The sequence below is a fragment of the Mucilaginibacter terrigena genome, assembly GCF_004168255.1.
In the GTDB taxonomy this organism is placed as follows: Bacteria; Bacteroidota; Bacteroidia; order Sphingobacteriales; family Sphingobacteriaceae; genus Mucilaginibacter; species Mucilaginibacter terrigena.
Map to the genome: position 1 here is coordinate 115,343 of NZ_SEWG01000006.1, position 57,671 is coordinate 173,013.

The 57,671-nt window shown below is 45.6% G+C and carries 56 protein-coding genes and 1 pseudogene (2 of these 57 running past the window's edge); 33 read left to right on the plus strand and 24 right to left on the minus strand.

What is annotated here, in order from left to right:
* On the plus strand, window positions 1-259 hold the final stretch of the coding sequence (locus EWM62_RS15585; protein ID WP_129877606.1) for an ammonium transporter. The gene continues 1,040 nt to the left of window position 1, outside the view; only the last 259 of its 1,299 coding nucleotides appear in the window; its start codon lies beyond the left edge, outside the window; it ends in the stop codon at window positions 257-259.
* Window positions 260-493: 234 nt separating this feature from the next.
* Here EWM62_RS15585 and infB read toward each other — a convergent pair whose 3' ends face one another.
* The 5 genes from infB to EWM62_RS15610 all read right to left on the minus strand — a co-directional run bounded on the left by infB (window position 494) and on the right by EWM62_RS15610 (window position 8,255).
* Window positions 494-3,487, minus strand: a complete 2,994-nt coding sequence (infB, locus tag EWM62_RS15590; protein WP_129877607.1) for a translation initiation factor IF-2 — start codon at window positions 3,485-3,487, stop codon at window positions 494-496.
* A gap of 59 nt (window positions 3,488-3,546) precedes the next feature.
* A complete protein-coding gene (gene nusA, locus EWM62_RS15595) occupies window positions 3,547-4,782 on the minus strand; it encodes a transcription termination factor NusA (protein WP_129877608.1) in 1,236 nt (411 codons plus the stop codon).
* A 3-nt stretch (window positions 4,783-4,785) separates the two neighbouring features.
* On the minus strand, window positions 4,786-5,250 hold the full coding sequence (gene rimP, locus EWM62_RS15600) for a ribosome assembly cofactor RimP (RefSeq protein ID WP_129877609.1): 465 nt from the start codon (window positions 5,248-5,250) through the stop codon (window positions 4,786-4,788).
* A 138-nt stretch (window positions 5,251-5,388) separates the two neighbouring features.
* Entirely contained in the window at window positions 5,389-5,808 is a 420-nt protein-coding gene (locus EWM62_RS15605; protein WP_129877610.1) for a hypothetical protein, read from the minus strand.
* Between the two features lie 77 nt (window positions 5,809-5,885).
* Window positions 5,886-8,255: a prolyl oligopeptidase family serine peptidase gene (locus EWM62_RS15610; protein WP_129877611.1), complete on the minus strand. Its 2,370-nt coding sequence runs from the start codon at window positions 8,253-8,255 to the stop codon at window positions 5,886-5,888.
* A gap of 76 nt (window positions 8,256-8,331) precedes the next feature.
* On the opposite strand from EWM62_RS15610, the gene EWM62_RS15615 reads away from it, so the two are divergent.
* Window positions 8,332-8,847 carry a GNAT family N-acetyltransferase gene (locus EWM62_RS15615; RefSeq protein WP_129877612.1) on the plus strand — a complete coding sequence of 172 codons (516 nt, stop codon included), beginning with the start codon at window positions 8,332-8,334 and terminating at the stop codon, window positions 8,845-8,847.
* Between the two features lie 35 nt (window positions 8,848-8,882).
* On the opposite strand, the gene EWM62_RS15620 is transcribed toward EWM62_RS15615, so the two are convergent.
* The 5 genes from EWM62_RS15620 to EWM62_RS15640 all read right to left on the minus strand — a co-directional run bounded on the left by EWM62_RS15620 (window position 8,883) and on the right by EWM62_RS15640 (window position 15,772).
* On the minus strand, window positions 8,883-9,506 hold the full coding sequence (locus tag EWM62_RS15620) for a thiamine phosphate synthase (protein ID WP_129877613.1): 624 nt from the start codon (window positions 9,504-9,506) through the stop codon (window positions 8,883-8,885).
* Between the two features lie 287 nt (window positions 9,507-9,793).
* A complete protein-coding gene (pafA, locus tag EWM62_RS15625) occupies window positions 9,794-11,449 on the minus strand; it encodes an alkaline phosphatase PafA (protein ID WP_129877614.1) in 1,656 nt (551 codons plus the stop codon).
* A gap of 87 nt (window positions 11,450-11,536) precedes the next feature.
* On the minus strand, window positions 11,537-12,631 hold the full coding sequence (locus EWM62_RS15630; RefSeq protein WP_129877615.1) for an acyl-CoA dehydrogenase family protein: 1,095 nt from the start codon (window positions 12,629-12,631) through the stop codon (window positions 11,537-11,539).
* 66 nt (window positions 12,632-12,697) lie between these two features.
* Window positions 12,698-13,303: a nicotinamide riboside transporter PnuC gene (gene pnuC / locus EWM62_RS15635; RefSeq protein WP_129877616.1), complete on the minus strand. Its 606-nt coding sequence runs from the start codon at window positions 13,301-13,303 to the stop codon at window positions 12,698-12,700.
* A gap of 3 nt (window positions 13,304-13,306) precedes the next feature.
* Window positions 13,307-15,772, minus strand: a complete 2,466-nt coding sequence (locus tag EWM62_RS15640) for a TonB-dependent receptor (RefSeq protein ID WP_129877617.1) — start codon at window positions 15,770-15,772, stop codon at window positions 13,307-13,309.
* A 344-nt stretch (window positions 15,773-16,116) separates the two neighbouring features.
* On the opposite strand from EWM62_RS15640, the gene EWM62_RS15645 reads away from it, so the two are divergent.
* The 9 genes from EWM62_RS15645 (at window position 16,117) to EWM62_RS15685 (ending at window position 22,649) form a co-directional block, all read left to right on the plus strand.
* Window positions 16,117-16,353, plus strand: coding sequence for a hypothetical protein (locus EWM62_RS15645; protein WP_129877618.1), 237 nt, complete (start codon window positions 16,117-16,119; stop codon window positions 16,351-16,353).
* A 46-nt stretch (window positions 16,354-16,399) separates the two neighbouring features.
* The gene (locus EWM62_RS19810; RefSeq protein ID WP_162499856.1) at window positions 16,400-16,630 is read left to right on the plus strand and encodes a type II toxin-antitoxin system RelE/ParE family toxin; all 231 of its coding nucleotides are present in this window, start codon (window positions 16,400-16,402) and stop codon (window positions 16,628-16,630) included.
* A gap of 150 nt (window positions 16,631-16,780) precedes the next feature.
* A complete protein-coding gene (gene aspS, locus EWM62_RS15655) occupies window positions 16,781-18,535 on the plus strand; it encodes an aspartate--tRNA ligase (RefSeq protein ID WP_129877619.1) in 1,755 nt (584 codons plus the stop codon).
* Between the two features lie 23 nt (window positions 18,536-18,558).
* On the plus strand, window positions 18,559-19,029 hold the full coding sequence (locus EWM62_RS15660; protein ID WP_129877620.1) for an FKBP-type peptidyl-prolyl cis-trans isomerase: 471 nt from the start codon (window positions 18,559-18,561) through the stop codon (window positions 19,027-19,029).
* 34 nt (window positions 19,030-19,063) lie between these two features.
* Complete coding sequence (locus tag EWM62_RS15665; RefSeq protein WP_129877621.1) at window positions 19,064-19,561, plus strand: FKBP-type peptidyl-prolyl cis-trans isomerase; 498 nt, start codon at window positions 19,064-19,066, stop codon at window positions 19,559-19,561.
* A 168-nt stretch (window positions 19,562-19,729) separates the two neighbouring features.
* The gene (locus EWM62_RS15670) at window positions 19,730-21,037 is read left to right on the plus strand and encodes an amidohydrolase (protein WP_129877622.1); all 1,308 of its coding nucleotides are present in this window, start codon (window positions 19,730-19,732) and stop codon (window positions 21,035-21,037) included.
* A 1-nt stretch (window position 21,038) separates the two neighbouring features.
* Window positions 21,039-21,695, plus strand: a complete 657-nt coding sequence (locus EWM62_RS15675; protein WP_129877623.1) for a hypothetical protein — start codon at window positions 21,039-21,041, stop codon at window positions 21,693-21,695.
* A gap of 8 nt (window positions 21,696-21,703) precedes the next feature.
* Entirely contained in the window at window positions 21,704-22,018 is a 315-nt protein-coding gene (locus EWM62_RS15680; protein ID WP_129877624.1) for a low molecular weight protein tyrosine phosphatase family protein, read from the plus strand.
* Window positions 22,019-22,142: 124 nt separating this feature from the next.
* Window positions 22,143-22,649: a hypothetical protein gene (locus EWM62_RS15685; RefSeq protein ID WP_129877625.1), complete on the plus strand. Its 507-nt coding sequence runs from the start codon at window positions 22,143-22,145 to the stop codon at window positions 22,647-22,649.
* Between the two features lie 124 nt (window positions 22,650-22,773).
* On the opposite strand, the gene EWM62_RS15690 is transcribed toward EWM62_RS15685, so the two are convergent.
* The gene (locus EWM62_RS15690) at window positions 22,774-24,309 is read right to left on the minus strand and encodes a serine hydrolase (protein ID WP_129877626.1); all 1,536 of its coding nucleotides are present in this window, start codon (window positions 24,307-24,309) and stop codon (window positions 22,774-22,776) included.
* A 102-nt stretch (window positions 24,310-24,411) separates the two neighbouring features.
* On the opposite strand from EWM62_RS15690, the gene EWM62_RS15695 reads away from it, so the two are divergent.
* On the plus strand, window positions 24,412-26,637 hold the full coding sequence (locus EWM62_RS15695) for a S9 family peptidase (RefSeq protein ID WP_129877627.1): 2,226 nt from the start codon (window positions 24,412-24,414) through the stop codon (window positions 26,635-26,637).
* A gap of 143 nt (window positions 26,638-26,780) precedes the next feature.
* Here EWM62_RS15695 and EWM62_RS15700 read toward each other — a convergent pair whose 3' ends face one another.
* Window positions 26,781-27,203, minus strand: a complete 423-nt coding sequence (locus EWM62_RS15700; RefSeq protein ID WP_129877628.1) for a single-stranded DNA-binding protein — start codon at window positions 27,201-27,203, stop codon at window positions 26,781-26,783.
* A gap of 23 nt (window positions 27,204-27,226) precedes the next feature.
* Complete coding sequence (gene mutY, locus EWM62_RS15705) at window positions 27,227-28,270, minus strand: A/G-specific adenine glycosylase (RefSeq protein WP_129877629.1); 1,044 nt, start codon at window positions 28,268-28,270, stop codon at window positions 27,227-27,229.
* Between the two features lie 174 nt (window positions 28,271-28,444).
* On the opposite strand from mutY, the gene EWM62_RS15710 reads away from it, so the two are divergent.
* The 5 genes from EWM62_RS15710 to radA all read left to right on the plus strand — a co-directional run bounded on the left by EWM62_RS15710 (window position 28,445) and on the right by radA (window position 33,268).
* Window positions 28,445-28,747, plus strand: a complete 303-nt coding sequence (locus EWM62_RS15710; RefSeq protein ID WP_129877630.1) for an HU family DNA-binding protein — start codon at window positions 28,445-28,447, stop codon at window positions 28,745-28,747.
* A gap of 6 nt (window positions 28,748-28,753) precedes the next feature.
* Window positions 28,754-29,605, plus strand: a complete 852-nt coding sequence (locus tag EWM62_RS15715; RefSeq protein WP_129877631.1) for a tetratricopeptide repeat protein — start codon at window positions 28,754-28,756, stop codon at window positions 29,603-29,605.
* 226 nt (window positions 29,606-29,831) lie between these two features.
* Window positions 29,832-31,382 carry an Rne/Rng family ribonuclease gene (locus tag EWM62_RS15720; protein WP_129877632.1) on the plus strand — a complete coding sequence of 517 codons (1,551 nt, stop codon included), beginning with the start codon at window positions 29,832-29,834 and terminating at the stop codon, window positions 31,380-31,382.
* A gap of 90 nt (window positions 31,383-31,472) precedes the next feature.
* A complete protein-coding gene (locus EWM62_RS15725) occupies window positions 31,473-31,745 on the plus strand; it encodes a MafI family immunity protein (RefSeq protein WP_129877633.1) in 273 nt (90 codons plus the stop codon).
* A gap of 68 nt (window positions 31,746-31,813) precedes the next feature.
* On the plus strand, window positions 31,814-33,268 hold the full coding sequence (gene radA, locus EWM62_RS15730) for a DNA repair protein RadA (RefSeq protein ID WP_129877634.1): 1,455 nt from the start codon (window positions 31,814-31,816) through the stop codon (window positions 33,266-33,268).
* 9 nt (window positions 33,269-33,277) lie between these two features.
* Here radA and EWM62_RS15735 read toward each other — a convergent pair whose 3' ends face one another.
* The 4 genes from EWM62_RS15735 to EWM62_RS15750 all read right to left on the minus strand — a co-directional run bounded on the left by EWM62_RS15735 (window position 33,278) and on the right by EWM62_RS15750 (window position 36,471).
* A complete protein-coding gene (locus tag EWM62_RS15735; protein ID WP_129877635.1) occupies window positions 33,278-33,622 on the minus strand; it encodes a DHCW motif cupin fold protein in 345 nt (114 codons plus the stop codon).
* A 37-nt stretch (window positions 33,623-33,659) separates the two neighbouring features.
* Window positions 33,660-34,574 carry an alpha/beta hydrolase gene (locus tag EWM62_RS15740; protein WP_129877636.1) on the minus strand — a complete coding sequence of 305 codons (915 nt, stop codon included), beginning with the start codon at window positions 34,572-34,574 and terminating at the stop codon, window positions 33,660-33,662.
* A gap of 222 nt (window positions 34,575-34,796) precedes the next feature.
* A protein-coding gene (prfB, locus tag EWM62_RS15745; protein ID WP_203235062.1) for a peptide chain release factor 2 occupies window positions 34,797-35,889 on the minus strand; the annotation gives its coding sequence in 2 pieces (ribosomal slippage) (window positions 34,797-35,828 and window positions 35,830-35,889; 1,092 coding nt in all).
* 144 nt (window positions 35,890-36,033) lie between these two features.
* Window positions 36,034-36,471, minus strand: coding sequence for a hypothetical protein (locus EWM62_RS15750; RefSeq protein ID WP_129877638.1), 438 nt, complete (start codon window positions 36,469-36,471; stop codon window positions 36,034-36,036).
* 252 nt (window positions 36,472-36,723) lie between these two features.
* Between EWM62_RS15750 and pgi the strand changes: the two genes are divergently transcribed.
* Entirely contained in the window at window positions 36,724-38,370 is a 1,647-nt protein-coding gene (gene pgi, locus EWM62_RS15755) for a glucose-6-phosphate isomerase (protein WP_129877639.1), read from the plus strand.
* A 148-nt stretch (window positions 38,371-38,518) separates the two neighbouring features.
* On the opposite strand, the gene efp is transcribed toward pgi, so the two are convergent.
* The 4 genes from efp to EWM62_RS15775 all read right to left on the minus strand — a co-directional run bounded on the left by efp (window position 38,519) and on the right by EWM62_RS15775 (window position 41,335).
* Entirely contained in the window at window positions 38,519-39,082 is a 564-nt protein-coding gene (efp, locus tag EWM62_RS15760; RefSeq protein ID WP_129877640.1) for an elongation factor P, read from the minus strand.
* A gap of 112 nt (window positions 39,083-39,194) precedes the next feature.
* Window positions 39,195-39,599 (minus strand): HIT family protein, encoded by a 405-nt coding sequence (locus EWM62_RS15765; protein WP_129877641.1) that lies wholly within the window; start codon window positions 39,597-39,599, stop codon window positions 39,195-39,197.
* Between the two features lie 97 nt (window positions 39,600-39,696).
* On the minus strand, window positions 39,697-40,170 hold the full coding sequence (gene greA, locus EWM62_RS15770) for a transcription elongation factor GreA (protein ID WP_129877642.1): 474 nt from the start codon (window positions 40,168-40,170) through the stop codon (window positions 39,697-39,699).
* Between the two features lie 226 nt (window positions 40,171-40,396).
* Window positions 40,397-41,335, minus strand: a complete 939-nt coding sequence (locus tag EWM62_RS15775) for a 2-hydroxyacid dehydrogenase (RefSeq protein WP_129877643.1) — start codon at window positions 41,333-41,335, stop codon at window positions 40,397-40,399.
* A gap of 254 nt (window positions 41,336-41,589) precedes the next feature.
* On the opposite strand from EWM62_RS15775, the gene EWM62_RS15780 reads away from it, so the two are divergent.
* Window positions 41,590-42,153, plus strand: a complete 564-nt coding sequence (locus EWM62_RS15780) for a hypothetical protein (RefSeq protein WP_129877644.1) — start codon at window positions 41,590-41,592, stop codon at window positions 42,151-42,153.
* On the opposite strand, the gene rsmA is transcribed toward EWM62_RS15780, so the two are convergent.
* A complete protein-coding gene (rsmA, locus tag EWM62_RS15785; protein WP_129877645.1) occupies window positions 42,154-42,933 on the minus strand; it encodes a 16S rRNA (adenine(1518)-N(6)/adenine(1519)-N(6))-dimethyltransferase RsmA in 780 nt (259 codons plus the stop codon).
* Between the two features lie 204 nt (window positions 42,934-43,137).
* Here rsmA and pdxA point away from each other — a divergent pair, with 204 nt between their 5' ends.
* From pdxA to EWM62_RS15805, 4 genes are all read left to right on the plus strand, one after another.
* Window positions 43,138-44,193, plus strand: a complete 1,056-nt coding sequence (gene pdxA / locus EWM62_RS15790) for a 4-hydroxythreonine-4-phosphate dehydrogenase PdxA (RefSeq protein WP_129877646.1) — start codon at window positions 43,138-43,140, stop codon at window positions 44,191-44,193.
* Window positions 44,194-44,272: 79 nt separating this feature from the next.
* Window positions 44,273-45,457, plus strand: a complete 1,185-nt coding sequence (locus EWM62_RS15795; protein ID WP_129877647.1) for a DUF5009 domain-containing protein — start codon at window positions 44,273-44,275, stop codon at window positions 45,455-45,457.
* Between the two features lie 403 nt (window positions 45,458-45,860).
* Window positions 45,861-46,349 (plus strand): cupin domain-containing protein, encoded by a 489-nt coding sequence (locus EWM62_RS15800; RefSeq protein ID WP_129877648.1) that lies wholly within the window; start codon window positions 45,861-45,863, stop codon window positions 46,347-46,349.
* Between the two features lie 54 nt (window positions 46,350-46,403).
* Entirely contained in the window at window positions 46,404-46,796 is a 393-nt protein-coding gene (locus EWM62_RS15805) for a VOC family protein (RefSeq protein WP_129877649.1), read from the plus strand.
* A gap of 96 nt (window positions 46,797-46,892) precedes the next feature.
* Here EWM62_RS15805 and EWM62_RS15810 read toward each other — a convergent pair whose 3' ends face one another.
* Window positions 46,893-47,411 (minus strand): hypothetical protein, encoded by a 519-nt coding sequence (locus EWM62_RS15810; protein ID WP_129877650.1) that lies wholly within the window; start codon window positions 47,409-47,411, stop codon window positions 46,893-46,895.
* A gap of 148 nt (window positions 47,412-47,559) precedes the next feature.
* Window positions 47,560-48,597: a DUF2971 domain-containing protein gene (locus EWM62_RS15815; protein WP_129877651.1), complete on the minus strand. Its 1,038-nt coding sequence runs from the start codon at window positions 48,595-48,597 to the stop codon at window positions 47,560-47,562.
* A 439-nt stretch (window positions 48,598-49,036) separates the two neighbouring features.
* On the opposite strand from EWM62_RS15815, the gene EWM62_RS15820 reads away from it, so the two are divergent.
* The 10 genes and pseudogenes from EWM62_RS15820 to EWM62_RS15865 form a co-directional block, all read left to right on the plus strand.
* Window positions 49,037-49,558, plus strand: a complete 522-nt coding sequence (locus EWM62_RS15820) for a YceD family protein (RefSeq protein WP_129877652.1) — start codon at window positions 49,037-49,039, stop codon at window positions 49,556-49,558.
* A gap of 17 nt (window positions 49,559-49,575) precedes the next feature.
* A complete protein-coding gene (gene rpmF / locus EWM62_RS15825) occupies window positions 49,576-49,767 on the plus strand; it encodes a 50S ribosomal protein L32 (RefSeq protein WP_082855913.1) in 192 nt (63 codons plus the stop codon).
* 14 nt (window positions 49,768-49,781) lie between these two features.
* Window positions 49,782-50,720, plus strand: a complete 939-nt coding sequence (plsX, locus tag EWM62_RS15830) for a phosphate acyltransferase PlsX (protein ID WP_129877653.1) — start codon at window positions 49,782-49,784, stop codon at window positions 50,718-50,720.
* An 11-nt stretch (window positions 50,721-50,731) separates the two neighbouring features.
* Window positions 50,732-51,721, plus strand: coding sequence for a beta-ketoacyl-ACP synthase III (locus EWM62_RS15835; protein WP_129877654.1), 990 nt, complete (start codon window positions 50,732-50,734; stop codon window positions 51,719-51,721).
* Between the two features lie 165 nt (window positions 51,722-51,886).
* Window positions 51,887-52,363 carry an acetyl-CoA carboxylase biotin carboxyl carrier protein gene (gene accB, locus EWM62_RS15840; RefSeq protein ID WP_129877655.1) on the plus strand — a complete coding sequence of 159 codons (477 nt, stop codon included), beginning with the start codon at window positions 51,887-51,889 and terminating at the stop codon, window positions 52,361-52,363.
* 86 nt (window positions 52,364-52,449) lie between these two features.
* Window positions 52,450-53,784 carry an acetyl-CoA carboxylase biotin carboxylase subunit gene (gene accC, locus EWM62_RS15845; RefSeq protein WP_129877656.1) on the plus strand — a complete coding sequence of 445 codons (1,335 nt, stop codon included), beginning with the start codon at window positions 52,450-52,452 and terminating at the stop codon, window positions 53,782-53,784.
* A 71-nt stretch (window positions 53,785-53,855) separates the two neighbouring features.
* On the plus strand, window positions 53,856-54,713 hold the full coding sequence (tatC, locus tag EWM62_RS15850) for a twin-arginine translocase subunit TatC (RefSeq protein ID WP_129877657.1): 858 nt from the start codon (window positions 53,856-53,858) through the stop codon (window positions 54,711-54,713).
* A 189-nt stretch (window positions 54,714-54,902) separates the two neighbouring features.
* Window positions 54,903-55,340 (plus strand): ribose 5-phosphate isomerase B, encoded by a 438-nt coding sequence (gene rpiB / locus EWM62_RS15855; RefSeq protein ID WP_129877658.1) that lies wholly within the window; start codon window positions 54,903-54,905, stop codon window positions 55,338-55,340.
* 29 nt (window positions 55,341-55,369) lie between these two features.
* Window positions 55,370-56,947 carry a M28 family peptidase gene (locus EWM62_RS15860; RefSeq protein WP_129877659.1) on the plus strand — a complete coding sequence of 526 codons (1,578 nt, stop codon included), beginning with the start codon at window positions 55,370-55,372 and terminating at the stop codon, window positions 56,945-56,947.
* 144 nt (window positions 56,948-57,091) lie between these two features.
* Window positions 57,092-57,671 (plus strand): annotated as a pseudogene (locus EWM62_RS15865) (LutB/LldF family L-lactate oxidation iron-sulfur protein) (it continues 802 nt past the right edge of the window).

Below are 57,671 nucleotides of genomic sequence, written 5' to 3' on the forward strand. Positions count from 1 at the left end.
CGTAGGTGGTATGGTGGGTATGTTAATGACCGGTATCTTTGCAACCAAAGCTGTAAACAGCGCCGGTGCAGATGGTTTAGCTTATGGCGAAACCGCTTTATTTGTAAAGCATATTATCGCGTTGGTAGCGGTATCTGCGTTTGCATTCCTGGGTTCGTTTTTACTGCTAAAAGTTACAGATCTTATCAGCCCGTTACGTGTATCTGCTGAAGAAGAAGCTGCCGGTTTAGATGTAACCCAACACGACGAAGAACTATAATAACGAACTATAACTGACTGACTAATTAACGAAGAAAAGGGGGTGCGAAAGCATCCCTTTTTTGATTTAACGCCAACGCATGTGTCTCTTTTCAATAGCGTGCCAAATACAGTATGTATACTTCTTTCCCCGGCAGCAGCTTGTGGGGTAAGTTATGCGGTAAATAAAAAAGGACAGCTTATAGCCGTCCTTTCAAATATTTAGTAGATACGCGACACTTCGCGTCTTTAGCACTTAGGTTAATTTACGTTTTACTTCTACGTTTTCGTATGCTTCTACGATATCACCAACTTCGATATTGTTGTAGTTGGCGATGTTCAAACCACATTCGTAGTTTGTACCAACTTCTTTCACATCGTCTTTGAAACGTTTTAGTGAAGCAAGCTCGCCTGTATGAATTACCACACCATCACGAACTATACGGATCTTACTGTTACGGGTAATCTTACCGTCTAATACCATACAACCTGCAATGGTACCCACCTTACTGATCTTGAAGGTTTCGCGGATCTCTACGTTAGCCACTATCTTCTCTTCAAACGTTGGTGCAAGCATGCCTTCCATCGCCAATTTAATCTCGTTGATAGCATCGTAGATGATCGAGTAAAGCCTGATATCTATCTGCTCGGCCTCAGCCAGTTTACGCGCACTTCCCGAAGGACGTACCTGGAAACCGATGATGATGGCATCTGATGCAGAAGCCAGCAATACGTCGGATTCGGAGATCTGACCAACTGCTTTTGATATGATGTTCACCTGGATCTGCTCGGTAGATAGTTTCAGTAACGAATCTGATAACGCTTCGATAGAACCATCCACGTCACCCTTAACAATAATGTTAAGTTCCTTAAAGTTACCAACTGCCAAACGGCGGCCAATTTCGTCAAGTGTAATGTGTTTCTGCGTACGTAAACCTTGTTCGCGTTGTAACTGTAAACGTTTGTTTGCAATTTCGCGTGCTTCGGTCTCGCTATCTAATACGTTAAACTTATCGCCCGCCGTAGGTGCGCCCTGCATACCCAACACCTGTACAGGTGTTGATGGCCCTGCAGATTCAACCCTTTGGCCGCGTTCGTTTGTTAACGCTTTAACACGCCCGCTGTAGCAACCGGCTAATATCGGGTCGCCCACTTTAAGTCGGCCCGATTGTACCAGTATGGTAGTAACTATACCACGGCCTTTATCTAAGGCTGCTTCTATTACTGTACCTACGGCACGTTTGTTAGGGTTAGCTTTCAGTTCAAGCAATTCTGCTTCAAGCAATACCTTCTCTAATAATAGTTCGATATTTAAACCGGTTTTAGCCGAGATCTCTTGTGTTTGGTATTTACCGCCCCACTCTTCAACCAAAATATTCATGGCTGATAGCTGCTCACGTACCTTATCGGCGTTAGCACCCGGCCTGTCAATTTTGTTGAAAGCGAAGATGATAGGCGCACCTGCAGCCTGCGCGTGGTTTATGGCCTCGCGGGTTTGTGGCATCACGCTGTCATCGGCAGCAATTACAATGATAACAATATCTGTAACCTGTGCACCCCTGGCACGCATGGCGGTAAACGCCTCGTGGCCCGGTGTATCCAGGAAGGTAATTTTTCCTTTATCGCCCGGCAAAGTAACTTCGTAAGCACCAATGTGCTGCGTTATACCCCCGGCCTCGCCGCCTATTACGTTTGTTTTGCGGATAAAATCCAGTAATGATGTTTTACCATGATCTACGTGGCCCATGATGGTCACGATAGGTGCACGTGGAATAAGATCTTCCGGATCATCCGGCTGGTCAAGGATAAACTCCTCGTCCTGTGGTTTTACAAACTCAACCTGGTAGCCAAACTCATCAGCCACAATGCTAAGGGTTTCGGCATCCAAACGCTGGTTAATAGACACAAACATACCCAAACTCATACAAGTTGAGATAATTTGTGTTACCGATACGTCCATCATCAAGGCTAATTCGTTTGCCGTAACAAACTCTGTAACCTTAATTACTTTCGACATCGCGTCCTGCTCCATTGCCAGTTCATCGGCATTCGCGGCAACATCATCACGCTTTTGACGGCGGAATTTGGCACGCTGTGCAAACTTACCCGACTTACCCGCACCGCTTAAGCGTGCAAGTGTAGCCTTGATCTGGTCTTGTATATCCTTTTCTGTAGGTTCTTCTTTGGGGCCTCCGCCAGGGGCAGGCCTTCCTCCTCTAAAATCGGGACGGTTACCACCGCCACCAGGTGCGCCCGGCGGACGGTTCCTGAAATCGGGACGGTTTGGATTGATAGTGCCGCTTGGCGGCGCCTGCTGGCCGGTGTTGCCACCCTGCCCGCCACCACCTTGCTGGTCTTTACGTTTGCGCTTGCGCTTTTGATCGGCAGCGTTACCCGCGGCATTTGATGATGACGCTACCGGGCCGCCACGTTTAGGCTGGTTAACCGGTAAAGTTATTTTGCCAATAATTTTTGGCCCGCTTAAACGCTCGGCGCTTGCACGTATAACCTCGTCGTCGCCATCTGCCGTAACATCGGCATCAGCTGCCGGGGCTGCTTCTGCCGGGGCTGCTTTTTCAGCAACAGGCTCGGCGGTTTTTGGCTCTTCGGCAACAGGTGCAGCTTTTTCTGCAACGGGTTCGGCGGCTTTTGGCGCTTCAACTACAGGCGTTGGTGCAGGTTTCTCTGCAACAGGCTCTGCTGCTTTTGGTGCTTCGGCAACTGGCGCAAGTTTTTCTGCAGCAGTTTCAGGCGCTTTCGGAGTTTCTGCAACAGGTGCAGCTTTCTCTTCAACCGGTGGTTTTGCACTAAGGTTATTAAGGTCTATTTTACCAATTACCTTTACACCCGGTAATGCTTCGTTGCTGCGCTCGTCGGCTTTTGCCTCTGCAGGCTCGGCCGGTTTTGGCTTTTCAGCCTGCGCCGAAGTAAAATGGCCGGTGTTTTTGATCAGTATCTCTTCGTTCTCGAAATCGCGTGAACGGCGCGGCTGCTCGGCAGGGCGTTCGGGTGTTTGCACACCTTCCTCCTTGCGGATATTGCCGATCTTGATCTGCTTGGCCTCCTCCTTAATAATTTTATCAACAGCAAACTCCTTTAACAATGTGGTGTACATATCGTTATCCAGCTTAGCCATGGGTTGCTTTTCAACCTTGTAGCCTTTGGAAGCTAAGAAATCGACAATGGTACCCATACCAATGTTCAGTTCTTTTACTGCTTTTATTAATTTTATGGATTTGTCTTCTGACATTTATTAAATTTTCTCTGCTAATTATCGCAAAAATACGATTTTAATTTTTGTTATTCTGTTTATTCAAATTCTGCCTGCAGAATTGATAACACATCTTTTATTGTTTCCTCTTCCAGATCGGTACGTTTTACCAACTCGCCAACAGATAATGCCAGTACCGATTTAGCGGTATCAAGGCCTATACGTTTAAACTCGTCAAGTATCCAGCTATCAATCTCATCCGAGAATTCTTCGATATCCACATCCTCGTCATGCTCATCAGCCTCGCGGTAAACATCAATTTCGTAACCGGTTAACTTGCCGGCCAGTTTAATGTTATGGCCGCCACGGCCTATCGCTAACGATACCTGGTCGGGCTTTAAGTAAACTGCCGCAGTTTTTTTCTCATCGTCTAACTTAATAGAGGTGATCTTGGCGGGCGATAAGGCGCGCTGTATGTATAACTGAATATTGTTTGTAAAGTTTATTACGTCGATATTTTCGTTTTTCAACTCGCGAACGATACCGTGGATACGAGACCCTTTCATACCTACGCAGGCACCAACCGGATCGATACGGTCATCGTACGATTCTACCGCAACTTTAGCCCTTTCGCCAGGTTCGCGTACAATTTTCTTGATGGTGATCAATCCGTCGAAAATTTCGGGAACTTCCATTTCGAACAAACGCTGTAAAAACTCGGGCGCTGTACGTGATATAATGATCTTAGGGTTGCTATTCAGCATATCAACCTTGCTGATTATCGCCCTAACGCTATCGCCTTTTTTAAAGTAATCGGCAGGGATCTGCTCGGTTTTTGGCAATAAAAGTTCGTTACCTTCATCATCAAGCACCAAAGTTTCTTTTTTCCAAACCTGGTAAACCTCGCCGGTAACAATTTCACCAACGCGGTCTTTATATTTTTTGAAGATCTCGTCTTTTTCAAGCTCAAGAATTTTTGATACCAGTGTTTGGCGTGCAGCAAGTATCGCGCGGCGGCCAAAGCTCTCTAACGTGATTTGTTCAATTTGCTCGTCGCCAATTTCAAGGTCAGCGTCAATTGTTTTGGCCTCGGCCAGTTCAACCTCCAGGTCATCATCCTCACTAAAGCCATCCTCAACAACCACACGTGTGCGCCAAATTTCTAAGTCACCATTGTCTGTGTTAACAATTACGTCACAATTCTCGTCAGTGCCGTATTTTTTCCTGATCATGCTTCTGAAAACGTCTTCCAGAACGCTCATCATGGTTGGGCGGTCAATGTTCTTGAAATCTTTAAATTCCTGAAAAGAATCAATTAAATTAATATTGCTCATCTTCTACTTGAATGATATTAAAACTTTTGTTTCTGTTATTTTATCTGTCGGGATGGTGCTTTCAACAGTTACAGCCTTTTTCCCTTTTTCTTTTATTGTTTCTTCTATTACGATCTGGTCGTCGCCGGCTTCTTTTAAAACGCCTTCGCGCTTAGCGCCATCGTCCATCTTTATTGCTAACGTGCGGCCGATGTTTTTAGCATATTGCCTTTTTAATGTTAGCGGGGTATCAATGCCGGGCGATGAAACCTCCAGGTTGTACGGGGTATCAATAACATTCTCTTCTTCCAGGTGAAAGCCCACATGCCTGCTTATGGCAACACAATCAGCTATCCCTATCCCGTTATCCCCGTCAACCAGCACTATCAGTTTACCGTTCGGATGCATTTTAACATCCACCAAAAACAAGTTTGGCATATCGGCAATTTTCTCCTCTACCAGTTCAGTCGTTCTTTTTTCAATATTCATTATCGTATGTTTTTCCCGGTATCCCGACAGGTGGCCGGGGCGGATGATAATTTGATTGATAAAATAAAAGAGGGGACAAACGCCCCCTCTTTTTTAATTCAGATGCAAATATAGCATGTTTTTTTGATTTTTACAAGCTTATTGCTTAAAAATCAAATCAATAAAATGCGTTTTGCCGGGTTGGGAGCGGCCTTTTATATAATCTATCAGCTTTGCGCCCTCGCCAAGCCGGTAATTTCGTATAAAGTAAGTTTGGCCTTTTACAAATGGGGTGTCGGGCGTAAAAACTACAACACTGTCTTTTAACAGGTACCGGCCCGGCTGTACCGGCTGGTAATTCTTCAGGTCAGTATCGGCAGGCATGCGATAAACCGCCACCAGGCTTTGCCAAACATCGTTTAAAGTATCGCGTGCGATATCCTGCATTACGGCATAATCAAGCCCCTTTAGCTGGATGGATTGCTTATTATTTATTAGCGAGATCTGCACCGCGGCCGGGTGCTTTGCGGGGGTGCAGGCAAGGGCAAGGAGGACTAACAGATAGGATAGCTTTTTCATTTTTTTTATTTATTAGTTTACTCAACCCGGTCCTGATACGCCATCGCCCGGCTCCAGCCGGGTGACTGCAAAATCCTTTATTTCTTCAACGTTTCCTCAAATAGTTTATAGATGCGTTTATACTCATCCGTCCAGCTGCTGGGTTGTACAAAGCCGTGGTCTTCTACCGGGTACGATGCCAGCTCCCAGTTTTCTTTATGCAGTTCTATCAGCTTTTGTGTAAGCCGGATAATATCCTGGTAATTCACGTTTTGGTCAACCATGCCATGAAGCATCAGTAAATGGCCTTTTAAACCATCGGCAAAGTAAATGGGCGAGCTTTGGCGGTAGGCTATCTCATCCGTAAAAGGTTCGTTCAGGATGTTGGATGTGTACCCGTGGTTATAATGCGCCCAGTCCGTAACCGAGCGGATGGCGCCGCCCGCGGCAAATACATCGGGCTGGGTAAACAGGGCCATTAAAGTTATAAAACCGCCGTACGAGCCGCCGTACAGGCCCACATGTTTAGGGTTAACCCCATATTTTTCTACCAATAATTTTACGCCATCTACCTGGTCGGTAAGGTCGGCGCCGCCCATGTGGCGGTATATGCCGGTACGGATATCACGGCCATAGCCCGAGCTGGCGGTATAGTCGATATCCAGAACCGTGTAGCCGTTATCGGCCAGCATATTGTTGAACATGTATTCGCGGAAATAGGTGCTCCACCAGTAATGCACGTTTTGCAGGTAGCCCGCGCCGTGTACAAATACCACGGCCGGTTTGGCCGGGTCGGGGTTTTTGGGCTGGTACAGCCGCGCGTAAATATCCTTGCCGTTACGGTTTTTGAAGCTGATCACCTCCGGTTCGCGCCATGGGTACGATTTAAACTCTTCGGTTACCGAATTGGTTATCTGTACCGCTTTAGCCCCCGGTTTATTAGGTTGTAGATAAAGTTCCCAGGGCTTGTTGGAGTACGAGTAACGGATGGCCAGCCATTTTTCATCCGGAGAAAGTTCTACTTCGTTACCGCCTTTCATCCCTGTTATTTTAACCGGCTGGCCGCCCGTTACCGGGATGCGGTAAAAATGCGTTATGCCCGGGTGCTCGATATTGGCCGTGAAATAAAATGTTTTTTTATCGTTTGACAGGTGCAGTGTTTGCACCTCCCATTTGCCCGAGGTAAGTTGCTTTTTTTCGCCGCTCACTACATCGGCCAGGTAAAGATGCGAGTAGCCGCTGGCCTCGCTCTGGAAAAAGAAATGCGTGTTATCCGTCCACCCCAAACTGCCGTTGGCGAAGAAACCGCCTGTGCCCGGGCCGCCTATCCAGGCATCGTCGTGCTGGCGATCAAGCAGGGTGAGCTTACCTGTGGCGGCGTCCAACTTCATCAGCCAGCGGTCCTTGTTATCCTGGGCATCTACGTTTACAATAGCGTAGCTACCATCGGGGCTCCAATAAGGGCCACTGATGTCTACTTTCCGGTCGGCATTTAGTTTTTTGCGGGCCTCCAGCTCTTTGGGGTAGTCTTTAAAGTACTCTGGTATATCTTTTATCCCCGGCAGGTCTTTGGTGATGATGCTGTAAACACTATCGCGCTGCCTGTCGAAAATAAAACTCTCGGAAGTTGACTGCGGGCCGCCCACCTTGGTACGGTTGGGGATATCTTCGGTATATCCAGATGAGGTTACATAATCGGGCACTATGGTATTTTTAGCGCCCTCGGCAAGCTGGGTAAGGCGGTAAGTAACGTACCTGCCATCGGGGCTTAGCTGTACACCGCTTAAACGCTTATCGCCAAATGCTATCTCTTTTAATTTGGCCACCTTAAACTGGCTGTGCTCTATAGAATCCAGTTTGCGGTCTTTCTCGTTCACTTTAATAATATCAAACAACTCCAGCTGCTGTTTTTTTAGCCATCGGGATTGCTCGTTATCCTTTGCCGGTTTCTTTTCGCTGTTTGCTGTTTTAACAAAGTTGGTCAACTGGGTTAGTTCGCCTTTATTAAGTTTTAGCGCGTACAGGTTATTTTCGCTGGTGAAAACAATGCTTGTTTCATCGCCGCTAAAGGTTGGGTTATTTTCGTACCCGGTGGTGTTGGTCAGCTGGATGCTTTTGCCCGACGCCACATCAAGCAGGTAAATATCACCGTTCTTCTCATAAGTTTTGAGCGTACGCTTTTTGTTCCATTTACCGTTATCGGGTAATATGTCACGACGCTCGGCCAGGGTTGCCTTTTGGGGTTTAATATTGTTTGGGCTGATATAGAACCGTTCATCGCGCTCGGCTTTGTCGGGGTTCCAGGTAAAATAGATCTTTTTGCTGTCGTCGCTCCAGCGGATGTTATCCGGCGATGTGCCGATCCATTTAGGATCGCGCATTATTTTTTCAATGGTGAGCACTTCGAGTTTTTGTGCCGATGCGGCAAAACCGATGCAAAGGAATAATAAGGTAAGGTTTTTTTTCATAACAAATTTGCTGTTAGACGATGCAAGTTAACAGTTTAGGTAATATTACTATTTTTAACGTTTTAATTGTTACAAAATGGAAATAAAGGGGAGCCAATTTACACTGCGCTACTGGCAGGCTACAGATGCAATATCCCTGCAAAAACACGCCAACAACCCAAAGGTGCCAGCCTACCTGCTCGACAGGTTCCCATCGCCGTATACATTGGCCGATGCGGAGGAATTTATAGGCCTGATGCTAAAACAGGAACCCAAAACCAATTTCGTTATAGAAATTAACGGGGAAGCTGCCGGCGGCATCGGACTGGAATTTAGGACAGATGTTTACCGCAAATCGCCGCTGATAGGTTACTGGCTTGCCGAGCAATATTGGGGCAACGGCATTATTACCGAAGCGGTTAAACTGGTGACCGATTATGCCTTCAACAACTTTGATATCATTTGCATTATGGCTTTCATCTTCAGCAATAACACGGCATCAATGCGGGTGCTGGAGAAAGCGGGGTACATAAAACAAGCGGAACTTAAACAAACAGTAATTAAAAACGGGGAGATTATGGGCGAGGATGTTTATGTAGCGTACAGGCAGTAACCCTTGTCATACTGAACGTAGTGAAGTATCTCTAATTAATAGATCTTCCTGTAAATTTCCTTCACCATCCCGCCCGGGTCAAGTGATAAATTAACTGCCGACGATACCGCGATGCCATATACGCTTGTTTGCAGCAACGGCTCAATATCTTTCAACTGCACTCCTCCTACTGCAATTACGGGTAAATCTATGGGTTGGCGTTCCAATAGGCGGTAACCATCATAACCCAATAAAGGCTTATCGTTTGGTTTGGTATCGGTATGGGCAAATGGGCCGTATCCGCAATAATCAACAACGCCGCTGTTTTGTACGCGCAGCAATGCTTGGATGTTTGTGGCTGATGCACCTAAGGTTTTTTCGTCGGTTATCGCTTCGCGTATGGCGGCGAGATCGGCATCAAAATCTTCGATGTGTACGCCCTGGGCGTCTACTTTATCTAAAAGATGGTAGTGGTTGGCGAGGATGAGCGTAGCGCCCCAGTCATCACAGATGGATGCGATCTGGTGCAGTTCTGTAACCATTTCCTCATCGCTCTTGCTCATACAGCGGTACTGGATCCAGTTAGCCCCGGCTTCGCAGGCTATTTGTACCTGCTCTGCGTGGCTGCGGTTGGGCAGGTCCTGCGTAAGGTAGTGGAATTTGGATATGTATTTTTTCATTTATTTAGTATGACAAAGGGCTTATAGTTAAAGGGCTTATAGTAAAAAAAAGGCGACAAATGTTCACGTTCACGTTTGCACAAATGCAGCATATTTTGCAAGATGCTAATAATCAGTTTTTTGGGAGCTTACATACTGACAATATAGCGCCACCAACATGCATGGAAATTTTTATACAACCCACAATGACCGATTGAGCATGCTGAACTGTTAGCACATTGGCTAAGCCTTCGACAAGCTCAGGTTGACAGGCTTACCTAATCTCTAACCTCAAATCACTAATCTCTCTATTTCAACACCTCGCCAATGGCGGTACCAATATTACCATCGGGCGCCTGGATATGTAAAAGCTGGGATATTGTAGGTGCAATGTCGGTCATCCGGGTTTCGCGGCTTATACTGCCATGTTTTATCCCCCATCCCATAAACAACAGCGGGATGTGCGTATCATACGGGCTCCAGGTACCATGGCCGGCGCCTGTTTGGCCCACGCCGTACCATCCCGGTTTTAATATGATCTGGATAGTGCCGCTGCGGTCGGGGTTGTATCCATTCTGGATCCGGGACCTTAGCCCGTCGGGCAGGCTGGCCGCCTGTACATTTTGCATATCTACAGCAAATGCAACTTCGGGTTCCTGCTGCAAAAGCTGTATACAATCAACTTTAATAGCATCACCGCTTATGCCGGCTTTTTTAATGGCGGGGTTATTAAAACTTACCTGGTAATTATTAAGGCTTAGCACCAAATTGGCTGCCTTATATTTTTCCTCGAGCATTTTATTTAACCGGGTGCGTAAGCTGCCGCTGTTCCAGGCACCTGCCGGGATCTTATGGTCGGTTAAAAAATTGGGGTTTGGCGTGCCGCCATGGTCTGCCGTAAGAAAAACGCTGTAATTGCCTTTGCCGATCTTAGCATCAAGATAGGTGAAAAAGGCGGCCAGGTCTTTATCTAAACGCAGGTAGGTATCTTCCACCTCAACCGAATTTGGACCAAACCGGTGCCCAACATAATCTGTTGATGACAGGCTCACAGCCAGGAAATCGGTAACTGTATTTGCCCCCATCTTCTCGTTATCGACAATAGCTTTGGCCAGTTCCAGCGTCATGGTGTTACCGTATGGGGTAGATCGGATGATGCCCGCGTTATCTTTATACAGCGCTGATGTTTTTACAGGAAGTGTTGGCGCATCAGTGCCGTTAAATTTCCCCTCGTAGCGGGGGCTGTTATCCGGCGCGCTTTGCACGTAAGTGTTTATTGGGTAAAGGGTGTTCCAATCCTGCTTCAGGTATTTTTCGGCAGGCTTGCCGGCATTAAGTGTTTTAAGCCAGGCGGGGAGTTCCGTCATATAATAAGTGCTGCTGATCCAGGCATCGTTGGCGTCGTCAAACCAGTAAGCCGCGTTGGCCGAGTGGCCTGCGGGCAAAATACCACCACGGTCTTTTAGCGCTATGCCGATTACTTTTGAGCGGAAGTTGGTAGCCAGCTTCAACTCGTCGGTTACGGTAGTAACCAGCAAATTGCGCGGCGACATTTGCCCCGCCTTTGAATCGCTTCCTACAGATCTAACCGTACTATCGCCTGCACAATACATCGGTTTGCCCGTTTTCATATCAAAAAAATCGTTCCCGGCTATACCATGTATGGCAGGTACCGAACCGGTATATACAGAAGAATGGCCTATGGCGGTAACTGTAGGGATATATGGGATAAGTGTGTTTTCGCAGGTAAACCCTTCATTAAGCATCCTTTTAAAACCACCGCTTTGGTAGCGGTCGTAATACCGGTACAGGTAGTCCCAGCGCATCTGGTCGACTACAAAACCTATTACCAGTTTGGGGCGGGGAAGCGTAGTACCAGTTGCAGTTAAAGTTTTTTTATTTTGTGCCGATAAGCTAAATACAGCGGTAGCAAAGGTTAGCGTAAGCAGTGTTTTTATTTTCATAGCGTAGGTATCAAAAAGCAAATATCATTATTGCAATGTATAAACTATGTGATATTTGTGTTACTTTATTTAAACAACCCGGCGAAACTAATCTAAAAAAGTAAGCAGACTGTGCTGGCTGGCGGTGTGCAGGTCGCGCCAAACCCGGTTAATTTCGGTATCGGGCGATGCCGCTAAAAGGCCGCAATAAGGGTACAATTCATCTACGCTTTCGCGCGATATTTTTGCCAAAACGCGGCTGGTATGGCTTACCGCTTTTAATAACGCTGCATCCCGGGGGTTATTCCACGAAGCTTCTACAGCCTCGAAAAAACTTGCCCTTGCCTGGTTGAGCAGGGCAGTTGCCGATTGCAGGGCTTCATCCATTACCGCGACATTTGCCCGGTTTACCCGGCGGATATTTGTTGCCTTGTTTTCAAACGCAGGCCCGCAAAGATCGATAAAATGCACCGCCATACCCGATAGGTTTGCCGCCAGCGTAGCCTCGGCCAGTTGCAGGAAGGGGTAGGTGTATAAGGTTGAACCTATCACCGCCGAAGCCGTATCAATTTTAAAGCAGCGGTTTTTATCTACATACAAATCAGTAACCGAATAGGCATCGCTGCCCGTGGCTACCATCCCCATATATTTCCAGCCGGATAGTAGCTGCACATCTTTCCTGTTTAATACAAAAGGTAATATCAACTGGTTGCCGTCTACATCTAAAACCGGCATATCGCCATACATTATATTGCAATTAACTGTTATATAAGTAGCATGATGCACACCGCTGGCATATTTCCAGTTCCCATTGATGATGTAACCGTCGCCGGATTGGGTTGCCCTACCTGTAGCCGCGCCGCTGCCTGCCACGCAGGCTTGTTTATCGCTATAGATCTGCTGCGCGATATCCGGATCGATAAAACCACCGAACCAGCCCGCACCACAGCATAGTGTTACTACCCAACCCAGGCTGCCATCGGCCCAGCTTAGGGCCTCTTCTGTTTTTATCAGGTCGGGAAGTGGCGTTTGTAACCCGCCGTAAACGGCAGGCGCCAATAAATTAAACCATTGCTGCTCATAAACCAACTGCAATTGGGCGGGATGTAGTTTGCCCAGCCCTTCTGCCTCGGCGGCATTATCCCTGATGAGATCTACCCACCCGGGTTTTAGCAGGGCCGACGGATGTTTAATGTTTTCCATATTATGCCTCCCGACCTCCGCCAGCCGGCAAAGAAGTTTTTAAACCATTAAAATCCTGTTCCCCCTTCAGGGGGTTAGGGGCTCCGCTATCTTCCGCCACTCAAAATACCCAAACACAGCTACTATAAATAAGATAACGGTAAGCACGGCAAACATCGCCAGGTTTTTATGATAAAACAGGGGAATGGCAAACAGGTTGCTTACGTTAAGCAATACCCAGTTCTCTATTTTGCGCCTGGCTAAAAGCCACATCCCTGCCCACGCTGTCGACGATACCCAGGCATCCCAAACCGGCACGGTTGAGGGAGTGAAGCTGACAAGCACCAGGTACAAAACGCCCCATCCCCCAAAAACAATAAGCAGGGTAATTATCCATTCCTGCCGGTTGGCATAGCTTACTTTTACGGCGGGCTGGTCGCGCTTTTTTATCCAGTAGTACCAGCCGTAAAAACTCATTACTATGTAATAGCCGTTAAGCAGGCATTCGGCATACAGCCCGATATTGAGCAGCAGATAAATAGAAATTAAAGTAGCGACTATACCCGTTGGGTATAGCCACACTTTATTTGCTTTTGCCAGTATTACTTCGGCCACGCCAAATATAACGGCCAGCCATTCCAGCAAGGTGGTTGCTTTTACCTGATCTATAAATAAGGCTATCCAGCTTTGCATAACTTAAAAGCTTAAGCTAACAGATGCCAAAAAGTTGCGCGTTGCCTGCGGGAAATAGTAGTTATAGTTAACCAGCGTGCCGCTATCCACCTCGGGGTAGGTGGCACCGTTTGCTTCGTATTTTTTACTAAAAACGTTGCTCACCAACAACCCTAAACCAATGTTTTTGATGGCCTTGGTGCTGAAACTATAACTCAGCCTTACATCGTTTACAAAATACGATCTCAGCAGGCGGTTAACCGCGTATGGGTTATCGGCCACATCAGGCGAAGTTGAGATACCCGCAGGGTTAACATTTGCTGTATTATCCAAATATTGCCTGCCCACATATTTACTTACAAAGGCAATGCTGCCATTTTTTACGGGCGAATAAACGATCTCGCTCCCAACGATCAGCGAGGGCGAATAAGCAATATCTGTTTTTTTGAACGATTGTGTTACCGGGGTTAGCGGATTGTAATCATCATCGTAGCTGGCTAATGAAAGTGTCAGGTCTTTGATCTTGTTGGTGCTGATGGTGGCATTGGCAGCCCAGCTAAGCTGTTTAGTTATTTTAACATTGCCGTCAACTTCAATACCGGCCCGATAACTATTGTCAACATTAATGCGTGTTGCCGAGCCTACATCATTTAAGGCGCCTGTTAATATCAGCTGGTTTTTGTAAAGCATGTAAAAGGCATTAATGCCCCCCTTAAATACATCGCCGCTGGTACGGTAACCTACCTCAAAATCTTTAAGGTTTTCGGGCTTGGGCCTGCTGGCCGGGGTAGAGTTGGTGTAATCATCGCGGTTGGGCTCGTGGTTGCCTACCGCGAAGGATGCGTAGATATTATTATGCTCATCAAACTCGTAAGTTATGCCCGCTTTAGGGTTAAAGAAGTTAAGCTTGGCATCCTGCTGTACGTTGTTCAAGTTCCTGTCGAACCCCAAGAACGAGTAGTCTATCCGGCGGTACTGCAGATCGGCAAAAAGGGTTACATCGCCTACTTTGTATTCGCCGCGGCCAAAAATGTTAAAATCGTTCTTTTTGGCATCATCGCGGTAGTTCTCGTAATTTGGCGGTATGCCCGCACTTTCCCTTGTATAAATAATATTGCCAAAATGCGCGCCGGTGTAACGGTTATAAGCGCCGCCCAAAGTAAAGTTAAGGTTGCTTTGCGGCAGGTATTTTAAGGCGTAAGTAATGCCGTAAAAGTCGTTATCAAGCCAGCGGCGGCGGGCAATGTCGGTATTGCTGATGGTGGTGCCGCCAATAACTACCGGGGTAAGGCCGTAATCTTCTACTGCTTCGTCGTCCTTAAATTCCTCGTAATATCCTTTGCCTTTGGTATAATGCAGGGCCCCGCTAAAGGAGAGTTTATCCGATAGTTTTTGATCGTACAGCAACTGGTAGTGGTTCTGCTGGTAATTATCTACCTGGTCCTTATAATAACTGCCATCGGGCATCAGGCCAAGTTCGTTATACGTGCGGTTATTGGGGAGGGTGTTATCGCCGATAATATAATCGGGGATGCCGTTCCAGGCCTGGTAGGTACGTTCTTTACCCGCAAATACATTGGCCCTAAGCGTGCTGTTTTTACCGTAATAAGCCGCGCTCACAAAAAACGATTGCAGGTTTGACGATGCCCTGTCGATGTACCCGTCTGACCGGATCCTCGATAGCCTGCCATCCACACTAAAATGCCCGCCTAATAAACCCGAGCCCACGCTTACCGTATTCTTTACGGTACCATACGATCCTGCACTGGTGTTGATTTCGGCGTAGCCGGTATCGCGGCGGGTGGCGGTCTGGATGTTGATGCTACCGCCAAATGCCCCGGCCCCATTGGTTGATGTACCCACGCCGCGCTGTACCTGGATATTGTTAACCGATGAGGTAAGATCGGGCAGGTTCACAAAGAACGAGCCCTGGCTTTCGGCATCATTCAGCGGGATGCCGTTAACTGTAACGTTGATCCGCGTACCATCGCTGCCACGGATGCGGATGCCGGTATAGCCAATGCCGGTACCGCCGTCAGAACTTACCACCACCGATGGTGTTTGGGCCAGCATGTACGGCAGGTCCTGCCCGTAGTTGTTTTTTTGCAGGTCTTTCTTACTCAGGTTGGTAAACGCCGTTGGCGAGTTTTTGCCCGCGCGGGTGGCCGTAACGGTAACTTCTTCGGCGCTGAACGTGGCGTTTGTAAGCGAGAAGTTAATTACCCGGTTGCCGTTTAAAGCAATGGTTTGGGTAGTGGTTTGGTAGCCAATATAGCTGGCTTTAATGGTGTAGCTGCCATTTGGCAGGCTTGTAATTTGGTAATTGCCTTTTACATCGGCCTGGGTGTTAACCGCAGGGTTTGTAATGGTTACAGTTGCGCCGGGCAGTGCCTCGCCGGCTTGATTGGTGATCTTTCCGCTGATGGAAAACTGGGCCGATGCCAGGACAGGCAGCAGCAGGGCGATAAGCGCCGTAAGTAAATTTTTCAAATTTGTTAAACAATAAATTAGTTAAACCATCTGCTCACCAGGGTATAATGGCAGTACACTTAACTTGTTACCTCTCCCTACGCCGGCATTACCCGGATCAGGTGCATATTTAAGTCTGTAGTCGTAAGTTTTTAGTCCAAAGTCGCATTTGACTTAAGACCAAGAGCTTTATACTCCGGACTTAAATAATGGGTTTGATCTCAGCCTGTCTTTCAGTTTGATTGCTCAAAGCAAGGCACCCCTTGAGAATTATAGGGCAAAGATATACGTTATTTCGGATTTTAGACGCCTTATATCGATTTTACTAAATAGGATATGTAAATTTGTTAAAAGCAATTATCGAAATGACCAGAGTTGAATTGAAGGAAAAGCTAATAGCTAAAATAGGCACAACTAACGACGAGGAATTGTTAAACCAAATCTCGCGGTTAGTAAATTTAGAATTATTTGCAGATGAGATTTATAAACTAAATCCTGAAGAGTTTGAAGCGGTGAAAGAAGGCATTGCACAAATTGAAAGTGGATTGTTTGTATCAGAAGCAGAGGCAAATAGAACTATTGATAAATGCTTAGGAAGATAAAGTGGTCTACCATAGCTTTACAACAGTGGGTTGAAGTTTTAGAATATTGGAAGGCAAGAAACAAGTCGACGCCTATAGCATAAAGCTCGATAAATTATTTAAAGAAAGCTTTGACATTATAGCCATCTCCCCTGAAATAGGTAAGCCAACCGACTTCCCGTTAGTGAGAATCAAAATCATTCGCGATTATCTTATCTATTACCGCACAATGGATGACGCAATAGAAATTTTAACTGTTTTGGATAGCAGAAGGGCGCCAAAAAAGTTAGACCTATAACCGTTGATCGCTATCTCCCTTTGTTAAGTAAATTTGTAAACCTACCGGTTGATTTAGAGCAAATTTCTAATTTCTTCCATCTCAATACTCAAATCTCCTATCTCATATCTCAAAAAACAGTACTTTTGCAAACTTTTAACAAAAGGAATTATGCTTAGAACACACACCTGCGGGCAATTAAATATCAGCAATTTAGGTGAAACGGTAACCCTTTGCGGATGGGTGCAAAAATCGCGCGACCTGGGGGGAACCACATTTATTGATGTGCGCGACCGTTATGGTTTAACCCAACTGGTTTTAAATACCGATACTGATGCCAGCCTGCGCGAAGCCGGTAAGCAGCTGGGCCGCGAGTTTGTTATTAAGGTAACAGGCACCGTGGTTGAGCGTTCTAATAAAAACACAAAAATATCGACCGGTGAAATAGAAATTACCATAACCGAACTTGAAATATTGAATGCTGCCAAGATCCCTCCGTTCTTAATAGAAGATGAGACCGACGGTGGCGAGGAACTGCGTGCCAAATACCGCTATCTGGACTTGCGCCGTAACCCTATCCGCAACAATCTTGTTTTGCGTCACAAAATGGCTCAAGAGATCCGTAAGTATTTGGATGGATTAGATTTTATAGAGGTGGAAACCCCTGTATTGATCAAATCGACACCTGAGGGTGCGCGCGATTTTGTGGTCCCAAGCCGCATGAACCCGGGCGAGTTTTACGCCCTGCCGCAATCGCCGCAAACATTCAAGCAACTGCTGATGGTAAGCGGGTTCGACCGTTATTTTCAGATCGTAAAATGTTTTAGGGACGAGGACCTGCGCGCCGACAGGCAGCCGGAGTTTACGCAGATAGACTGCGAAATGTCGTTCATCACCCAGGAGGATATCCTGAATATTTTTGAGGGATTGACCCGCCATTTGTTCAGCACTGTTAAAGGACTTGAGCTTGGCGATTTCCCGCGCATGCAGTACGCCGATGCCATGCGTTTATATGGTTCTGACAAGCCCGACACCCGCTTTGGGATGCAGTTTGTGGAACTGAACGATGTGGTTAAAGGTAAAGGTTTCAGCATTTTTGATAATGCCGAGCTTGTTGTTGGTATCAATGCAAAAGGTTGCGCAGGTTACACCCGCAAGCAAATTGACGAACTTACCGAGTGGATGAAACGCCCGCAAATTGGCGCTACCGGCCTAATTTATGCCCGCCATAACGAAGATGGTACCCTTAAATCATCGGTAGATAAATTTTACAACGAAGAAGAACTGGCTAAATGGAGTGCCGCTTTTGAAACAGAAAAAGGTGACCTAATTTTAATATTAGCCGGCGAAACCGATAAGGTACGCAAGCAACTAAATGAGCTGCGCTTAGAAATTGGCGGCCGCTTGGGCCTGCGCGATAAAAATAAATTCGCGCCGCTTTGGGTGCTGGATTTTCCGTTATTGGAATGGGACGAGGAAACTTCCCGTTTCCACGCCATGCACCACCCGTTCACTTCGCCAAAGCCCGAGGATATCGCCCTGCTGGACACCGACCCTAAGAACGTACGCGCCAATGCGTATGATCTGGTTATCAACGGTACCGAAATTGGTGGTGGTTCTATCCGGATCCACGACCGTGAGTTGCAGGCACTAATGTTTAAGCACCTGGGCTTTTCGCCCGAAGAAGCGCAAAAACAATTTGGCTTTTTAATGGATGCCTTTGAATACGGCGCGCCTCCGCATGGCGGTATCGCGTTCGGGTTCGACAGGTTAACGTCTATCTTCGCCGGGTTAGATTCTATCCGCGATGTGATCGCGTTCCCTAAGAATAATTCGGGCCGCGATGTGATGATCGATTCGCCATCAACCATAGCCGATGCGCAATTAAATGAACTAAAAATCAAAACAACTGTATCACCCGCGTAACTTTCTGCGTATCTATATAAATTATGAAAAAACATTTCCTGATACTAAGCTTATTCCTGTTTGCTTTCGCCTCGTGCAAAAAAGATGAAGCGCCGTTTGATGCCGCCGCACAGGCCGCAAAAGACGAAACAGCGATACAAGCTTTTTTAACGGCAAACCCCGGCATTGATGCTACCAAAGATGCCAGTGGAGTTTACTACCAGGTAATTACAGAAGGCACAGGTTCGTATCCAACAGCAAGCCAAACGGTTACCGTAAACTATGTTGGCAAATTACTTAACGGAGCACAGTTTGACGCCGGAACAGGGCTTACGGTAAATTTAAGCGGCAGCATTATTAAAGGATGGAAAACCGGGTTGTTACATGGTAAGGTTGGGGGGCGTATGCTTCTTATTGTACCATCGGCATTGGCCTATGGCAACAGTTCGCCGGGCGAAAAAGTTCCGGCAAATTCGGTATTGGTATTTACCATTGATATTTTGGGAATCAACTAAGCAATATAATTTATAATTAAACTTTTTTATATCTATGAAAAAATATTTCTTTATACTAAGCATGCTGGCCGTAGGCCTCGCGTCATGTTCAAAAAGCGATCCCGGACCGGTATATGATCCGGTAGCGCAGGCAAAAGCTGACGATGGTGTAATAAAGGCTTATTTAGCTTCGCACACCGATATCACTGCAACCAAAGATACATCCGGTTTATATTACCAGATAATTACTGAAGGTACGGGCCCGGTTATAACCAACGACTCGAAAGTAAAGGTGAGTTATGTAGGTACCGATATAAACGGGGTTAAGTTTGATCAAAGGGAAGACTATACAACTACTTTATCAGCTTCTACCAACATCATAGCCGGCTGGAAAATTGGCGTGCCAAAAGTTAAGGTAGGCGGTAAAATATTACTGATAATCCCGTCAACGCTGGCATACGGGCCTTATTCAAACGGGCCTATCCCTCCAAATTCGGTAATTATATTTGTTATTACAGTTAAGGAACTGGTTACAGGTACCACTCCTATATAATTTCTTTTTCAAAAATTTGTTAAAAGCGCCTTAATTTAAGGCGCTTTTTTGCTTTCGCGCCATCTGATAGCCAGGTTTTGCCAATGCATTATGCCTAAAGCCGTTAAAATGTGATGGGGACGGTTTTTAATATAAATCGCTATATTTAGCCTCACCAACCCCTTCATCATGAAAAAATTATTCGTCCCGCTATTTTTGTTTGTCTCGTTATCGGCATCGGCCCAAAACAACGCTGCAAAAAAAATAGTAAGCGATAAAGCGGATGCGCTTGAAAGCAAAATTATAGCCTGGCGGCGCGATTTTCATGAACATCCCGAACTGGGCAACCGCGAGGTGCGCACATCTGCCATCATAGCCAAACACCTGCAGGCATTAGGTATTACTGTGCAAACCGGTATTGCTACCACAGGTGTGGTGGGCATATTAAAAGGGGGCTTGCCCGGCCCGGTAGTTGCCCTGCGTGCCGATATGGATGCGCTACCCGTTATCGAGCGTGTGAACCTGCCTTTCGCATCGAAAGTTAAAACACAATATAACGGTAACGAAGTAGGCGTGATGCATTCCTGCGGGCACGATTCGCACATGGCTATTTTAATGGGGGTGGCCGAGGTGCTGTCGTCCATGAAAAAGGACCTGCGCGGTACCGTAAAATTCATATTTCAACCAGCCGAAGAGGGTGCGCCTACAGGAGAAAAAGGCGGCGCCGAAGAAATGGTGAAGCAAGGGGTAATGGAAAACCCAAAGGTTGACGTGATATTTGGCCTGCACATCAATTCGCAAACCGAGGTGGGCAAAATAGTTTACCGCCCCGGCGGTACCATGGCAGGCGTAAAAGATCTGCAGATAACCGTAAAAGGCCGATCGGCACATGGCGCTTACCCCTGGAGCAGTGTTGACCCAATTGTGGTATCGGCACAAATTATCACCAGTCTGCAAAGTATTGTAAGCCGCAATATAAACGTAACCGAAAACCCCGCGGTGGTTACTATCGGTGTAATTAACGGCGGTTCGCGCTTTAACATCATACCCGAGAGTGTAAAGATGCAGGGCACCGTTAGATATTTTACCGACGGCGACGAAAAACTGATAACCGAAAATGTAAAGCGTATTGCCACCAAAACTGCCGAAGCATACGGCGCTACTGCCGAGGTAATGATACCCTTTAGCAATAAATATCCCGTTACCTTTAATGATATTGCACTTACCGCCAAAATGCTGCCCACGCTGGAAGCTACCGCGGGTAAAGAGAACGTGTTATTGCGCCCGCCTGTTACCGGCGCCGAAGATTTTAGCTTTTACCAGCAAAAAGTGCCGGGCATATTCTTCTTTTTAGGAGGGATGCCAAAAGGCGGTAATAGCATAACGGCCCCATCGCACCATACGCCCGATTTTTATTTAGACGAAAGCGGCTTTACCCTTGGTGTAAAGGCCTTGTGTAATTTAACGCTGGATTATATGGCAGGGAAGGGAAAGTAACATGAGCACAGAACTGATCACCTATAAAAAGTTTAACGATGCGGCCCTGGCAAATGAACTTGCCGAAACTTTGGGCCGGTATAATATCCCTTATACGGTAGAGGAAGAATCTACCTTGTTTAACCCAACATTTTATGCTGATGAAACCGCTAACGATTACGCGGTGAAAATTAGCGCCGACGATTTTTTAAAAGTAAACGATATCCTGAAAGCGGAAGAAATGCAAAGTGTTGCCGCTGTTGGCCCCGATCATTACCTTTACGATTTTACCAACCAGGAACTTACCGACCTGGTATCGAAACCCGACGAGTGGAGCCAGTTTGATAATTTGCTGGCTGTTAAGATACTTAACGAGCGCGGCGTAAAGATCACCGAGCAAAACATCATTCAGCTACATTCGAAACGGTTGGAAGAACTTAAAGCGCCCGAAAAGCCGCAGCTAACCTGGATCATCTTCGGTTACTTTTTTGCGATATTTGGGGGCTTGCTGGGCGCATTTGTTGGCTGGCACTTATCAACGCATAAAAAAATATTGCCCAATGGCGAGCAGGTATTTAGCTACACCGAAACCGACAGGGCGCACGGCACCAGGATCTTTTATCTTTCTATTTTGGTGTTGATTATTGCCATTGTTTTAAGGTTTACCCAAAGTAATTAAGCGTAGCTTTGCCCAATCTCCTCTTCATTTGCAGTAAAAACCAGTGGCGCAGCCCTACAGCCGAAGTATTATTTAAAGGCCACAGCTTTCACTATGCCCGCAGTGCAGGCACCGGCGATAAAGCGCGCATTAAGCTCAACCAAAAATTAATTGACTGGGCCGATGTGGTGTTTGTGATGGAATACAAACACCGCGATATTATTAAACAAAAATTTGATGCCCGCCATAAACAGCTTGTAGTTTTAAATATCCCCGATGACTACCGGTTTAACGACCCGGAACTGGTAGAGATATTGAAATCGGCATTGGCAGAGTGGCTGTGAATAAAATTTGACAGTTTAACAGGTATCAATCCGTTAGCGATCTTAACTATATTAAATTATTACGCCCATTTTATAATATGTAATTAGTTTATATATTTGATTATCAATCATTAAACCTAAACTTATGACAGTAATCGATGTAATTACCTGGACCTGTGCTGCGGTGTTTATTTTGACGGCGGCTATCACATTATTATCAGTTCTCAACTTAATAAAGATCGAACCCCAATTCAGGGAAAAGCTTTTTTATGCTCTTTTAATTGAAATTGTTGTTGGTAGCGTAGCTGTTTTTAATACTAACGTTTCAAATAGCCACCTGAACATCATAAGGGTATCCAATCCTAAAGATGGCACTACCACAAGAGTAAAACCTGGCGATAATTTCTTCATTAACGGTGTTTGTGCAAGGGAGCCCGGGGCTTCTTTTGAGGGCGAAATAAAAATAAAAAACAAGGAGTATAAGCTTGTTGATTTCAATATCAACAATCGGGACATTTTTACGGCATCTGCAGTATTAGATAGCGATACTCTTCAACAAACACCTATGAAAATAAGTGTCAGGCTAATTTCAAAAGGAAAAATAATTTATGCTGATACATCCACTACAAATATCATAATCTCAAGGCAATGAGTGTAAACTTTTGCCCTTGTAACCCTGAGGCGTTGGATGACAAAACAATTTGCTCAAACTTGCGCTCGTTGCAGACGAGCGCAAGGATAATCTATGAAACCCGCCTTCGCTCGTAAAGCGGTTATTACTTTTCCACTTTCCTGAAATCGTAAGGGCTGTACTCCACAAAATCGGCTACTTTAACGCGTATGCCCGTCACTTTACCATCTTTAACAAAAAACGGGAATATGGCCTTACCAAACACCGGGTCAGAAAAGGTAACATAGAACCGGTTGCCGCCCAGTGGCTGTAGCTTGGCATACATTTTTGGGTGGTGCTCAAAACGGATCTCCAGGTCGTTACCATTTTCGCCCCGGGTAATTTCCAGGCTGCCATAAAAATCGTTTACGTATTTGCCGGTGTATTTATTGGCAGATAGCGCGGGTTTAATATTCAGCAGGGTGCTGTCGCGCAGCTTTTTATCGGCTGCCAGTTCTGCAGTAGTGTTGGTTTTATTATTGGCCAGGTAAGTATCGTTATAATGGTAGTTCTTGTTTTTAAAGAACGCGTCGATGATATCCCATCGCAGTGCTTCGTAAAGCGCGTTTTGGTCGGTATTGGTCAGGATTATAATGCCCAGGTGCTCTTTAGGCACCAGCGTTACCGATGATACATAACCGCTTACCCCGCCGTCGTGCATAACCAGGCGCCGGCCGTCGTAATCCTGTATAAACCAGCCCAGCCCATAAAGCTGAAAGCCGCTATCGCCGTTTAAATGGTTAACGTTGCCCACCACATCCTGCGCCTGGCGGGTAGCTGCAATAGCCGATGCCGGTATTACCTGCTTATTGCCAACTTTACCATTATCCAGTAAAGCCATTACCCACTTACTCATGTCATTTACCGACGAGCAGATACTGGCGGCAGGCGCCAGCCCATCGGTATTACAATAAGGTATGGCGGTGAGGCGACCGTCGACCAGTGTGTGCGCCACGGTGCGGTTAAGCGCTTTTGGCATTTCGGCGGTTAGGGCCAGTGTGCTGTTCATCCCCAGCGGGGCAAAAATCTCGTCCTTTAAATAGGTTTCCCATTGCTTGCCGGTAACCCTGGGGATAATTTCGCCCGCCGTTAAAAATGCCGAATTGGTATACCCCCATGTAGTACGGAACGGATAGGTGGCTTTCATTTTACCAAGCTTATCTATTACCTCGTGGCGGCTTAAGTTGGTATTATAAAAAGTAAAATCGCCCTGAAATGTGCGAAACCCGAGGCGGTGGCACAGCAGATCTTTAACAATGGCCATATCGCCGGCCGCTTTGTTTTCCAGCTTAAACTCGGGGATGTATTTGGTTACCCTTTCATCAAGCGATAACTTTTTTTCGGACTGCAGCATGGCTAAGGCCGTTGCGGTAAAAGCTTTGGTATTGCTGCCTATCATAAACAAGGTGTTTGCATCTACCTTATTGGGCAGGCCAAGCTCTTTTATACCGTATCCCTTCATCAATACTATCTTGCCATCCTTTACAATACAAACAGCCGCGCCGGGGATGCGCCAGTCGGTTAGGGCCTTATTTATATAGGTGTCCAGGCTATCCTTAATAAATTTACTCCTGTCAACATCCTGCGCGTTAACAGTAACAAAGGCAATAAGGCATAAAAGCAGTAAGTGTAATTTTTTCATGGTATAATATATCACGGGCTTTAAAATGCTAATTTAACGCAAAATTTACAGCAGCATTATTTATTTAATAAATTAAGGGACAATTATTAAAATCAAATTTTCATGAACACTAAATGTTACCGCACCGGGCTGTTTGCCCTTGCGATTTTGCTATTAACGCTTGCACAAAACAGCGTTATGGCCCAAATACCATCAACCCATTGGGCAAAAGATGGTTACCAGTATTATAAAGTACAAAGCGGCGAAATTGTGGTGCTTGATGCCCGCGATGCCAACAAAAAAACCGTATTGGTAAACAAGGAAATGCTTACCCCGCAGGGGCAAAAGCCTATAGGCGTACGTAGCTTTTACCTGTCGGCCGACGGGCAGAAGGTACTGCTGTACACCAACGCCAAAAAGGTATGGCGCTACGCTACCCGCGGCGATTATTGGGTGTATGATTTTGCAGCAAAAAAATTAACCAAACTGGGCACCAACCTGCCGGCATCATCTATGATGTTTGCCAAGTTCTCGCCCGATGCCAGCAAGGTTGGGTACGTAAGCGGGCATAACATTTATGTAGAAACCCTGGCCGACGGCAGTGTTAAGCAATTAACTACCAACGGTACGGATAAACTGATAAACGGCACGTTCGACTGGGTGTACGAAGAAGAGTTTTTCTGTCGCGATGGATTCCGCTGGAGCCCGGATGGTAACCAGGTAGCTTACTGGCAAATAGATGCCAGCAAAACCAGGAATTACCTGATGCTGAATACAACCGACTCTATTTACCCTTACGTAAAACCTGTTGAATACCCGGTAGCGGGCGAAGCGCCCTCACCATTTAAAATTGGTGTGGTAAGCGCGACAGGGGGCGCTACCAAATGGATGGATATCCCGACAGACCCGGTTCTGCAATCGTATGTACCAAGGATGGAGTGGGCGGCCAATAATACCGAACTGGTCATTCAGCACCTTAACCGGGCTCAAAACCAAACCGAGGTAATGCTTTGTAATGTTGCCACCGGCGCATCAAAAACCATTTACCAGGAAAAAGATGCCGCTTGGGTAGATATTTTGCCAGAGTGGGAAGAGACCTACTATTATGGCGGCTGGGACTGGTTTAAAAACGGTGCAGACTTTTTATGGGCCAGCGAAAAGGACGGCTGGCGGCATTTATACCGCATAAGCCACGATGGTAAAAAGGAAAAGCTTATAACCAAAGGCAATTACGATGTGATGCAGATAAACGCTATCGACGAAAAATCGGGTTATGTTTATTTCTCGGCTTCGCCGGATAATGCTACGCAAAAATACCTTTACCGCACAAAACTGGATGGCAGCGGTAAAGCCGAACGCCTTACCCCTATGAACGAGCCAGGCACCCATAATTATGATGTATCGCCAAATGGCAAGGCGGCTACGCATAGCTTCTCAAACTACTACACCGAGGCCGTTAACGAAGTTGTTTCCCTGCCCGATCATAAAACCTTTAGCGGCGATGAAAAAGTGGCCAAAGCGGTCACCGCATCTGCAGGACTGAAAGCAAAATCGAACGTTGAGTTTTTTAAAGTAAAAACTGAAGACGGCGTGGAAATGGACGGATGGATGGTAAAACCTAACGATTTTGATCCCGCCAAAAAATACCCGGTAGTGCTATTTGTTTACGGCGAACCATGGGGCCAGAATGTGAAAGACGAGAACGGATCGAGCTATAACTTTATGTACAACGGCGATATGGCAAAGGATGGCTACATCTACATGTCGATTGATAACCGTGGTACACCTGTGCCCAAGGGGCGCGAGTGGCGCAAATCTATCTACAAAGGCATTGGTACGGTAAACATCCGCGACCTGGCCATGGGCACCAAACAATTGCTTAAAGACCGCTCGTACCTGGACACCTCGCGCGTGGCTGTATGGGGCTGGAGCGGCGGCGGTTCATCAACCCTAAACCTGATGTTCCAATACCCCGAGATCTTTAAAACCGGGATAGCCATTGCTGCAGTAGGCAACCAGTTAACCTACGATAATATTTACCAGGAGCGCTACACCGGCGTGCCGGTTGATGCAGAAGGCAGGGCCGCGTACACCAAAGGGTCGCCTATTACTTATGCTAAAAACCTTAAAGGCAATTTACTGTACATACATGGTACCGGCGATGATAACGTGCATTATCAAAATGCCGAACTGCTGATAAACGAACTGGTTAAATACAATAAACAATTCCAGTTGATGCTATATCCAAACCGTACCCACAGCATATCTGAAGGTGCGGGCACAGGTATGCATTTACGCACCCTGTACACCAACTATTTAAGGGAGCATTGTGCGCCGGGCGCGAGGTAAGCCTTACGCCGGCCCCCTCCAAAGCAGAGGGAGATAAAATTCACCTTCTTAACCCTCTCCTTTGGAGAGGGTTGGGTGAGGCCAAAGCAAAAGCCCCGCCGGCATAACCGCGGGGCTTTTTATATAATATGTTTGTAATTGGGCTAAAAGGGAAGGTCGTCCGCATCGTTGTTGCGGTACCCGTCGGTGTCTGATGTTTTTAAAACCTGGCGCGGGGCACTGTCATTCTCAAAATCGGTTTTGCGGCCCAGCATGGTAAAGTTTTCGGCAACCACTTCTGTGGTGTATTTTTTAACGCCTTCTTTATCCTCAAAAGATCGCGTGCGCAGTTTGCCTTCTATATAAACCAGCTTGCCATTTTGTAAAAATTTAGCAGCTACATCGGCAAGGCCGCGCCACATCACTATATTATGCCATTCGGTTTGCTCTACCTTGCGGCCATCTTTATTAAATGTTTCAGATGTTGCTAATGGGAAACTTGCTACGGCAACCCCTCCTTCTAAATGCCGTACTTCGGGGTCTTTTCCTAAATGCCCAACCAGTATTACTTTGTTAATTCCAGACATGCCATAAATTAACGGAGAATTATTTAGAAATTAAAAAAATATTTTATAAATATAAAAATGGCTTTGGGAAGCGCTAAGTTTTCAAGGTTATTTACATCGGTATAAAACCAGCCGCTCTGTAATTTATCCGGGAATTTATCTAAAACATGAAACCTGATAAATAATTGCTGATGCGTAAGCACGTGCTTAATTATAGCCGGGTTATTCTTAAACGCAATGTTTTCACCAAAAACTTTCATCTGCGGAAGCTTTAGTAACTCGTTCTGCTCAATTAATTCTGTGGTTTCGATAAGCGGCAGGTCGTACATATTAGCCCAGATATCGCCTTCGCCGCGTTTATTCATTAACACCTCTTTACCATCAGATATTAACATATAGTTAAAATACCTTTTACGTACCTTAACAGTTTTAATTTTTACAGGCAAATACGTTGTTGCATTTGTTTTAAAAGCAACACAGCCCAGCCTTACCGGGCAAATGCCGCAAGCCGGTTTTTTAGGTTTGCAAAGCATGGCCCCAAACTCCATTATGGCCTGGTTATGCAATGCCGGGCGGGCCTTATCAAGCACATCGTTGGCTATTTGCTGGAACATCTTTTTTCCCTTCGGCGAATTTATGGGTTCATCCACTCCAAAATATCGCGCCAGCACACGGTAAACATTACCATCAACTACAGCCTTCGCTTCGTTTGATGAGAAGGAGGATATGGCGGCGGCGGTATATTCACCTATACCCTTAAGCTTTATCAGTTCGTTATATTTAACCGGGAACACGCCGCTATATTGCTGCTGCACCAGCTGCGCGGTTTTTAACATATTGCGGCCCCTGGAATAATAACCTAGGCCCTGCCATAAGCGTAGTACCTCGTCTTCATGTGCTGCTGCAAAGTCAGTTACGGTTGGGTATTTTTCTGCAAAGCGATAAAAATAGGGCGTGCCCTGCTCAACACGCGTTTGCTGTAATATAATTTCAGACAGCCATATGATGTAAGCATCGGTTGTTTTGCGCCAGGGCAGGTCGCGCTTATTATCGTTGTACCAGGCTATCAGTTCGGCAGAAAGATCCATCGCCTGCAAATTAACATCATATCATCTCTGTATCATAATTTACAGCAAAAAATGCCGATTTAAGGCTGCCCGAAAAAAAATCTGCTATTTATTTTATTCTTTATAAATAAAGCGATACTTTTGCAACCCCAAAACAGTTAAGTATTTATACATTTAAATAAAAGAAAACAGGATATGACCAAGGCAGAAATTATAGCTGAAATCTCATCTAAAACAGGAATAGAAAAAGTGGACGTGCAGGAAACTGTTGAGGCGTTTTTTAAGGTAGTTAAAACCTCGATGGTTGGCGGCGAAAACGTATACGTTAGAGGTTTCGGTAGCTTTGTTGTAAAAAAGAGAGCTAAAAAAACAGCCCGTAACATCTCAAAAAACACTGCCATCATTATCCCTGAGCATTTTGTGCCAAGCTTTAAACCGGCTAAAACTTTTGTTGAAAAAGTAAGAAGCGGTAACAAAACGGCTAAAGCAAGCAAGTAATCTGGTATGAGAGTTAAACAAATAGTTGTAGGCGTAGCAGTAGTTGCTATTATGGGCTATTTGTATTCGTTACCGGTTAAGGGTTTGGTTAAACCAAAAGAGGCAACCCGTGGCAATGCTGCGGCGGGTACTGCGCCAAAAGCAACAGCAAACGCTAATATAAATACAGCTTCGGTATCGGCATTGGCTAAACCTAATATTGATGCTACTATAGCGCAAGAGATAAGCGCGCTTGAAAACAAGCTTAAAACCGCCGGCGAGGCAGACAAAGTAACCCTGCAAAGGCAATTAGCCAAAGCATGGGACAGCGTTACCCAACCGGCCCCTGCAGCTTTTTACTACGCGGATATTGCACATAGCAGTAACCAGATGGAAGATTGGTTAAATGCAGGTAACCGTTTTAACGCGGCGTATAAATTATCAACCGATACAGCGGCACAAGGTACATATGTTGCAAATGCTGTTGAAGCATTTGACCATGCCACCAAACTGCAGCCGGCCAGCCTTGAGGCTAAGACCGGGCTGGGTGTTGCTTATGTAAACGGTGGCGCTATGCCAATGCAGGGTATCGCGCTTTTGCTTGATGTAGTAAAAAAGGACCCTAAAAACCACGACGCGGTGCTAAACTTAGGCATGTTTGCCATGAAGAGCGGCCAGTACGAAAAAGCGGTTGACAGGTTTAAAACCCTTATTGCACAAAAGGAAGAAGTAGAGCCTTATTTTTATTTAGCCGAAAGCTATAAACAGCTGGGTAAAAAACAGGAAGCGATTGCAGCTTATGAAAAATGCAAACAATTAATGGGCGACCCGGTTGCGGGACAGCGCATAGATGAGTATATAAAGGAATTAAAGAAATAAATTAATCACATTTAAAAATTATTACTATGCCAAGCGGTAAAAAACGTAAAAGACATAAAATGGCTACCCACAAACGCAAAAAGCGTTTAAGAAAAAACAGACATAAGAAAAAATAAGCTACTGTAAAGTAGCTTATACCTCGCTTTGCGGGGTTTTTATGTGTGTATTTTACCCACTTATTAACTTGCGGCGCAATAGTGCGCCGTTTTAAGAAATGGAGTAGCAGTTGATAAAAGAATTAATTATCGATTCATCCCCCAACGGGGCTACCATTGCATTATTACAGGACAGACAACTTGTAGAACTCCACAAAGAGCAGATCACTAACAATTATACTGTTGGCGATATTTATTTAGGCCGCATAAAAAAAATTATGCCCAGCCTTAATGCGGCCTTTGTGGATGTTGGTTACGAGAAGGATGCCTTTTTGCATTATCTTGATTTGGGGCCGCAGGTACAAAGCCTGCTTAAGCTTACTAAACAAGTGCGTAGCGGTGGGTACCAATCGAAGCTTTTAGATAATTTTAAGCCGGAAGCTGATATTAACAAAGGGGGCAAGATCTCTGATGTATTATCAAAAAGCCTGCTTGTACCCGTACAAATAGCCAAGGAGCCAATTTCTACAAAAGGCCCCCGCTTAAGTTCCGATCTGTCAATAGCAGGCCGGTATGTTGTGCTGGTGCCTTTTTCTGAGGTGATATCCATCTCAAAAAAGATAAAAAGCAATACGGAACGCAACCGCCTGCGTAAGGTGGTTGAAAGCATTAAACCAAAGCATTTCGGCGTTATTATACGTACCGTATCTGAGGGTAAAGGTGTGCAGGAATTGCAGAAGGACCTGCTTGACCTGATATCTAAATGGGAAACATTTGTTACCAAGCTGCACGGAACCGAACCCTCTAAAAAGGTTTTAGGCGAAATTGGCCGTACATCTACCATCCTGAGGGATATCCTTAACCCCGACTTTCAGCATATTTATGTGAACGAGCAGAGTATGTATGAAGAGGTGAGGTCGTACATACACGAGATCTCTCCCGATCTGGAAGGCATTGTCCGTTTACACAAACACAAGGAGCCCATTTTTGAGCACCACGGTGTTGATAAGCAGATCAAATCAACCTTTGGCAAAACGGTAAACCTTGCCGGTGGCGCCTACCTGGTTATTGAGCATACCGAAGCCCTGCACGTTATTGACGTAAACAGCGGTAACCGTACAGCCAACAAAGAAAACCAGGAAGAGAACGCCTACCAGGTAAATAAAGAAGCCGCCAAAGAAATTGCCCGCCAGCTGCGCCTGCGCGATATGGGAGGCATAGTGGTTGTCGATTTTATTGACATGCACAAGCCAACCAACCGTAAAGAGCTTTTTGATTACCTGAAAGCCCAAATGGCGGACGACCGTGCCAAGCACACCATTTTGCCGCCAAGCAAATTTGGATTGATCCAGATCACCCGCCAGAGGGTAAGGCCCGAAATGAACATTGTTACCAGCGAGGTTTGCCCTGCTTGTGGCGGTACCGGCACTATCAGGCCAACCGTTTTATTGATAGATGATATTGAAACAAATTTCAACTATATCCTTACCGAGCAAAACGAGAAAAATATTACGCTTTGTGTACACCCGTACATTGAGGCATACATTAAAAAAGGCGTATTTAACCGCCAGATGAAATGGTATTTTAAATATGGCCAGTGGATAAAGGTTAAAAGTAACCCGGCCTACCAGATCACCGAGTTTAAGTTCTTCTCAGCGAAGGATGAAGAGATAAAATTGTAAATGTGCGGATTTGCAGATGTGCAAATATGCAAATGAATATAAAGAGCAGATGTTTTAAATAGCATCTGCTCTTTTTGGTTATCTTTAAATATGTGGGGAAGAAAAAGCTTATCATCGTTGTTAAAAGAAATAATTATCCAAGCTGAACAGGTTGGTTTGCCTCAAAAAGATTTACAAATAGCAACAGAGTATATAGAGTACAACGAGTTTGGTGTTGCCCTTGAACATGTGATAGACCAGTTATTTGAATTTGACATTAAAATAAACCAAGTGATGTACGATTCAATAGCATTGTCTGCACAAGCCATGAAAATGGATGAAAATACATATAGTTTCCTTAAAAGCTTAATTGGCTCGGATTAATTTTAAAATAATTGCTAATTTTATTGGCAAAACAATCGTAAATCGTACTTCTAAAATCTAAGATCAAATTGGCTAAATCTAAAATCGCTTATTTCTGTCAAAGTTGCGGCTACGAGTCGGCTAAGTGGCTGGGCAAATGCCCAAGCTGCCAACAGTGGAATACTTTTGTTGAAGAAATTTTAGAGAAGTCCAACGCTTCCGTACCAAACTGGAAGGCCAGTCCTGCATCATCACAACGCGCCAATAAACCTGTGGAAGTAGCTGATATCACTTTTAAGGAAGAACATAGGTTATTAACGCCCGATAAAGAATTTAACCGTGTTTTGGGCGGTGGTATTGTTGCCGGCTCATTGGTATTGATAGGCGGCGAACCTGGTATAGGTAAATCAACCCTGATGCTGCAGCTGGCGCTGAATATGCCCAATGTTAAGGTATTGTATGTATCGGGCGAGGAAAGCGACCACCAGATAAAAATGCGGGCGGAACGCCTTGCGGCAGTTGGCAGTGAGCAGTTGGCAGTGAGCAGTCGAAAATCCGAAAATCCGAAATCCGAAATTAACAAAGGTTGCTACATCCTTACCGAAACATCAACCCAAAACATATTTAAGCAGATTGAAGAGTTACAGCCGGATATCCTGGTGATTGATTCCATTCAAACGCTGCATTCCTCGCACGTGGAATCTACTCCCGGCAGCGTATCGCAGGTACGGGAATGTACCGCCGAACTTTTACGTTTTGCCAAGGAAACATCAACACCGGTGTTTTTGATAGGCCACATTACTAAAGATGGGATGATAGCCGGGCCAAAAATACTGGAGCATATGGTAGATACCGTATTGCAGTTTGAAGGCGACAGGCACCATGTTTACCGCATATTGCGCACCATTAAAAACCGTTTTGGCTCATCATCAGAACTGGGCATTTACGAGATGCTGGGCGAGGGCCTGCGCGAGGTATCAAACCCATCAGAGATCCTATTATCCCAACGCGACGAACCATTAAGCGGCATCACTATATCTGCCACCTTAGAGGGCATGAGGCCGATGCTGATAGAAACCCAGGCATTGGTAAGCACATCGGCATATGGCACGCCACAGCGCACCGCAACCGGCTTTGATACTAAACGTATGAGCATGCTGCTGGCCGTGTTGGAAAAACGCTGCGGATTTAGGCTGGGCGCTAAGGATGTGTTCCTGAATATTACCGGCGGCATCCGCGTGGAAGACCCGGCTATTGACTTAGGCTTAGCCGCGGCCATTATTTCATCGCACGAGGATATCCCCATTCCTGCAAAAACCTGTTTCGCGGGCGAGATTGGCTTATCGGGCGAGATCCGAGCGGTTAACCGGGTAGAGCAGCGCATAGCCGAAGCACAAAAACTTGGCTTCGAACAGATCTTTATCTCTAAGTACAATATGCCAACCGCAGCTAAAGACAAGAAGCGGCTCGACCTGTCGCGCTACACCATTGATGTGAAAGTTGTAGGCAGGATAGAGGAGGTATTTGGGCTGTTATTTGGATAATGCAGGCGATTATGGTCTCAAAAAATCCCCGTCTACAATTAAAAGCTTTACGCCTTCGGCAGATACGGAGCGGTGCGAGCTGGCATCGTCAGATACTACATAACTTTGCCCTTTGCTTAGCGTAAATATTTCGCCTGTGGCAAGCTCGCTGTTAAAACTACCTTCCAGGCAATGCACGATGTGGCCTTTCTGGCACCAGTGGTCGGCAAGGTAACCGGGCGAATATTCTACCAGGCGTATACGGAAACCGGGCAACTGCAGCGTTTGCCACCAGGATGTTCCCTGTTCGCCCGGATGTTCTTCTTTGGAGATTTTATCCCAATTTATGGTTTGGAAGGGGATAGTCGTATTCATTAAAACTTTTGTTTATTATCAGGCTAATTATAGCCTCCTATTTACTTAACCACCCGTTATCGCCCATCCAGGTTTTTAGCCACTCAAACCAAAGGCCTTTACTTTTTGGGTTAAACATCCCAAATCCATGCCCGCCCTCGGGGAAGATGTGCATTTCGGCTTTTACCTTGTTTTTTACCAGCGCATCGTACATGATCAAAGCATTCTCTATAGGTACCGTGTCATCATCTTCGGCGTGTAGTATAAACGTTGGGGGTGTGTTGGCGGTTACCTGTTTTTCGTTCGAGTACAGGTCCAGCTGTTCAGGCGTCGGGGTTTTGCCAAGCAGGTTTTCGCGAGTGCCGGCATGGCCCTTTTCGCCAAAGGTTATTACCGGGTATATCAGCATCATAAAATCGGGCCTAACGCTGGTGTTGTCTTTATTTTCAATTACCACCTTATCAAAGTGGGTGCCCGTGGTAGAAGCCAGATGCCCCCCTGCCGAAAAGCCCATAATACCAACGCGGTTGGGGTTGATGCCCCATTTGGCGGCACCCTGCCTTACCATTTGTATGGCACGCTGTGCATCCTGCAGCGGGCCGATGGTTTTATCAACCATGATTAGGTCGGTAGGCAGGCGATATTTTAGTACAAAGGCTGCTACGCCTATCTTATTAAACGCTTTAGCTACGGTAAACCCCTCATGCTCGGATGCCAGCCCGGCATAAGAGCCACCCGGACAAATTACCACGGCGGTACCGTTGGCCGTGCCTTTTTCCGGCAGGTAGGCGGTAAGAGTAGGTATGCTAACGTTGGTTATCCAAAAGGTATCGGTAATAGTCTCCGCATAAGTGGCCGGGGTAGGTTTTGAATTGGGCACGACCTTGGGGTAAAGCGGCATAGGCTTTTCCTGGCCAAAGGCGGCAGCGGTTATAACAGTCAAAATCAGCGTGGTTAAAAAATTCCTCCTCATGGTCGGTCTGGTAATTGGCGAGCCAAAGTACAATTTATGCAAACAAAAAACGATGCTGTAGTGTGCAGCATCGTTTTTTGTAATCTCCGCGAATCAAAAGCGGCGGAATTGTGCGACTCCTCCCTTGGGAAGGTGTAGGAAGGGGTTAATGAACTAATCGGAACCCCTCCCTGCCGATGCACAACCCACCACACCCCTTCCGTGGGGAGGGAATTAATATTGCTAACTCTTCGGCCCGCCAAATTCCATTAGATAGGCTTTTAAAAACTCGTTCAGGTCGCCGTCCAGTACGGCGGCAGCGTTGGAAGTTTCGTGATCAGTACGCAGGTCTTTAACCAGCTTGTATGGGTGCAGTACGTAATTACGGATCTGCGATCCCCACTCAATCTTCTTCTTATTGCCTTCCACCGCACTTGAAGCTTCCGCACGTTTGCGCATCTCGGCCTCGTATAATTGCGATTTTAGTAAACGGATAGCATTCTCCTTATTCTGTAATTGCGAGCGCGATTCCTGGTTTTTGATGATGATGCCCGACGGTTTGTGGTATAAACGTACCGCGGTTTCAACCTTGTTTACGTTTTGCCCGCCTGCACCGCCCGCGCGGAACGTCTCAAACTCGATATCGGCATCCTTTACTTCTATCTCTATGGTATCATCAACCAAAGGGTACACATAAACCGAAGCAAAAGAGGTATGGCGCTTAGCATTGGCATCAAAGGGCGATACGCGCACCAAACGGTGAACGCCGTTCTCTCCCTTTAAATAGCCGTAGGCAAAATCGCCTTCCAACTGCAGGGTAACGGTTTTTACACCGGCCACATCGCCAGGCTGGTAATCCTGCTCGGTAACTTTGTAGCCGTTCTTTTCGCCCCACATAATGTACATGCGCATCAGCATACCTGCCCAGTCGCAGCTTTCGGTACCACCGGCGCCGGCCGTAATTTGCAGTACGGCGTTAAACTGGTCTTCCTCTGCGCTCAGCATGTTTTTAAACTCCAGTTCTTCAACCGCGGTTAATGCCAGGGCATACTGCTCGTTCATTTCAGGCTCGGTAGCATCGCCACTCTGGAAAAATTCGAACAATACATTGGTATCTTCTACCACCGATACTACCTTTTGGAAGGCGTCGGTCCATATTTTTTTTGTTTTGATGGATGCCAGTACCTTCTCGGCATCTTTAGGATGGTCCCAAAAGTTTGGGCCTAAGGTTATATCCTGTTCCTTTTGCATGGCATCGAGTTTGGTATCGATGTCAAAGATGCCTCCTCAGGGAAGTTGTTCTATCCCTTAAATCCTGCATGTTTTCTCTTGTCATAATGGCAAAGATATAAATTTGGTTGACGTAGGTTATAAAAGTTAGAGTGGTTGTAGAAGTTGTAAGGTGCGGCTTGCTAAACAAAAAAGGTTGCAAGGATCTGACCTTACAACCTTTATAGCTTTTATAACCCTTTTAACCTAATTACGCAATCCGCAGTTGGTTTAGCAAAAGGCCCATATCGCCGGCGTTGCCGCTTAATTTTGATAGCATGGCACTAAGGGCAAATTCTTTATTCTGTTCGCTTTTGGATTGTTTGATCAGTTCCTGCATCACCGGCGGGATCAGTTCATCTGCTATCTGCATAGCCTGGGGCGTATCAATATTGTAAAAATTGTTCAGTTTATTGGCAAATTTATTTACCGCGCTGTTTATAAGCGGGTTATCATACAAACCCGAAAACTGGAAGTATTTCACCAAGTCCTTCAACCGGCCACTTTCCATCTGGTTTTTTAATACCTCGATGATAGAACTCGAAGCTTCGTTTATTACCGCTTCGCGGTATTGTTCCGGTACTGCCGGGTTGTTGATAACAGCATTATCAGCGTTATTTTTTACAAGCAAAAAGAGTTTTTCGAACATGATAGTATGTAATTAAAAAACAAATTAAGAAAATGATGAAAAATAATTGGTTTATTTATCAACACCACAAATATATGAATTGTTTATTTTGATTTTCAAAAAATTATTCAATATCTGTTATTGATATGACAATTTTAAGGTGTAAAACAAACACTATGTATGGTGTGTTAAAATAACACTAAACTGTCCTATTTTCACTTTTACTTCAGGGCTCAGTTTTAACTTGTTATTTTTACAAAAAACATCACAACTATGCTGCCAAATATCAATTTCACAACCACCCAATCTTATAAATACCTAACCGACCATTATATAGATATCGTGTCGAAAAATTTAAAGGAATTATTTGAAGCTGATAACCAACGTTTTGAAAAATTTTCGTTACAGTTTGACGATATTTTGCTGGATTACTCCAAGAACCGCGTGGACGACGAGACCGTTGCTTTATTGATACAACTGGCGCGCGAGTGTGGTGTAAATAAGGCAATTGAGGCCATGTACTCGGGCGAGAAGATCAACGTTACCGAAGGCCGCCCGGTGTTACACATCGCTTTGCGTAACCGCAGCAACACACCAGTTTATGTTGATGGCAAAGATGTAATGCCCGATGTGAACGGCGTGTTAGATCATATGAAAGAGTTTAGTGAAGCCATCATCAACGGTAAATGGACGGGTTACACAGGCAAAGCTATTACCGATGTGGTGAATATCGGCATCGGCGGGTCTGACCTTGGCCCCGTAATGGTTACCGAAGCTTTAAAGGCTTACAAGAACCACCTCACCATGCACTTTGTATCCAACGTGGATGGTACACACATAGTAGAAACTTTAAAAGAGGTTGACCCGGAAACTACCCTGTTCCTCATCGCGTCAAAAACGTTTACCACGCAGGAAACCATGGGCAACGCCCACAGCGCCCGCGACTGGTTTATTGAAAACGGAGGTAAAGATGAGGACGTGGCCAAGCACTTTGTGGCGCTTTCTACCAATACCGAAGGGGTTGAAAAATTTGGCATTGATACCAATAATATGTTCGAGTTTTGGGATTGGGTTGGCGGCCGCTACTCGTTATGGAGCGCCATTGGCCTGTCCATTTCCCTAAGCATCGGCTTTGATAATTTCGCGGAGCTGCTGGATGGCGCACATGCCATGGACAACCATTTTAAAGATGCTCCGCTCGAGCAAAACCTGCCTGCTATTTTAGCGCTGATAGGCATTTGGCATAGCAACTTTTTTGAAGCAGAAACAGAAGCCATCCTTCCGTACGACCAGTACATGCACCGCTTTGCAGCATATTTCCAGCAGGGGGATATGGAAAGCAATGGCAAACATGTTGACCGTAATGGCAAGCATGTCGACTATCAAACCGGCCCTGTTATCTGGGGCGAACCTGGCACAAACGGGCAGCATGCTTTTTACCAGCTGATACACCAGGGCACCAAATTGATCCCCTGCGATTTTATAGCGCCTGCGCAGTCGCACAACCCGCTTGGCGAACACCACAATATGCTGCTCTCAAATTTCTTTGCCCAAACCGAAGCTTTAATGAATGGCAAAACCGAAGAGGAAGTAATTGCCGAACTGAAAAAAGCCGGTAAAGCTGATGAAGAGATCAGCAAAATAGCGCCATTTAAAGTATTTGAAGGCAACCGCCCTACAAACTCTATACTGGTTAAAAAAATAACCCCGCGCACTTTGGGTAGTTTAATTGCCATGTACGAGCATAAAATATTTGTACAGGGCATTATATGGAACATTTACAGTTTTGACCAATGGGGTGTTGAGCTGGGCAAGCAACTGGCCGGTAAGATCCTGCCCGAACTGAAAGATGATAAAGAGGTAACCAGCCACGATTCCTCGACAAACGGGTTGATCAACCAGTATAAGGCCTGGAGGTGAACCCTGAGTTAGCAGTGTGAGTTGACATTGGCAGTACCTGTTTTAATTGCGATGTTGAAACATTTACAGCCGAATGTAGCCTCAACAATTTTATAATCAAAAAGGCCGCGAATATCGCGGCCTTTTTGATTATCGGGAGGGCTGGGCATTAAGCTTTCACCCGCTCTACATACGCGCCTGTAGCGGTATCTACTTTTACTTTATCGCCTATGTTGATGAACAGCGGCACCTTTATTTCGGCGCCGGTTTCAACCGTAGCGTTTTTTAGCGCACCAGTAGATGTATCACCTTTTACAGCCGGCTCGGTATAGGTTATTTCCAGCTCGGCCGAACCGGGGATAGATGCCATAATAGGCTCTTCGCTTTCAAAGGCTACAATAACGTTCATCCCTTCTTTAAGGAACCTTACCGCAGGGCCAAATAACCTTTTTGGTACGTTATGCTGGTCGTAAGTGGTGTTATCCATTATCACAAGGGCATCACCATCTTCATACAGGTACTGGTAATCGTTGGTTTCCACACGTGCTATATCCACTTCTTCGTCTGTACGGAACCGGTACTCCACCAATTTGCCCGATTTTACATTACGCATGCGGGCCTGGTAAAACGCACGCAGGTTACCCGGGGTGCGGTGTAAAAACTCCTCTACCTGAACCAGCTCTCCGTTAAAACGAAGTACATTTCCATTTTTTACATCAGATGCTTTTGCCATAAATGTTATAATTGAGGCGCAAAATTAGGGATTAGATTTAATTTTTCAGACAGGGAATGTAAGATAATGCCTTTGGGACATTAAGGCTGCAAACCATAGGCTGCAGGTATAATTAATTGGTAACCTCCCGCAAAGCTTCAATAATTTTTTTCGCGGTGGCAGCAAGTTCATCCTGCGTTGGGGATAACTTAGGCTGGGCAAAGTTCATATCGTCAACCCGGTTCATAGGTATTAAATGGATGTGCGCATGGGGCACTTCCAGGCCAATTACCGCTACACCAACCTTTTTGCAGGGGATGGCTTTTTTTACACCCGTAGCTACAATTTTGGCGAACATTTGCAAGCCCATGTAGGTTTCGTCATCCAGGTCAAAAATGTAATCAACTTCTATTTTAGGGATAACCAGCACATGCCCTTCGGCTAAAGGGCTGATGTCCAGGAAAGCTAAAAACTCATTGGTCTCGGCAACTTTATGCGCCGGGATCTCGCCAGCTATTATTTTTGAGAAGATGCTCATGGGTTAGTTTAATTAGTGATTTAATGTGCCGATAACTATCGGGATAAGTGAGTTAGTGATTTAAAACGCGCTAAATCACTAATTCACTAATTCGTCATTATCGTGAGATCTCTAATATCTCAAATTCAATTTTGCCTGCGGGTACAGTGATCTCGGTTTTATCGCCTACAGATTTACCTAACAGGCCTTTTGCAATTGGCGATGCTACAGAAATTTTACCTGCTTTAAGGTCGGCCTCGCTTTCTGATACCAATTGATAACTCATGGTGGTACCGCTCTTGATATTTTTTATTTTTACGATAGATAGCGCCAAAACCTTTGATGTATCCAGTTTAGATTCGTCAAGCAGTCGTGCGTTTGCCAATGCTTCCTGCATTTGGGCAATTTTGCCTTCGTGTAAACCCTGCGCCTCTTTTGCCGCGTCGTATTCGGCGTTTTCCGATAGATCGCCTTTATCCCGTGCCTCCGCTATTGCAGCGCTGATATTAGCACGGCCGGTAGTTTTTAAGTATTGTAATTCTTCTTTTAATTTTTCTAAACCTTCTTTGGTATAGTACGATACCTCTGCCATAACACAATTATAATTAGTATTGATTTATAATTACCGCCAAAAAAAACCGCCCCCCTACTTTTTGATAGAAGAGCGTGATGGCCTTAAAAACAAAACAAGACTACGTGGGCCGGGCCTGCATAGTCTTGTTTTGTGTAAAACGAAGATAGTATAATTAAGTTTTAATATCCAAATTTTTTGTTGCACTCATGATAAAGCCATTCGCTTCCCGATAGCTATCGGGACACTACTCACTAATTAATCCAAGTTCACCAAGCTTCCGCGCCATTACCTCGCTTATTTTGCGGTAACTGTCAAACGTCCACCCGGCAACGTGTGGGCTTAATAGTATCTTGCCGCTTTTGCGCAGTTCATCAAACCAGGCCTGGTCCCCCAGCGCCGGGAATTTCTCTACCTCCAGCACATCTAACCCGGCTGCTATTATTTTGCCGTGTTTGATAGCATTAAGCACGGCCTGTGTTTTAACCACCTTGCCGCGGGCCATGTTCAGGAAAAATATCGGTTTTTTAAAATGGAACAGGTATTCGTCGTCAACCATTCCGTTGGTTTCGGCAGTAAGGGGGATATGCAGGCTTAACACATCGCTGTGCTTAACAATCTCTTCCATGCTTACCTCGCGGGCATACCTGTCGCTAAAGCCCGTTTTGTATTTATCGTAAGCAATAACGTTCACCTCAAACCCCGATAGCTTTTTGGCAAAGCTGCTGCCCATATGGCCGTAGCCAATAATGCCAACCGTTAATCCCTTTAGCTCGTAACCACGATTTTCCTCGCGGCGCCAGCTGCCTGAGCGGATCTCCGCATCGGCAATGTTCATATTGTTCATTAGCGATAACAGCATCCCGATGGCATGCTCGCCAACCGCATCCATATTACCCTCGGGGGCGTTTATCAGTTTAATGCCTTTGGCAAGCGAGTAATCCTCGTCAATATTATCCATGCCTGCCCCGGCTCGGCAAATAAAGCGCAGGTTGGCGGCCTTATCTATAAAAGCTTTATCTACCTGGAACTTCGACCGGATGGCCAGCCCATCGTAATTATCAATAATGGCAAAAGCTTCATCGAGCTTCATATCCGGCTGGTAATTGCAGGTATAACCCAGTGTTTCGGCTTGCTCCATAAAGGCCGGGTGCAGGTCGTCGACTATAAGGATGTTGTTTTTCAAGAGCGTAAGTTTTGATGGTAAAACTACAAATTTAGAAAGTATAAGATACGGGCAGTTAATTATGTGGTTTACGCATGACGATTTACTCACCCCGACTACGCTTCGCTGGTCGACCCTCTCTGCTTCGCAAAGAGGGTGAGGAAAATGAAGCTTACCCTCTTTCCGCTTGCGGAGAGAGGGTGGTCGAGCGAAGCCAAGACCGGGTGAGTAAATCCTTCACTCAATCTTGGCACGTAAATAGCAATATCCCACCTATGAAAATGCCTTTTGGAAAAGCACGAACCGATATAAAGCAATATATAGACACGCTATCGCACGACGGGTTCAGAAAAATATTTGACCAGATAGACCAGTTGAGTGTAAAAAAAGGTGTGGATAAACACGGGCTGGATAAATTTATTAACCAATGCGCTTATATAGCGGCCGGCTCGGGCGCTATTGCCGGCAGCGGGGGCCTTATGACCATGCTGGTGGGTATGCCGGTTGATTTTGTAAACCTGATAACCCAACAATTCAGGGTTACTATGGCCATTATGTATTATGCCAAAGGCAGCTATAGGGTAGGGTTCGACGAATTTATGCAGTTGGTGGCAACATCTTTTAAGATAGAAGCCGGTGTTGCGGTAACCAAGAATGTAATGGAAAGTATTGCCGAAAAACTATTGCTGGCATTTGGAGTGCGGGCCGCCGAACGCCTGGTACCCGTTGTAGGCGCTGTTATCGGAGGCACCGCCAACTACCTGTTTGTAAAACGCATGGCGCAAAAGGTTAAAGAGATTAACAGGGTAGATAAGCACGTTATAATACCTGTAGTGTAACTACCTGTTTGCTGCTATTTCATTGGTCAGCTTCACAAAGTCGGCAACACTTAGTCGCTCGGCACGCAGGTCGAGGGTTTTGTTATCTACCATCTTCTCTTTGTTTATTAAGGATGAAACGGCATTGCGCAAAGTTTTACGGCGTTGGTTAAACCCTGCCTTTACCACCTGCCAAAACAGTTTTTCGTCGCAGCCCAGGTCGGCGGTTTCGTTGCGGGTTAGCCGGATAACTGCCGACAGCACTTTTGGCGGCGGGTTAAATACCCCGGCCTTCACCGTAAACAAATACTCTACCTTATAATAAGCCTGCAAAAAAACGCTCAGGATACCATACTCTTTACTGCCCGGTTTAGATGCACAGCGCTCGGCCACTTCCTTTTGGAACATGCCCACCACCTCGTGCACCTGGTCGCGGTGGTCCAGGATCTTAAAAAGTATCTGCGAGGAGATGTTGTAAGGGAAGTTGCCGATAACCGCCATCTGGCTTTTAAACTTCGCTTTAAAGTCGAGCTCCAAAAAATCATCATTAATAAGCCGCTCGCCCAGATTGGGGTATTTCTTTTTCAGGAACGTGTATGATTCTGTATCGATATCGATCAAAAAAGTTTCGTAATCGGCCTTTTGCAGCAAAAAATCAGACAGGATGCCCATACCGGGGCCAACCTCTAACACTTGTTTGTACTTACCCGCCGGGCGCAGGCTCTCCACAATTTTCGAAGCTATATTTTTATCAGTAAGAAAGTGTTGCCCTAAATGTTTTTTTGCTCTTACTAACGTCATTACCTGTTTTTATTTGAGCAAATTAAGGCATATTTGTGCTTTAATCAGGAATTATAAACTTAAAATCTTTTTATTTGCATGTTGAGCGCTAAGCTAAAGGCTTAAAGCACAAAGCAAATTATAAGATCCGGCACTATAAAGGCCGGTGAATTAAATATAATCGGTGAAATCTAAAAAGAAAGTAATCGATGAAATCATACTACTATGAGCGACAAACCTAAAATAGGAATAAGTATTGGCGATGTTAACGGGATAGGACTTGAAATTATCATCAAAACCCTGGCGGATACCCGCATATATGACTACTGCACACCTATTGTTTACGGGCATACCAAAGTGGCATCGTTCCACCGCCGTAATACCGAGATCAGCGAGTTTAGCTTTAATGTAACCGACCACCCGGCCAACGCGCTGCACCGCAAACCTAATATGATAAACTGCTGGGAAGAGGATGTACGCATCGAGCCCGGCCAGGTGACCGCTGAAGGTGGCAAGTATGCCTATATTTCGTTGCAACGCGCTACCGACGACCTGCTTGCCGGCCACATAGACGGCTTGGTAACCGCACCTATCAATAAGGACAATATCCAGAACGCGGAGTTCAGTTTTCCCGGCCATACCGAATATTTACAGCATCGCGATAGCAAAACCGAATCGTTAATGTTTTTGGTGAGCGAAACCCTGCGCGTGGGGGTAGTAACCGGCCACATCCCGGTATCAAAAATTGCCGAAAGCATCACCACCGATAAAATAATACACAAGCTAAAGCTGATGAACGCCAGCCTGCAGGACGATTTTTGGGTGCGTAAACCCAAGATAGCGGTACTGGGCTTAAATCCCCACGCCGGCGACAACGGTCTTATCGGCAACGAGGAGAAAGATGTGATCATCCCGGCGATTGAAGAAGCCAGGAACAACGATGTGCTTGCCTTTGGCCCGTACTCGGCCGATGGCTTTTTTGCCAACGGTACCTATTTGCAGTTTGACGCCGTGCTGGCCATGTACCACGACCAGGGGCTGATTCCTTTTAAGCAGATCGCGTTCGAGTCGGGGGTTAATTACACTGCGGGACTAAGCTTTGTGCGCACCTCGCCGGATCACGGTACAGCGTATGATATAGCAGGCAAAAACATGGCATCCGAGATCTCGTTCCGCGAGGCGCTATTTACTGCTATCCACATTATTAAGCATCGCCGGGAAACCGCCGAACTTAACGAAAACCCGCTTGTTTTTGCCAAGTTAAGCAGAGACAGGGACTAATAAGGCCTTTTACAGATACTGTTTTAAATTAATTACCGTTAAATAAAACATTTATCTCTAAAAATCATTTTCCAGCTTAATGAGTAATTTAATTAACCGCATCAGGTCAATTGATGCGTTTCGTGCGGTTACCATGTTCCTGATGATCTTTGTTAATGATCTGGATGGCGTGCCAAACACACCCGAGTGGCTCAAACATGCAGATGTAAATGCCGACGCTTTAGGACTTGCCGATACCATTTTCCCCGCCTTTCTTTTTATTGTGGGTTTATCAATACCCTACGCTTTTAAAAAACGCCTTTATAACGAGGACGCCAAGCTGCCGCTGCGTATTATCACACGGTCGTTCGCGCTTATATTTATCGGGTTTTTTCACGCCAATATGGAAACCTATAACGAGGCTACCACCGTGTTGCCCAAGCCCGTTTGGGATAGCCTGGCCACCTTCAGCTTCTTTTTTATCTTTTTAGATTACAGCAAAACCAGTTCCAAACTAAAGCAATACATTTTCCAGGGATTTGGCGTGGCATTGCTGATAACCATGTGCATCCTTTACAAAAGCACCGACCCAAGCCACCCCTGGCTGCATTTAACCTGGTGGGGCATACTGGGGCTCATCGGGTGGTCGTACCTGGTGTGTGCGTTTATATACTATTACAGTAACGGGGTACTTTGGGTACAGGCCGCCGCCTGGATCTTCTTCATGTTCTTCAATATCGATTTTCACTTTGGCATGCTCAACTTTTTAAACGGCATCCAAAAGTATATGTGGATAGCCGGCAACGGCGCCATGCAGGCTTTTACCATGGCAGGCATATTTGTATCGGTAATGTACATGCGGCTAAACCAAAACAAAGAGATTAAGATGCTGTGGGTAGGCCTGCTGCTGATAGCCGTAATACTGTTTAACCTGGGCTTTATAGTGCGCTACTTTAGCGGCGGCATCTCTAAAATGCGCGATACCCCCTCGTGGGTGCTGATATGCACCGGCATTAGCCTGGTGGTGTACGCCGGCTTTGTTTACCTGGTAGATTTTAAGCATAAGTTTCATTGGTTTAAGGTGATAGAGCCCGCGGGCACCAATACCTTTACCTGCTACTTGCTGCCCTTTTTATTTTACCCCCTTTACCAGATGACCGACCTGGGCTACCCCGAATACTTTGACCAGGGTACTGGCGGGCTCATCAAATGTATCATCTTCTCGTTTGTAATGGTATGGCTAACCGGCCTGCTGCAAAAGATAAACGTAAGGCTGAAGATTTAGCAAGAGAGGCAGGAAGGCAAGAGCCAGGAAGCAGGATTTACCGGGGTGTCCCACTAAATATGACACACAATGAGACAGTTTGATAAATTGCTGATATACAAATAGTTACAAAAATTTATTTTTCAATTTTATTTAAAGCATAACTTTCAAAATTTACCTCAACTCATTTAATATAAGGTATTTATATATTTTCAACAGGGTGTCCCACTCGTTTCTGAATGGGACGGAATGGGACACCCGCTGATTTTAGATTTTAGAATTACGATTTCGGATTTAATGTATCAACCTAAATCCTCACCCGTGCTGAGAGAAGTTTACACTTTTAGTTACTAATACTGCGGTTAGTTTACACTTTTTTTCGCCCGGCATTCGCCTTATATTGCGCGCTTAATTACAGTCAGCCATGCCCGCAACCGCCCAATACTGGATAGATCATTTACAACTGCAGCCGCACCCCGAGGGTGGGTATTACAAAGAAGTTTTCCGTTCGCCCAATCAGGTTACGCGGGCCGGTGCTACGGCAGGGAAGCAGGCCTGCACATCCATTTACTATTTGCTGGAAGGCCGCGACTTCTCCGGCTTTCATCGCCTGGCGTCCGACGAGCTTTGGTATTTCCATAAAGGTGAGCCGCTGCATATCCATGTACTCGGCGCTGATGACAACCTCACCACCATCGAACTGAGCGACACGCTTACCGGCAACCTGCAGGCCATCATCCCGCCAAACACCTGGTTCGCGGCCGAGATCCCTTCTGACACCGGCTTTGCCCTAATGAGCTGCGCCGTTGCCCCCGGTTTTGATTTTGCCGAGTTCGAGATGGCGAAGAAGTTTGACTTGCTGGCGCGATATCCGCAGCATGCCAACTTGCTGGATAGGTTGTGCAGATGTTAACTACAGAAAAAGGTATAATTATTGCACCTTGATCTGTAACCAATAACATGATACATGAAACCACGAAAGATCTGGGCAAACTTCAGTGTTAAAGATGCCGCCCGCACCAACCAGTTTTATACGCAGCTGGGCCTTAAACCCAACAATACCAATAACTACCCCAAATTGGCCAGCTTCGCCTTTGGCGACGACGCGTTTGTGATCCATTTTTTTGAAGAAGGCTCGCAGATAAATGATTTTTTAACGACCGGCGCCACCAACGAGATCATATTTACGCTATCTGCCGAAACCGAACAGGAAGTAAAGGAGTGGGAAGAGCAGGTAAAGGCCGCGGGCGGCAGCATCTTCCAGCAGGCAGAGCGCGATAAAAATGGCTACTACGGCTGCGGCTTTGCCGACCCCGACGGGCATAAGTTTAATATACTGCTGATGGAAGAGGGGATGTAGTTGGCGTAGGCTGCCTACAACCCAACTTCGGCGTTCGATATTAAAAATTCATTATTCGATATTAAAAAAGCAGCGCCGCTGGGGTTGAGTGGCCTCTTACTTCTTCAATAACTCTGCCGAACCAAAAAACAGGTCTTTATCTTTGGTGTCCACGTTAACCGGAACCCGGCACGATAGCGAGTACACTCTGCTGCCAACCAATATCATTTGCAGGTACAAAGTGCTTTTTGTGGTATTGTCCACCCCGGTAAGGTTGTAGGTGGTGTACGTTTCCCATTTGCCTATAGTGGCCGGGCCAAAGGTGTAATTGATTTTCTTCGACGCAATTCCAGTCCTTAACCCATCGGCAAATCGCTGGTCGTCCTTTATCGGTGCAAGTGCGGCCGAATCTAAATGCGCCATCACAAAATAATCTACCATGTTGGCGCTGTAGGCAACACTATCCGCCTGCCTAAGGGTATAAACATCAACGTCGTTCCGCACCTCCTTTAGCGGCGCAGCAGGGAACTTCACCAAAAACTGCTCGTCCAGTTTTTGCGCAACCCAGGCAGTTTGGGCATTAACAGCAGCCGAAAACATCAGCGCAAACAACAACAGGTAACGGGCTTTTTTCATTGTGATTAGGATATGGAGTTAAGGTGATAAAAAGCCAAGATAGCGTTATCAGATGGATTTGAAAAGGTGGTGTGGTGGGTTTCGGTAAGGGGCAGTCCCGTTTTACGCTTATACGGCGTAGGCGTTAGGCGCGGGGGCCGTTATCGCTTCACGTGGGATTAGACATCTGTTCATTTAGATGTGAGATTTGTACAGGAATATAATGATTATACTGTGGATATAAGAAATTAGTAATACTTTGGAAATCCATTAATGTATCATAGCTGTTCTTATATCCTAATATAACCTTCTTTATTTTTAATATTGGAATTAAGCTTTTAAGCACCGTTGGCGAAATGGCTTTTTCAATTCTTATATATTCGCTGCTTTTGAACAGTGGTAATTCTACATAAGCGTAATTAATTCCACTTTTTGCAATAGAGTGTTTTAAATTACAAATATGGTGAGTAGACTCCTTTAAAGTGTACTGATCAAATTCATGGTGTGTTAAAAGCCTTACTTCTTTTTCATGTTCCCAAATTTTATTTTTATGCAATGCCATCAATGAAGACAATGCCTTCGGAAAGTTTTGGATAACCGAACTATGCTCTTTTTGAAATTCTTCATGAAAAGTCATAAAATCACGGAATCTTTCAACAGATTTACAACTACCGTACTGAACATTCGCTAACAGAAAATTTGACCATTCATCTATCGGATTAGTGACTTCGAAAACAATTGCGGCACCTAATCCATCCCCTCCATACAAACGCCACATCGGAAAGTTGTCAGGGCGGTTTTTATTAGTTACTTTACAAAATGAAGCAGTAAAAAAGTGGTTTTTATAACCATCAATTTGATCATTCGTAAACTTCATCTGCAAATTTTTAACAAGGAAGCTAACTTCTTGCGGGTCATTAAGAGCAATTAAATTGCTCAAGCGTAAATAACCACTATTAATAATTTCTATTATGTTTTGAACACTCGAACTATAGTGTATGAGGTCATAATTCCTTTTTGTTTGGTATTCTGTTTTATTTAGATTAAAAGAATTAAGTCTAAATTCAAATTTGCAGAATAAAGGCTCGTCCCCGCTATACCATGATCTCCTGCTGCCAAATTCGAGACTTGGGTAAAACTCTTTCGCGGATTTTAAGTATTTCTCAACAATATTATCGATGTAAGGAGTAGCGCTTTTTCGATTCATTTTTTGTAACTATAATAAGGTTCAGTAATGCAAGATAGCAAAATTACAGGTTGCAGGAAGCCCCCGCGTTGGATTGCAGCGGATACCGGCCCCGCGCCTAAGGCCTGTGCAGTATAAGCGTAAAGCCCGGCCGCAGGCAACGCCCATAGCGAGTTGGAAGTTGAAAGTAGGCAGTCAGGAGCCCTTTGTCATGATAAGCCTGTCGAACCATTGGCCGCCGGGTCTCCACCCGCGCCCTTCCAAAAGCTCAGGATTGACCCCCTGTTTAATAACACACCCCCAACCCCTCTCAAGAGGGGAGCTAAAATCCCAGAAAAACCCGCTCCCCGCACTACAATCCCCGCACATTCTCCCCCTGTTAACACCCCAAATCCCAATTAAAAAAAACACTTTCCGGTTTTGAGAAATTTACCTACATTTGCGGGCTAATTGTTGCTCATTGAAATCGCTAAAGACATATTCAATACCTTTTACCGGCCTTAAACTGGGTAAGCATTATTTTGAATACGAGATAAACGATGCTTTTTTTGCTGAATTTGATTATTCGCTGGTGAAAAAGGCTAACCTGGTTTGCAAGGTTGAACTGGATAAGCAGGAAACAATGCTGATCCTGAATTTTGACATTACAGGCACCGTTGGCGCCACTTGCGATAAGTGCCTTGCCGATTACCTGCAGCCGATGGACATACACGAGCAGCAGATAGCCCGCTTTACCGACGAGGAAATGGGCGAGGATGATGAGATAATTACCCTGGGCAAAAACGATCACGAGATCGCATTAGCCGGGCTGATATATGAATATGTTAACGTTGCCCTGCCGTTTATTGCAAATTGCAGCAACCAGGGCGATGGCAAGCAATGTGACGAGGAAATGCTGCAAAACTTAGATAAGCTTGCGGCAAATGATGAACAAACCGAGCGAATTGACCCGAGATGGGAAGCGCTTAAAAAATTAAAATAATATAATAACTAAAAGTTATGGCACATCCAAAACGGAAAATTTCAAAATCAAGAAGAGATAAACGCAGAACGCATTACAAAGCCGAAGCGCCTACTTTAACTACTTGCCAAACTACTGGCGCGGTACATTTACCACACCGTGCTTACACTGTTGACGGTAACGTTTACTTCAACGGAAAAATTCTGATCGAAAAGGCAGTTGCTGTATAAGTTAATTTTCTGAAATGAAGATTGGCTTAGATATTATGGGCGGCGATTATGCCCCCAGGGCAGCCGTTTTAGGAGCAATTGAAGCCGTCAAGGCTTTAACTGCAGGGCAAAAACTTGTGCTTATTGGCGACAAGGATGTAGCCCTTACCATTCTTCAGGAAAATAATTTTAGCCCCGATAACTTCGAGTTTGTACACACAACCGAGGTTATTGGCATGGGCGAACACCCCACAAAGGCCATTGTTCAAAAGCCAAATTCAAGTATAGCTGTTGGTTTCCAGATGCTTAAAGAGGGTGCCTTACAGGCATTTTCGTCGGCAGGGAACACCGGGGCCATGCTGGTAGGCAGTATGTTCAGCGTAAAAACCATACCCGGTGTAATACGCCCGGCCATGACAACCATTGTACCCAAACTTAAAGGCGGTTTGGGTATTATTTTAGATGTAGGCGCCAACGCCGATTGCAAGCCCGATGTGCTTTTGCAGTTTGGTATTTTGGGCAGCCTGCTTGCCGAATCTATCTACGGGATACCCAACCCGCGCATAGCGCTGATGAATATTGGCGAAGAAGAGGAAAAAGGCAACCTGCTTTTACAGGCCACCTATCCTTTAATGAAAGAAACCACCCTGTTTAACTTTGTTGGTAATGTGGAAGGGCGCGACCTTTTTGCCGATAACAACGATGTTATTGTTTGCGACGGTTTTACAGGCAACGTTATTCTTAAACTTGCCGAATCTTTTTACGTTATTACCCAAAAGAAAAGATTAAAAGACGAATTTTTTGACCGTTTTAACTACGAGCAATACGGCGGAAGCCCTATACTTGGTGTTAATGCGCCTGTTGTTGTTGGCCACGGCATATCAAGCCCCGAGGCGATCAAGAATATGGTGCTGCTGTCCAGGAACATGATCGAGACCAATCTTATAGATAAAATTAAACTGGCTTTTCAGTAAAAAAACATAGAATGAGCAAAATTCATGCTGCTATTACCGCTGTAAATGGTTACGTACCCGAGTACGTTTTAACCAACCAGGAGCTGGAAACAATGGTAGACACTAATGATGAGTGGATAACCAGCCGCACCGGCATCAAAGAGCGCAGGATCCTTAAAGGCGAAGGCCTTGGCACATCAGACATGGCCGTACCGGCTGTTGAAGGTTTGCTTAAAAAGCGCGGCATTAGTGCCGACGAGATCGACCTGATCATTTTTTGCACCACCACCCCCGATCTTCCTTTCCCGGCTACGGCAAATATTTTAGCACACAAAATTGGCGCTAAAAATGCCTGGGGATACGATTTGCAGGCGGCATGCTCGGGCTTTATTTTTGGCCTTGCAACCGGCGCCCAGTTTATCGAGAGCGGTAAGCACACCAAAGTTTTGGTAGTAGGCGGCGATAAAATGTCGGCCATTATCAATTACGAGGACCGCGCTACCTGTATCATATTTGGCGATGGCTGCGGCTGCGCACTGCTTGAGCCAAACACCGATGGCTACGGCATACTGGATTCGGTATTAAAAAGCGACGGCGCAGGCTCACAGCTTTTATTCCAAAAATCGGGTGGTTCGGTTAGTCCGGCCACGCACGAAACCGTTGCCAATAAAGAGCACTTTGCATACCAGGAAGGCCAGGCGGTATTTAAATTTGCCGTAACCAACATGGCCGATGTTGCCGCCGAAGTAATGGAGCGCAATAGCCTTACTGCCGATGATATTGCATGGCTGGTACCACACCAGGCCAACAAACGTATTATTGATGCCACAGCAAACCGTACCGGTGTTAGCGCCGATAAGGTTATTGTGAACATTGAACGCTACGGCAACACTACAAACGGGACCATACCACTATGTTTATGGGAGTGGGAAGATAAATTTAAAAAGGGCGATAACCTTATTTTAGCAGCCTTTGGCGGCGGGTTCACCTGGGGTTCTATCTACTTAAAATGGGCTTATTAGCCGATGTGCAGATTTTAAATGTGCAGATATGCAGATTTTTAATTAAAACATCTTAAAATTGTAAGTGTTAAATAACTAATTCATTTAAAATCATCTGCACATTTGCATATCCGCATATTTGCATATTTATAAATACTTTTATCCAAAAACCAATTATCGCTTCATATGGATATTAAACAGATTCAGGATCTTATACGCTTTGTGTCAAAATCGGGCGTAAACGAAGTTTCTATCGAGCAGGAAAATTTTAAGATTACCATAAAAACAAACGATGCGCCTACGTATGTAAACGCATCCATCCCGGCGCCACAGCCGCTTGCTGCAGCCCCTGCGCCGCAGCCTGCAAGCCTGCCATCAGCGGCACCGGCTGCCGAAGCTGTAGCAGTTGCCGATACCTCAAATCTCATCACCATTAAATCGCCGATGATAGGTACTTTCTACCGCTCGTCATCACCTGATAAACCATTGTTTGTTAACGTGGGCGATGAAATAAGCACCGGCAGTGTACTTTGCATTATCGAAGCCATGAAACTGTTTAACGAGATCGAGTCGGAATATTCCGGCCGTATAGTGAAGATATTGGTTGATAACGCATCGCCGGTAGAATACGACCAGCCTTTATTTTTAGTAGAACCTAAGTAATTTTTGCTGATTTCACAGATTAGTGTGATTTCACAGATTTTTGATCGGTGTAATCTGTTAATCGGTGCAATCCTAAAATCAAAAAGATGTTTAAAAAAATATTAATAGCTAACCGAGGTGAAATTGCCCTGCGAATTATTCGCACCTGTAAAGAGATGGGCATCAAAACCATAGCTGTATACTCAACCGCCGACCGCGACAGCCTGCACGTGCGTTTTGCAGACGAGGCTGTTTGTATCGGCCCCCCTCCAAGCCGCGACTCCTACTTAAATATCCCCAACATCATATCGGCAGCCGAATTGACCAATGCCGACGCGATACACCCGGGTTATGGTTTTTTATCAGAGAATGCAAAGTTTTCGGCTATTTGTGCCGAATATGGTATCAAATTTATTGGTGCCACTGCTGATCAGATCAACCGCATGGGCGATAAGGCATCGGCCAAAGAAACCATGAAAAAGGCCGGCGTACCTATTGTGCCGGGCTCCGAAGGTCTGCTTGATAGCGTTAAACAAGGCATCGGCTTAGCCAACAAAATAGGTTACCCTGTTATACTTAAGGCAACCGCCGGTGGTGGTGGCCGCGGTATGCGTATTGTTTGGAAAGACGAAGAATTTGAAAATGCCTGGGATAGCGCCCGCGCAGAATCGGGCGCAGCCTTTGGTAACGACGGCCTTTACCTTGAAAAATATGTTGAAGACCCGCGCCACATCGAGATCCAGGTAGTGGGCGACCAGTACGGCAAAGTTTGCCATTTATCTGAGCGCGACTGCTCTATACAGCGCCGCCACCAGAAACTGGTAGAGGAAGCGCCATCGCCATTTATGACAGAGAAGCTGCGTAAAAAAATGGGCGAGGCTGCTATTAAAGGCGCTAAAGCCGTTAAATACGAAGGTGCCGGTACGGTAGAGTTTCTGGTTGATAAAAACCGCAACTTCTACTTTATGGAGATGAACACCCGTATCCAGGTAGAGCACCCGGTTACCGAAGAGGTGATCAACTTCGACCTCATCAAAGAACAAATAAAAGTTGCAGCGGGGATACCTATATCAGGCAAAAACTACGAACCAACGATGCACGCCATCGAGTGCCGTATCAATGCCGAAGACCCTGCCAACAACTTCCGCCCTTCACCGGGTAAAATAACAAACTTCCACTCGCCGGGCGGCCATGGGGTGCGTGTAGATACGCATGTGTACAGCGGCTACGTTATCCCGCCAAATTACGACTCGATGATAGCCAAGGTTATTTGCATGGCCCAAACCCGCGACGAGGCTTTGGCAACCATGGAGCGCGCCTTAAGCGAGTTTGTGATAGAGGGTGTTAAAACCACTATTCCGTTCCATTTAAAGCTGCTGCAGGACCCTAACTTCCGCGCCGGTAACTTCACCACCAAATTCATGGAAACGTTCGAATATTAATATTAAAAAAATCTTCACGGGTTAATACAACGTAAATAGCATTCCGGCGTTAATACTGCGGAAACCAGGTAATGAGCGAAAACAAACTAATAAAAGCAATAAAGGAAAAGGGCCAGAGCATGGAGGCCGAAATGTCGTTCTTTGATCACCTGGAAGCCCTTCGCTGGCACCTGGTGAGGTCGGCAATTGCTATTGTTATTTTTACCGGCGGGGCCTTTTACTTTTACGATTTTATCTTCGGTACCATAATTATGGGCCCGGCCAAGCCAAGTTTCTGGACCTACCGGATGCTTTGTAAACTGGGCGAATGGCTGCACCGCGATGGTTTTTGTATTAACGATATCAAGATAAACCTTATTAATACCGAGATGGCAGGGCAGTTTACCCTGCAGATCAACTCATCTTTATTAATAGGGATCACCCTGGGTTTCCCTTACCTTTTATGGGAGATCTGGCGCTTTATTAAACCCGCCCTGCACGAAAAGGAACGCAAAGCGGCAAGCGGTTTTGTGGTTTACGCCACCTTCCTGTTTATATTGGGAGTGCTGTTTGGTTATTTTGTAATCACGCCCGAGTCTATCAACTTCCTGGCGGGGTACACCGTAAGTGATAAAATTCAAAATTTATTCTCTATCGATTCCTATATATCATCTGTAGCTACCCTAACGCTTGCCACAGGCGTTGTATTCGAGCTGCCTATACTGGTTTACATATTATCATCGTTAGGTGTGCTTACCGCCAAATTTATGCGCGAAACAAGGCGCTACGCGGTGGTGGTTATCCTGATCATAGCGGCTATTGTAACCCCAACGCCGGATATGATGACCATGACCGTGGTTAGTATCCCGCTGTTCATCCTTTACGAAGTGGGTATCCTGGTATCTGCAGTGGTAGAAAAACGCAAAAAAGCACGGGAAGAAGCGCTATAATCTGTAACTATTTCAAATGGCGGATGTCAAACATCAAAATGATGAAGGATCATATCTGCATATCATTTCGGCACACAAAATATAACAGTCATAATTCGATATCATTTTTGGTTCTTCATTACACTATCATCCTCAATTCCAACAAAATATTTACCTTGGGCAACGCAATAATATTATAAATTTGAGCCGATGAAAAAAGGGTTAAAGATAGCCATTGGCGCAGACCATGCCGGCTTTGATTATAAGCAGGCCATTTTAGGCATGTTTGGTGATGATATTATATTTACAGACCATGGCACTTATTCTTCCGAAAGTGCCGATTACCCCGACTTTGCGCACCTGGTAGCCAGCGCCGTTGAAAAAGGCGAAGCCGACTTTGGTATACTGCTTTGCGGCAGCGCAAACGGTGTAGCCATTACGGCTAATAAACACCAGGGTATCCGCGCGGCGTTGTGCTGGAAACCCGATGTAACCATCCCGGCGCGTACACACAACAATGCCAATGTGCTTTGTATCCCGGCGCGCCATGTATCAATTGAGGATACCAAACAAATAATTGAAATATTCCTGACCGAAGAATTTGAAGGCGGACGCCATGCAAACCGCGTTAACAAGATTGGCTGCTAAAATTAAACTGACCCATTATTAAAATTTAAATGAAAAAATTATCATTATGGATTACGGGGCTTGCATTTAGTGCAACCGCCTGTGCCCAGCAACAAAACCCAACAGCGCTTAAGTACGGCAATGTTATTAACGTTACCGATGCTAAAAAGCATTTAAGCATCCTGGCATCAGATGAGTTTGAAGGCCGCGAAACCGGTAAACCCGGCGCCGAAAAAGCCGCCAATTACATTGCCGCCGAATTTAAGAGATTAGGCCTGCAGGCACCGGTGAATGGCACTTACTTTTTAGATGTACCGTTAACCCAAAGCTCGCTTAATGTTGACCTGAATGTTAACGGGCAGGCTTTTACCAACTGGAAAGAGTTTGTGTTCCAGGGGCCGGCTGCCGATACCAAAATAAATGCTGAAGTAGTTTTTGTAGGTTTTGGTACAGCAGAAGAAATTGCAGATGCAGACCTTACAGGCAAAGTAGTACTTTGGATAAACGAGGATAAACCGCAGGATGGCAAAACCGCTAACACCGGTTACCGCATGAGCACCGCGCGCCAGGCAATAGTTAAGGCTATTCAAGCAAAAAAACCTGCTTTAATATTGGCAGCCAATGATGGCTTAGCTAAAGTGCTTGCACGTTTCAATGGCGTAAACCCAAGCGGTTCTGCCAGTTTATCGCTTAAAAAAGCTGATAAGGAAACCGCGAACACAAATGCGCCTGTGTTTATGGTTACCGGCGCTGTTGCCGATGCTGCAGTTAAGGCTACCGGCAAAACATACGCCGACCTGCGGGCAGCAGCTTTAACTGCTAAACAAACCCAGGTTATAAAAACTACTGCCAGTGTATCTGTAACTTCTGCCGATAAAGATGTTAAGGCGGTTGATGTATTAGGTTTTATGCCGGGTTCTGACCCTAAGCTAAAAAATGAGGTATTGGTATTCTCGGCCCATTACGATCATATTGGTTTGGTAACCAAACCGGGCGCTACCGATAAAGTGAACAACGGCGCCGATGATGACGGATCTGGTACAACAGGCATCCTGGAGATCGCACGCGCGTTCTCGCAGGCTAAAAAGGATGGCAAAGGCCCGCGCCGCAGCATATTGTTCCTGGGTAACGTAGGCGAAGAAAAAGGCTTGTTAGGTTCAGAGTGGTATACAGATCATCCTGTTTACCCGCTGGCTAACACCATTGCCGATCTGAACATAGATATGATTGGCCGTGTTGGTGAAGAATACATTGGTAAACCCGATTCTGCAAACTATGTGTATTCAATCGGTTCGGCTATGTTAAGTACCGACCTGCATAAAATTGGCGAAGAAGCAAACAACACCTACACCAAAATGAAACTGGATTATAAGTATGATGATCCTAACGATCCAAACCGTTTCTACTACCGTTCAGATCATTACAACTTTGCCCGGTACGGAGTGCCAATTATATTTTACTTTAACGGTGTGCATGCAGATTACCATGCCCCCGGCGATGAGGTGAGCAAAATTAATTTCCCGCTGTTGGTTAAACGTGCGCAGCTTGCATTTTTTACCGGCTGGGAATTGGCTAACCGCGATGCCCGCCCCGTGGTTGATGTAAAACCGGCTACACCGGCAAAATAACAACAGGATATTTAAAAAACAAAAGAGCGGCTTAACGGCCGCTTTTTTTGTTTTGTACAGGCTACTGCATTATAGTTTATGTATTTTAACCTGTATTTTTAACAATTCTTAAAACTGTTAACAGGTTTGTTTAATTTCGCGTAAATGGGAAATACCGCTGAAGAATTTTTGGTAGCCTCGGAGCAAAAGGCGTTTGAGATGGATCATCGTAATATTATCAATAAAAGTATTGGTAAGTACGATGCTGCGTTTGACAGGGGCCGGTCCAGGATGATAAACCTGGATAATACCAAAAAAAGGGGCATACCATAAAGTGGAAGGTGATGGAAAACCTGGACAAGTTTTTGCCCGAGTTTGAATCAAATTTCCAAAAGCGCGGCGGCAAGGTGATATGGGCAAACGATGCCGAAGAGGCTAACCGCGAGATATTGAACATCATTCAAAAAGCCGGCGCCAAAACGGTCATCAAATCAAAATCGATGGCTACCGAGGAGATCCACTTAAATGGTTTCCTGGAAAAGCACGGCATAGAAGCGTTGGAGAGCGACCTGGGCGAATACATTGTTCAGCTGCTTGGGCAGGAACCATACCATATGGTAACGCCGGCCATGCACCTGTCTATAGAAGATATTGCCAGGCTGTTTAACGAAAAATTTGGCAGTCCGCTGGATAGTACCGCCGAACAGCTTACCCAAAAAGCCCGCGAGTTGCTGCGCGAAAAATA

Excerpts from the sequence above, each read along its gene's own strand:
- EWM62_RS15660 (WP_129877620.1), top strand. The coding sequence starts at position 18,559 with ATGAAAAAACATTTCCTGATACTAAGCTTATTCCTGTTTGCTTTCGCC.
- EWM62_RS15615 (WP_129877612.1), top strand. The coding sequence starts at position 8,332 with ATGGAAATAAAGGGGAGCCAATTTACACTGCGCTACTGGCAGGCTACA.
- rimP (WP_129877609.1), bottom strand. The coding sequence starts at position 5,250 with ATGAATATTGAAAAAAGAACGACTGAACTGGTAGAGGAGAAAATTGCC.
- EWM62_RS15630 (WP_129877615.1), bottom strand. The coding sequence starts at position 12,631 with ATGGAAAACATTAAACATCCGTCGGCCCTGCTAAAACCCGGGTGGGTA.
- pafA (WP_129877614.1), bottom strand. The coding sequence starts at position 11,449 with ATGAAAATAAAAACACTGCTTACGCTAACCTTTGCTACCGCTGTATTT.
- EWM62_RS15815 (WP_129877651.1), bottom strand. The coding sequence starts at position 48,597 with ATGAATCGAAAAAGCGCTACTCCTTACATCGATAATATTGTTGAGAAA.
- EWM62_RS15835 (WP_129877654.1), top strand. The coding sequence starts at position 50,732 with ATGAGCAAAATTCATGCTGCTATTACCGCTGTAAATGGTTACGTACCC.
- EWM62_RS15700 (WP_129877628.1), bottom strand. The coding sequence starts at position 27,203 with ATGTCTGGAATTAACAAAGTAATACTGGTTGGGCATTTAGGAAAAGAC.
- efp (WP_129877640.1), bottom strand. The coding sequence starts at position 39,082 with ATGGCAAAAGCATCTGATGTAAAAAATGGAAATGTACTTCGTTTTAAC.
- rpmF (WP_082855913.1), top strand. The coding sequence starts at position 49,576 with ATGGCACATCCAAAACGGAAAATTTCAAAATCAAGAAGAGATAAACGC.
- EWM62_RS15765 (WP_129877641.1), bottom strand. The coding sequence starts at position 39,599 with ATGAGCATCTTCTCAAAAATAATAGCTGGCGAGATCCCGGCGCATAAA.
- EWM62_RS15690 (WP_129877626.1), bottom strand. The coding sequence starts at position 24,309 with ATGAAAAAATTACACTTACTGCTTTTATGCCTTATTGCCTTTGTTACT.
- EWM62_RS15665 (WP_129877621.1), top strand. The coding sequence starts at position 19,064 with ATGAAAAAATATTTCTTTATACTAAGCATGCTGGCCGTAGGCCTCGCG.
- EWM62_RS15810 (WP_129877650.1), bottom strand. The coding sequence starts at position 47,411 with ATGAAAAAAGCCCGTTACCTGTTGTTGTTTGCGCTGATGTTTTCGGCT.
- EWM62_RS15605 (WP_129877610.1), bottom strand. The coding sequence starts at position 5,808 with ATGAAAAAGCTATCCTATCTGTTAGTCCTCCTTGCCCTTGCCTGCACC.
- pgi (WP_129877639.1), top strand. The coding sequence starts at position 36,724 with ATGCTGCCAAATATCAATTTCACAACCACCCAATCTTATAAATACCTA.
- rpiB (WP_129877658.1), top strand. The coding sequence starts at position 54,903 with ATGAAAAAAGGGTTAAAGATAGCCATTGGCGCAGACCATGCCGGCTTT.
- EWM62_RS15860 (WP_129877659.1), top strand. The coding sequence starts at position 55,370 with ATGAAAAAATTATCATTATGGATTACGGGGCTTGCATTTAGTGCAACC.
- EWM62_RS15795 (WP_129877647.1), top strand. The coding sequence starts at position 44,273 with ATGAGTAATTTAATTAACCGCATCAGGTCAATTGATGCGTTTCGTGCG.
- EWM62_RS15685 (WP_129877625.1), top strand. The coding sequence starts at position 22,143 with ATGACAGTAATCGATGTAATTACCTGGACCTGTGCTGCGGTGTTTATT.
- EWM62_RS15675 (WP_129877623.1), top strand. The coding sequence starts at position 21,039 with ATGAGCACAGAACTGATCACCTATAAAAAGTTTAACGATGCGGCCCTG.
- EWM62_RS15725 (WP_129877633.1), top strand. The coding sequence starts at position 31,473 with ATGTGGGGAAGAAAAAGCTTATCATCGTTGTTAAAAGAAATAATTATC.
- pnuC (WP_129877616.1), bottom strand. The coding sequence starts at position 13,303 with ATGCAAAGCTGGATAGCCTTATTTATAGATCAGGTAAAAGCAACCACC.
- accB (WP_129877655.1), top strand. The coding sequence starts at position 51,887 with ATGGATATTAAACAGATTCAGGATCTTATACGCTTTGTGTCAAAATCG.
- plsX (WP_129877653.1), top strand. The coding sequence starts at position 49,782 with ATGAAGATTGGCTTAGATATTATGGGCGGCGATTATGCCCCCAGGGCA.
- nusA (WP_129877608.1), bottom strand. The coding sequence starts at position 4,782 with ATGAGCAATATTAATTTAATTGATTCTTTTCAGGAATTTAAAGATTTC.
- infB (WP_129877607.1), bottom strand. The coding sequence starts at position 3,487 with ATGTCAGAAGACAAATCCATAAAATTAATAAAAGCAGTAAAAGAACTG.
- EWM62_RS15670 (WP_129877622.1), top strand. The coding sequence starts at position 19,730 with ATGAAAAAATTATTCGTCCCGCTATTTTTGTTTGTCTCGTTATCGGCA.
- rsmA (WP_129877645.1), bottom strand. The coding sequence starts at position 42,933 with ATGACGTTAGTAAGAGCAAAAAAACATTTAGGGCAACACTTTCTTACT.
- EWM62_RS15740 (WP_129877636.1), bottom strand. The coding sequence starts at position 34,574 with ATGAGGAGGAATTTTTTAACCACGCTGATTTTGACTGTTATAACCGCT.
- mutY (WP_129877629.1), bottom strand. The coding sequence starts at position 28,270 with ATGGATCTTTCTGCCGAACTGATAGCCTGGTACAACGATAATAAGCGC.
- EWM62_RS15735 (WP_129877635.1), bottom strand. The coding sequence starts at position 33,622 with ATGAATACGACTATCCCCTTCCAAACCATAAATTGGGATAAAATCTCC.
- EWM62_RS15805 (WP_129877649.1), top strand. The coding sequence starts at position 46,404 with ATGAAACCACGAAAGATCTGGGCAAACTTCAGTGTTAAAGATGCCGCC.
- EWM62_RS15610 (WP_129877611.1), bottom strand. The coding sequence starts at position 8,255 with ATGAAAAAAAACCTTACCTTATTATTCCTTTGCATCGGTTTTGCCGCA.
- EWM62_RS15780 (WP_129877644.1), top strand. The coding sequence starts at position 41,590 with ATGAAAATGCCTTTTGGAAAAGCACGAACCGATATAAAGCAATATATA.
- accC (WP_129877656.1), top strand. The coding sequence starts at position 52,450 with ATGTTTAAAAAAATATTAATAGCTAACCGAGGTGAAATTGCCCTGCGA.
- pdxA (WP_129877646.1), top strand. The coding sequence starts at position 43,138 with ATGAGCGACAAACCTAAAATAGGAATAAGTATTGGCGATGTTAACGGG.
- EWM62_RS15695 (WP_129877627.1), top strand. The coding sequence starts at position 24,412 with ATGAACACTAAATGTTACCGCACCGGGCTGTTTGCCCTTGCGATTTTG.
- tatC (WP_129877657.1), top strand. The coding sequence starts at position 53,856 with ATGAGCGAAAACAAACTAATAAAAGCAATAAAGGAAAAGGGCCAGAGC.
- EWM62_RS15620 (WP_129877613.1), bottom strand. The coding sequence starts at position 9,506 with ATGAAAAAATACATATCCAAATTCCACTACCTTACGCAGGACCTGCCC.
- aspS (WP_129877619.1), top strand. The coding sequence starts at position 16,781 with ATGCTTAGAACACACACCTGCGGGCAATTAAATATCAGCAATTTAGGT.
- EWM62_RS15800 (WP_129877648.1), top strand. The coding sequence starts at position 45,861 with ATGCCCGCAACCGCCCAATACTGGATAGATCATTTACAACTGCAGCCG.
- EWM62_RS15645 (WP_129877618.1), top strand. The coding sequence starts at position 16,117 with ATGACCAGAGTTGAATTGAAGGAAAAGCTAATAGCTAAAATAGGCACA.
- EWM62_RS15715 (WP_129877631.1), top strand. The coding sequence starts at position 28,754 with ATGAGAGTTAAACAAATAGTTGTAGGCGTAGCAGTAGTTGCTATTATG.
- EWM62_RS15710 (WP_129877630.1), top strand. The coding sequence starts at position 28,445 with ATGACCAAGGCAGAAATTATAGCTGAAATCTCATCTAAAACAGGAATA.
- greA (WP_129877642.1), bottom strand. The coding sequence starts at position 40,170 with ATGGCAGAGGTATCGTACTATACCAAAGAAGGTTTAGAAAAATTAAAA.
- EWM62_RS15750 (WP_129877638.1), bottom strand. The coding sequence starts at position 36,471 with ATGTTCGAAAAACTCTTTTTGCTTGTAAAAAATAACGCTGATAATGCT.